This is a genomic window from Nesterenkonia halophila, from assembly GCF_009467795.1.
GTDB classification, from domain to species: Bacteria; Actinomycetota; Actinomycetes; order Actinomycetales; family Micrococcaceae; genus Nesterenkonia; species Nesterenkonia halobia.
In genome coordinates this window covers 1-43,796 of record NZ_WIAX01000010.1, presented here as the reverse complement: position 1 = coordinate 43,796, position 43,796 = coordinate 1, and the positions used below count along the sequence as shown (strand labels likewise).

At 71.3% G+C, this 43,796-nt stretch carries 37 protein-coding genes, 1 tRNA gene and 1 pseudogene; 6 read left to right on the top strand and 33 right to left on the bottom strand.

The annotated features are described in order from the left end of the window. The 18 genes and pseudogenes from GCL72_RS05460 to argS all read right to left on the bottom strand — a co-directional run. Nucleotides 1–210: pseudogene (locus tag GCL72_RS05460) on the bottom strand (F0F1 ATP synthase subunit beta); the annotation flags it as partial. A 75-nt stretch (nucleotides 211–285) separates the two neighbouring features. Beyond that, nucleotides 286–1,179, bottom strand: a complete 894-nt coding sequence (locus GCL72_RS05455; RefSeq protein ID WP_153143708.1) for a F0F1 ATP synthase subunit gamma — start codon at nucleotides 1,177–1,179, stop codon at nucleotides 286–288. A gap of 95 nt (nucleotides 1,180–1,274) precedes the next feature. Then, the gene (gene atpA, locus GCL72_RS05450; RefSeq protein WP_153143707.1) at nucleotides 1,275–2,900 is read right to left on the bottom strand and encodes a F0F1 ATP synthase subunit alpha; all 1,626 of its coding nucleotides are present in this window, start codon (nucleotides 2,898–2,900) and stop codon (nucleotides 1,275–1,277) included. Between the two features lie 136 nt (nucleotides 2,901–3,036). Then, entirely contained in the window at nucleotides 3,037–3,846 is an 810-nt protein-coding gene (locus GCL72_RS05445; protein WP_153143706.1) for a F0F1 ATP synthase subunit delta, read from the bottom strand. Then, complete coding sequence (locus tag GCL72_RS05440; RefSeq protein WP_211364979.1) at nucleotides 3,846–4,409, bottom strand: F0F1 ATP synthase subunit B; 564 nt, start codon at nucleotides 4,407–4,409, stop codon at nucleotides 3,846–3,848. Before GCL72_RS05440 ends, GCL72_RS05445 begins: the two co-directional genes overlap by 1 nt. Before the next feature lie 83 nt (nucleotides 4,410–4,492). Next, a complete protein-coding gene (locus GCL72_RS05435; protein WP_010525772.1) occupies nucleotides 4,493–4,696 on the bottom strand; it encodes an ATP synthase F0 subunit C in 204 nt (67 codons plus the stop codon). A 133-nt stretch (nucleotides 4,697–4,829) separates the two neighbouring features. After that, nucleotides 4,830–5,642 (bottom strand): F0F1 ATP synthase subunit A, encoded by an 813-nt coding sequence (gene atpB, locus GCL72_RS05430; RefSeq protein WP_153143704.1) that lies wholly within the window; start codon nucleotides 5,640–5,642, stop codon nucleotides 4,830–4,832. Nucleotides 5,643–6,007: 365 nt separating this feature from the next. Further along, complete coding sequence (locus tag GCL72_RS05425) at nucleotides 6,008–6,448, bottom strand: hypothetical protein (RefSeq protein WP_153143703.1); 441 nt, start codon at nucleotides 6,446–6,448, stop codon at nucleotides 6,008–6,010. Further along, nucleotides 6,445–7,650 carry an MraY family glycosyltransferase gene (locus tag GCL72_RS05420; protein ID WP_153143702.1) on the bottom strand — a complete coding sequence of 402 codons (1,206 nt, stop codon included), beginning with the start codon at nucleotides 7,648–7,650 and terminating at the stop codon, nucleotides 6,445–6,447. Before GCL72_RS05420 ends, GCL72_RS05425 begins: the two co-directional genes overlap by 4 nt. A gap of 18 nt (nucleotides 7,651–7,668) precedes the next feature. Next, nucleotides 7,669–8,340: an L-threonylcarbamoyladenylate synthase gene (locus GCL72_RS05415; RefSeq protein ID WP_153143701.1), complete on the bottom strand. Its 672-nt coding sequence runs from the start codon at nucleotides 8,338–8,340 to the stop codon at nucleotides 7,669–7,671. Then, complete coding sequence (gene prmC / locus GCL72_RS05410) at nucleotides 8,337–9,251, bottom strand: peptide chain release factor N(5)-glutamine methyltransferase (RefSeq protein WP_153143700.1); 915 nt, start codon at nucleotides 9,249–9,251, stop codon at nucleotides 8,337–8,339. The genes GCL72_RS05415 and prmC overlap by 4 nt, the downstream gene beginning before the upstream one ends. A 41-nt stretch (nucleotides 9,252–9,292) precedes the next feature. Beyond that, a complete protein-coding gene (gene prfA, locus GCL72_RS05405) occupies nucleotides 9,293–10,414 on the bottom strand; it encodes a peptide chain release factor 1 (RefSeq protein ID WP_153143710.1) in 1,122 nt (373 codons plus the stop codon). Nucleotides 10,415–10,546: 132 nt separating this feature from the next. Next, on the bottom strand, nucleotides 10,547–12,502 hold the full coding sequence (rho, locus tag GCL72_RS05400; protein ID WP_246161035.1) for a transcription termination factor Rho: 1,956 nt from the start codon (nucleotides 12,500–12,502) through the stop codon (nucleotides 10,547–10,549). A 501-nt stretch (nucleotides 12,503–13,003) separates the two neighbouring features. Continuing rightward, the gene (thrB, locus tag GCL72_RS05395) at nucleotides 13,004–14,071 is read right to left on the bottom strand and encodes a homoserine kinase (protein WP_153143698.1); all 1,068 of its coding nucleotides are present in this window, start codon (nucleotides 14,069–14,071) and stop codon (nucleotides 13,004–13,006) included. An 11-nt stretch (nucleotides 14,072–14,082) separates the two neighbouring features. Beyond that, nucleotides 14,083–15,192 (bottom strand): threonine synthase, encoded by a 1,110-nt coding sequence (gene thrC / locus GCL72_RS05390; RefSeq protein ID WP_153143697.1) that lies wholly within the window; start codon nucleotides 15,190–15,192, stop codon nucleotides 14,083–14,085. A 98-nt stretch (nucleotides 15,193–15,290) separates the two neighbouring features. Further along, the gene (locus GCL72_RS05385; protein WP_153143696.1) at nucleotides 15,291–16,625 is read right to left on the bottom strand and encodes a homoserine dehydrogenase; all 1,335 of its coding nucleotides are present in this window, start codon (nucleotides 16,623–16,625) and stop codon (nucleotides 15,291–15,293) included. A gap of 95 nt (nucleotides 16,626–16,720) precedes the next feature. Continuing rightward, on the bottom strand, nucleotides 16,721–18,271 hold the full coding sequence (gene lysA, locus GCL72_RS05380) for a diaminopimelate decarboxylase (protein ID WP_246161033.1): 1,551 nt from the start codon (nucleotides 18,269–18,271) through the stop codon (nucleotides 16,721–16,723). Continuing rightward, on the bottom strand, nucleotides 18,271–19,926 hold the full coding sequence (gene argS, locus GCL72_RS05375) for an arginine--tRNA ligase (RefSeq protein WP_153143695.1): 1,656 nt from the start codon (nucleotides 19,924–19,926) through the stop codon (nucleotides 18,271–18,273). The genes lysA and argS overlap by 1 nt, the downstream gene beginning before the upstream one ends. A 141-nt stretch (nucleotides 19,927–20,067) precedes the next feature. Between argS and GCL72_RS05370 the strand changes: the two genes are divergently transcribed. The 4 genes from GCL72_RS05370 (at nucleotide 20,068) to GCL72_RS05355 (ending at nucleotide 24,662) form a co-directional block, all read left to right on the top strand. Continuing rightward, complete coding sequence (locus GCL72_RS05370; protein ID WP_153143694.1) at nucleotides 20,068–20,481, top strand: ArsR/SmtB family transcription factor; 414 nt, start codon at nucleotides 20,068–20,070, stop codon at nucleotides 20,479–20,481. Between the two features lie 22 nt (nucleotides 20,482–20,503). Next, the gene (locus tag GCL72_RS05365; protein ID WP_153143693.1) at nucleotides 20,504–21,472 is read left to right on the top strand and encodes an SRPBCC family protein; all 969 of its coding nucleotides are present in this window, start codon (nucleotides 20,504–20,506) and stop codon (nucleotides 21,470–21,472) included. 177 nt (nucleotides 21,473–21,649) lie between these two features. Then, nucleotides 21,650–23,134 (top strand): glycoside hydrolase family 43 protein, encoded by a 1,485-nt coding sequence (locus tag GCL72_RS05360; protein WP_153143692.1) that lies wholly within the window; start codon nucleotides 21,650–21,652, stop codon nucleotides 23,132–23,134. 259 nt (nucleotides 23,135–23,393) lie between these two features. After that, nucleotides 23,394–24,662: a M20 metallopeptidase family protein gene (locus GCL72_RS05355; protein WP_153143691.1), complete on the top strand. Its 1,269-nt coding sequence runs from the start codon at nucleotides 23,394–23,396 to the stop codon at nucleotides 24,660–24,662. A gap of 46 nt (nucleotides 24,663–24,708) precedes the next feature. Here the strand turns inward: GCL72_RS05355 and GCL72_RS05350 are convergent, their stop codons facing one another. From GCL72_RS05350 to GCL72_RS05280, 15 genes are all read right to left on the bottom strand, one after another. After that, nucleotides 24,709–25,248 carry a hypothetical protein gene (locus tag GCL72_RS05350; RefSeq protein ID WP_153143690.1) on the bottom strand — a complete coding sequence of 180 codons (540 nt, stop codon included), beginning with the start codon at nucleotides 25,246–25,248 and terminating at the stop codon, nucleotides 24,709–24,711. A gap of 501 nt (nucleotides 25,249–25,749) precedes the next feature. Next, nucleotides 25,750–25,822, bottom strand: a tRNA-Arg gene (locus GCL72_RS05345). 50 nt (nucleotides 25,823–25,872) lie between these two features. Next, on the bottom strand, nucleotides 25,873–26,214 hold the full coding sequence (locus GCL72_RS05340) for an antibiotic biosynthesis monooxygenase family protein (RefSeq protein WP_153143689.1): 342 nt from the start codon (nucleotides 26,212–26,214) through the stop codon (nucleotides 25,873–25,875). Nucleotides 26,215–26,280: 66 nt separating this feature from the next. Then, a complete protein-coding gene (locus tag GCL72_RS05335) occupies nucleotides 26,281–27,336 on the bottom strand; it encodes an Rv2578c family radical SAM protein (protein WP_153143688.1) in 1,056 nt (351 codons plus the stop codon). 58 nt (nucleotides 27,337–27,394) lie between these two features. After that, a complete protein-coding gene (locus GCL72_RS05330) occupies nucleotides 27,395–28,138 on the bottom strand; it encodes a hypothetical protein (RefSeq protein ID WP_153143687.1) in 744 nt (247 codons plus the stop codon). Between the two features lie 67 nt (nucleotides 28,139–28,205). Next, a complete protein-coding gene (purU, locus tag GCL72_RS05325) occupies nucleotides 28,206–29,069 on the bottom strand; it encodes a formyltetrahydrofolate deformylase (protein ID WP_153143686.1) in 864 nt (287 codons plus the stop codon). Then, the gene (locus GCL72_RS05320; protein WP_153143685.1) at nucleotides 29,048–29,767 is read right to left on the bottom strand and encodes a sarcosine oxidase subunit gamma; all 720 of its coding nucleotides are present in this window, start codon (nucleotides 29,765–29,767) and stop codon (nucleotides 29,048–29,050) included. Before GCL72_RS05320 ends, purU begins: the two co-directional genes overlap by 22 nt. Continuing rightward, the gene (locus tag GCL72_RS05315; protein WP_153143684.1) at nucleotides 29,760–32,666 is read right to left on the bottom strand and encodes an FAD-dependent oxidoreductase; all 2,907 of its coding nucleotides are present in this window, start codon (nucleotides 32,664–32,666) and stop codon (nucleotides 29,760–29,762) included. The genes GCL72_RS05320 and GCL72_RS05315 overlap by 8 nt, the downstream gene beginning before the upstream one ends. Further along, nucleotides 32,663–32,977 (bottom strand): sarcosine oxidase subunit delta, encoded by a 315-nt coding sequence (locus GCL72_RS05310; protein WP_153143683.1) that lies wholly within the window; start codon nucleotides 32,975–32,977, stop codon nucleotides 32,663–32,665. Before GCL72_RS05310 ends, GCL72_RS05315 begins: the two co-directional genes overlap by 4 nt. 25 nt (nucleotides 32,978–33,002) lie before the next feature. Then, nucleotides 33,003–34,220, bottom strand: coding sequence for a sarcosine oxidase subunit beta family protein (locus GCL72_RS05305; RefSeq protein WP_153143682.1), 1,218 nt, complete (start codon nucleotides 34,218–34,220; stop codon nucleotides 33,003–33,005). Then, entirely contained in the window at nucleotides 34,220–35,512 is a 1,293-nt protein-coding gene (glyA, locus tag GCL72_RS05300; protein WP_153143681.1) for a serine hydroxymethyltransferase, read from the bottom strand. Before glyA ends, GCL72_RS05305 begins: the two co-directional genes overlap by 1 nt. Nucleotides 35,513–35,585: 73 nt before the next feature. Continuing rightward, a complete protein-coding gene (locus GCL72_RS05295) occupies nucleotides 35,586–37,085 on the bottom strand; it encodes an L-serine ammonia-lyase (RefSeq protein ID WP_153143680.1) in 1,500 nt (499 codons plus the stop codon). Then, nucleotides 37,082–38,362: an aromatic ring-hydroxylating oxygenase subunit alpha gene (locus tag GCL72_RS05290; RefSeq protein ID WP_246161032.1), complete on the bottom strand. Its 1,281-nt coding sequence runs from the start codon at nucleotides 38,360–38,362 to the stop codon at nucleotides 37,082–37,084. Before GCL72_RS05290 ends, GCL72_RS05295 begins: the two co-directional genes overlap by 4 nt. Nucleotides 38,363–38,459: 97 nt before the next feature. Continuing rightward, complete coding sequence (locus GCL72_RS05285; protein ID WP_170289572.1) at nucleotides 38,460–39,671, bottom strand: NAD(P)/FAD-dependent oxidoreductase; 1,212 nt, start codon at nucleotides 39,669–39,671, stop codon at nucleotides 38,460–38,462. Nucleotides 39,672–39,685: 14 nt separating this feature from the next. Further along, entirely contained in the window at nucleotides 39,686–40,030 is a 345-nt protein-coding gene (locus GCL72_RS05280; RefSeq protein ID WP_153143678.1) for a bifunctional 3-phenylpropionate/cinnamic acid dioxygenase ferredoxin subunit, read from the bottom strand. Between the two features lie 139 nt (nucleotides 40,031–40,169). Here GCL72_RS05280 and GCL72_RS05275 point away from each other — a divergent pair, with 139 nt between their 5' ends. Both GCL72_RS05275 and GCL72_RS05270 read left to right on the top strand, forming a co-directional pair. Beyond that, a complete protein-coding gene (locus GCL72_RS05275; protein ID WP_153143677.1) occupies nucleotides 40,170–40,946 on the top strand; it encodes an IclR family transcriptional regulator in 777 nt (258 codons plus the stop codon). A 148-nt stretch (nucleotides 40,947–41,094) separates the two neighbouring features. Then, on the top strand, nucleotides 41,095–43,638 hold the full coding sequence (locus GCL72_RS05270) for a GcvT family protein (RefSeq protein ID WP_153143676.1): 2,544 nt from the start codon (nucleotides 41,095–41,097) through the stop codon (nucleotides 43,636–43,638). The last annotated feature ends 158 nt before the right edge of the window (nucleotides 43,639–43,796 follow it).

Sequence of the window (43,796 nt, the reverse complement as noted above, 5' to 3'; positions counted from 1 at the left end):
GTTGTCGCCCAGGTGCTGCGAGGTTTCGAAGGTGACCGTGCGGGTCTGGCCGTTCGTGGTGATCTCGGTGGTCAGGGCGTTGTACAGCTCCGGGATCGCGTCGGACGGGAACTCGACGTCGACGACCGGGCCGATCACACGTGCGATGCGACCGGTCGCGCCCGGCTGAACGGCTCCGGAGGAGCCCTGTTCGGTCGTGGTGGCAGTCATCTCTCTCACTTCACTTGATCTTGGATGATGTCGGAACGTGGTCTGCGTGGTCTCCGGCGGCCCCGGAGACGGCCGCTAGCTGGCGGACAGCGCCTCGGCGCCGCCGATGAGCTCGGTGAGCTCCTGGGTGATCTCGGCCTGGCGGGCGTTGTTGCGCAGCAGCGTGTACTTCCGGATGAGCTCGTCGGCGTTGTCCGCGGCCGACTTCATCGCACGCTGGCGGGCGGCCAGCTCGGAGGCGGCGGCCTCGAGCATCGCGGCAAAGATCCGCGACTCCACGTAGCGCGGCAGCAGCGCGTCGAGCACCGCCTCGGGGCCGGGCTCGAACTCGTAGAGCGGCAGCGGGTCCGCGCCGGAATCCGGCTGCTGCTCGACGAAGGCCAGCGGCAGCAGGCGCTTGACCACCGGCTCCTGCCTGATCATCGACTGGAACTCGGTGTGCACCACGTAGAGCTCGTCGACTCCGCCGGCGTCGGCGCCGCGCGAGAATCGGTCGATCAGCGCGTCGCCGATCTCCCGAGCCGTGTACACCTCCGGCGCGTCGGTCTTGCCGGTCCAGACCTTGTCGTACTCCCGCTCGCGGAAGTCGAAGTAGGCCTGAGCCTTGCGGCCGTAGAGGTACGGGCGCACCTCCTTGCCCTCGGCCTGCAGCTTGGCGATGAGCGACTCGGCGCGCTTGAGCACGTTGGTCGAGTAGGCGCCGGCCAGGCCGCGGTCCGAGGCCATGATGAGCACTGCGGCGCGCTGCGGGTCCTCCGCCTTCTGCGTGAGCACGTGCTCGACATCGTCCTGCGAGGCGACGGCCGACACCGCACGGGTGATGGCCTCCGCGTACGGCAGCGAGGCCTGCACCCGCTCGCGCGCCTTGCCGATGCGCGAGGTCGCGATCAGCTCCATCGCCTTGAAGATCTTCTTCATCGACGACGTCGATGCGATCTTCTCGCGGTAGACCCGGATCTGGGCTCCCATGCTTGTCCTTCCCTGAGATGGTCGGCTCCGTCGGCGCCGTCACCGCCCGACGGGGCGGGGCGACGGCGCCGACGGCGACGAGAGGTCGAGTCGGCTCAGCGCTGCTGAGTCCCGATCTCCTCCTGGTTGATCTCGTCCTCGGACAGCGGCTCCGCGTCGGCGAACACCTGCTTGCCGGTCGACGACTGGAACGTCGGCTTGAAGGACTCCATGGCCTCGTTCAGCGCGTTGATCTGGTCGTCGCCCCAGGCGCCGCTCTCGGCGATAGTGGTCAGCACCGTGCTGTGCCGGCGCAGGTGGTCGATCCACTCGGACTCGAAGCGCTGCACGTCGGCGGTGTCGACCTCGTCGAGGTGACCCTGCGCGCCGGCCCAGATCGAGACGACCTGCTGCTCGACCGGGTACGGGGTGTACTGGGCCTGCTTGAGCAGCTCCATGAGCCGCTCGCCGCGGACCAGCTGCTGGCGCGTGGCCGGGTCGAGGTCCGAGGCGAACATCGAGAACGCCTGCATCTCGCGGAACTGGGCCAGGTCCAGCTTCAGCGTGCCGGCGACCTTCTTCATCGCCTTGACCTGCGCCGAGCCGCCCACGCGGGACACCGAGATGCCGACGTCGACGGCCGGACGCTGGTTGGCGTTGAACAGGTCCGACTGCAGGAAGATCTGGCCGTCGGTGATGGAGATGACGTTGGTCGGGATGTAGGCCGAGACGTCGTTGGCCTTGGTCTCGACGATCGGCAGACCGGTCATCGAGCCGCCGCCCATGTCGTCGGAGAGCTTCGCGCAGCGCTCCAGCAGACGGGAGTGCAGGTAGAACACGTCGCCCGGGAAGGCCTCACGTCCCGGCGGACGGCGGAGCAGCAGCGAGACCGAGCGGTAGGCCTCGGCCTGCTTGGTGAGGTCGTCGAAGACGATCAGCACGTGCTTGCCGCCGTACATCCAGTGCTGGCCGATCGCCGAGCCGGCGAACGGCGCCAGGTACTTGAAGCCGGCCGGGTCGGACGCCGGGGAGGCCACGATCGTGGTGTACTCCAGCGCGCCCTGGTCGGCCAGCGTCTGGCGGACCGAGGCGATGGTGGAGGCCTTCTGGCCGATCGCGACGTAGATGCAGCGCACCTGCTTGTCCGGGTCGCCGGAGTCCCAGTTCGCCTTCTGGTTGAGGATCGCGTCGACGCCGATCGCGGTCTTGCCGGTCTGCCGGTCGCCGATGATCAGCTGGCGCTGGCCGCGGCCGATCGGGATCATCGCGTCGATGGCCTTCAGGCCGGTCTGGAGCGGCTCCCCGACCGACTGGCGCTGCACGACCGTCGGAGCCTGCAGCTCCAGCTCGCGACGCCCCTCCGGGGCGATCTCGCCCTTGTCGTCGATGGGCTGGCCCACCGGGTCCACGACGCGGCCGAGGAACTCGTCGCCCACCGGGATGGACAGGACCTCTCCGGTCCGGCGGACCTCCTGGCCCTCCTCGATGCCCTCGAAGTCGCCGAGGACGACCGTGCCGATCTCCCGGGTGTCCAGGTTCTGGGCCAGGCCCAGCGTCCCGTCCTCGAAGCGAAGAAGTTCGTTGGCCATGGCCGAGGGCAGTCCCTCGACGCGGGCGATGCCGTCGGCCGCGGAGATCACGCGTCCCACTTCGACGCGCTCGGCGCTGCCGGGCTCGTAGGACGCTGCGAACTCGTTCAAAGCATTGCGGACGTCGTCGGCGTTGATGGTCAAGTCGGCCATCTGCAGTCCCTGCTCTCCTGTGTCATGGCCGCGGCTGCGGCCGGAATGGTTCAAAGTGTCACGTCTGGCGGCATGGACGACCTGTCGGGCCGACCGCCGCCGCGCGCGAGTGAGCCGATGCCGGAGGTCCCGGCGCTCAGCCTGCCAGTCTCCGCTGCAGGTCGTCGACCTTCGCCGAGATCGTCGATTCGACGATCTCGTCGCCGACCTGCACCCGGATGCCGCCGACCACCTCGGGGTCGACGACGACGTCGAGCTTCAGCTCCCGGCCGAAGTACCGGTCGAGGCTCGCACGCAGCCGCTCGCGGCGGTCGGCGTCGAGCTCCTGGGCCACGGTGACCCGAGCGATCCAGCGGCTCTGGCGGGCCGCCGCCTGCTCGGCGAACCGCTCGACCAGTGCCTCGGGCCGCAGTCCGCGCGGGGCGACGACGGCTCGGTCGATCAGCAGCCGCGCCTCGGCCCCGGCGTCCGGGGAGAGTCGGGACGCCAGAGTCGACAGCGCCTCCGCGCCGGCCTGCGGCTCGGTCAGCGCCCGCTGCACCTCGTGCGAGGACCCCACCGTCCGGCGGAAGGCCAGCAGCTGGGTCTCCAGCCGCTCGAGCCCGTCGAGTCCGTCGGCCTCGGCCTGCTGCGCCACCACTGTCACCGCCAGGGTCTCGACGGAGTCGGCGAGGTCCCGGTCCCGGCTGAACCGCTTCGAGACCAGAGCCTCGAGCAGCGCCAGCGTCGTCGGAGCGACCTTCTCGCCGAAGAGCCCGCGCACCACGGAGGTCCGCTCATCGGGCTCCCGGGCCGGGTCGGTCAGGCTGCGTCGCAGGGCCGAGGAGGAGTCGAGCACGTCCACCGCGCCGAAGAGCTCCTCGGCCACGCTCAGGTCGGCGGACTCGAGAGTCCGGGCCTGCTCCTGCAGCACCGCCGCCAGGGATTCGCTGGTCACCGCGGCCATTACTGCGCAGCCCCCGTCCGGCTCTGGTCCGTCTGCTCGGCGTCCAGGTCAGCCAGGAAGCGGTCGACCACGCGCTGCGAGCGGGCGTCGTCGTCCAGCGCCTCGCCGACGATGCGGCCGGCCAGCTGGGTGGCCAGACTGCCGACGTCCTGACGCAGCGAGACGAAGGCCTGCTGACGCTCGGCGGAGATCTGCTGCTGAGCCTGCTCGGTGATGCGCGCCGCTTCGGTCGCCGCCTTCTCCTTGTGCTCGGCGACGATCTGGGCACCCTCGGCGCGGGCCTCCTCGCGGAGACGGCTCGCCTCGGCGTGCGCGTCGGCCAGGCTCTGCTCGTAGCGAGCCTTCATGGCCTCGGCCTCGGCCTGGGCCTCCTCCGCCTTGTTCAGGCCGCCCTCGATGGCCTCGACCCGCTGCTGGTACGTCTTCTCGAAGGCCGGCACGATGAACTTCACCACGACGAACATCAGCACGATGAAGCCGAGGCCGGTGGCGAGGATCTCCCAGGGGTTGGGAACCAGCGGGCTCGCCTCGCCGGCGGCGTGGAGCACGTCTGCGCTGATCATGTGTTCACCCATTTCCTTGATCTGTGGTCCTGAGGGTCACGAGAGTCGCGGCGAGGAGCTCGACGCGACGTCACCGGGACCGGTCAGAGGACGAAGGCGAAGACCAGAGCCAGAACGAAGACTGCCTCGGCCAGTGCGAAGCCCAGCAGGGCGATCGGCTGCAGGATGCGCTGAGCCTCGGGCTGACGGGCCACACCGTTGATGTAGGCCGCGAAGACCAGGCCGATGCCGATGGCCGCACCGGTGCCGGCGAGGCCCATGCCGATCATGTTCAGGTTTCCGTCCATGTCCTTGTGCTCTCTTTCTGTGATGTCGCCGGGGCGGGCCCCGGCGGCTTGCGGGATGGGGTGACGCTCCGCGCCGCGCGTGGAGTGCGTCGCTTCCGGAGGGAGGCCCTCCGTGAGTCTGGGGGTCGCCGCCTCAGTGGGCCTCGGCCTCGAGGGCACCCTGCAGGTAGACGGCGGTGAGCAGCGTGAAGACGAAGGCCTGCAGGATCATCATCGCCAGCTCGAGGAAGTACATCGGGATGAAGCCCAGCAGCACCAGCACGCCGGTGGCGTTCATGGCCAGCGACTCCTGCTGGGTGATGAGGAACTCCGCGCCGGAGCCGACCAGCATCACGATGACGTGGCCGGCCAGCATGACCGCCATCAGACGCAGCGAGTGCGTCACCGGGCGGATGATGAAGTTCGACAGGATCTCCAGCGGGACCAGCAGGATGAGCAGCGGCTTCGGCACGCCGGAGGGCACCGCGACGAGCTTGACGTAGCGCAGCCCGTACTTCTGGAAGCCCACGCCGACCCAGAGGATCCAGACGATGCCGGCCATCGCGTAGGCGGCGCCGACATGCGAGAAGCTGGGCAGCTGCAACAGCGGGATCGCGCCGAAGAGGTTGTTGATCAGGATGAAGAAGAAGATGCCGAAGAGCAGCGGCACCCAGGTCATGAAGTGCTTCTCGCCGATGACGTCGCGGGCCATCGTGTTGCGCACGAAGCCGTAGCCGGACTCGGCCAGATACTGGAGGCGCGAGGGCACGAGGGCCCGCTTGCGGATCGCGGCGGAGAAGAACCACCAGATGAGCACGATGGACAGCACGATCATCAGCATCTGCTTGCCGAAGCCGGTCCCCCATTCGGCCATCCACGGCAGGATCTCCGGCAGGTGGGTCTCGTCGAGGGTCGGCGGGGTGAAGCCGCCCTCATTGTCGGCGGCTGCGAGCGCAAGCGAGTGCAACGCTGGTCCTCTCTGCGGTGTCCGTCATCGGGCACGTGCCCCGGGCATCGGCGATCCGGAGGGGCCTCCGTCTCGCGGTGGTCTGGTGCGCAGGGCGGGATCTCCTCCGGTGCACGCACGTGAGCATGCCTGCACACAGCGTCGAGCTCTGCCTGTCAGGACTGATCGTCGTCGTGCGGTGGACCGGGAAGCATCCATCGCCGTGGCGCGGTCATCGGTCAGCCTATCAAATGACGGGGGTCACGCAGCGACCGCGCCGGAAACGCGGGATCAACTGTACTACATGCTGTAGAAAGATCGGCGTCGGCCGGAGCCGCGCCGCACGCCGTCCGTCGACGGCGGCGCCCCGGGCGGCGGTGCCGCGCTCAGTCCGACGTCGGGTCGACGGTGACGCGCATCCCCAGGAACGCGCGGATCTCGGCGGCCTGCCAGCCGACGACGACCACGGCGGCGGTGACGGCCGCCCATCCCGGGCGGACCCAGTCCGGGGCCGCGGCCTGCTGGGCCAGCAGCACCAGACCGATGACTTTGATGACGAAGGCGACGAGGAACAGCGGCACGGTCAGCCGCGGGGTCCGCCGCTCGGCGAGGTCGATGAGCGCCAGGCTCGTCGCGGAGAGCACCAGCACCGCCGCCCCTCCGGCCAGAGCGCTGAGCGCGGCCTCTCCCCCGGCCACCAGCAGCGCCAGCAGCGCCGCGAGCCCGGTGATCGCCGTGCCGGCGACGACGGCGGCGACCAGCACCGGCCGCCAGCCGGTGCCGCGCACCACGGCGCGGCGGCGTCCCGCGTCCGACGTCGAGGTCATCGGTCCTCCTGCGGAGCGTCGAGGTCGTCGAGATCGGCCACGTCGGCGCGCACCGGCCCGCGCCGGCGCCGCCGCAGACCGGCGAGGGCGGCCTCGCGGTTCGTCCGCCGCGCGCGCCGCTGCAGCCACGGCCCGAGCGTGAGCACGCTGGCCAGCCCCAGCGAGAGGAGCATGGCCGCACTGACCAGCCACCACGGCAGGAAGTTGAAGGACACCGCGCCGAAGGCGAAGAGCCCCGACCACAGGTGCAGCAGCAGCACGGCCTGGGGATGCGAATAGCCCTCGTCGATGAGCTTGTGGTGCAGATGCCCGCGGTCCGGGCTGAACGGCGAGGCGCCGCGGGCGGTGCGGCGGACGACGGCCAGCGCGAGGTCGAGCACCGGCAGCAGGATCACCGCCAGCGGCAGCAGCACCGGCATGTAGGCCGGGATGTTGCGGAACCGGAAGCCTTCGGCGAGCTGACCGACGTCGGAGGTCACCGCCACGGCGCCGGCCGCCATCACCAGGCCCAGCAGCATCGCGCCGGTGTCGCCCATGATGATCCGGGCCGGGTGGAAGTTGTGCGGCAGGAAGCCCAGGCAGGCGCCGACCAGCACCGCCATCAGCAGCGTGACCAGGTTCGAGGCGTCGAACTCGTTGATCGACAGCGTCAACAGATAGCTGTAGATGAAGAACGCGCCGCCGCCGAGCGCCGCGACGCCGGCGGCCAGCCCGTCCAGGCCGTCGATGAAGTTGAAGGCATTGATGGTCAGCACCACCAGGAAGACCGTCAGACCCGCCTGCACCGGGGCGTCGCCGACCCCCAGCCAGCCGACCGGCATGACCTCCAGCCGCATGCCGTGGGCGACGAGCACCACTCCCGAGGCGATCTGCCCCAGTAGCTTCACCGCCCAATGGATGTCCCAGGCGTCGTCGGCCAGGCCCACCACCAGGATGATGATCATCGCCAGGAAGACTCCGCGGACCGGGGTGAGATCGGCGAAGATCCCGCTGAGGTACGGGATCGCCGAGGCCGCGGCGAGCCCGACCACCATCCCGACGAACATCGCCGCCCCGCCCCAGCGCGGCATCCGCCCCCGGTGCATGTCGCGCGTGCGCACGGGCGTATAGACGCCCAGATGCAGCGCGATGCGGCGGACCGGCGGGGTGAGGGCATAGGTCACCACCGCCGAGACGGTGAGGACGATGAGGAAGTAGATCATGCGGCGACGTCGCGGCGCTCAGCCTTGGTCGTCGGTCTGCGGGCCGCGGACCTCGCCGACGACCGCCTGCAGCTCGGCCGGGCTCACCGCCCCCTCGCGGACGATCTGCGGGGTTGCGAGCGTGCAGTCGACGATGGTCGAGGGGCGCGTGGTGCTCCGCTCGCCGTCGTCGAGGTAGACGCTGACCGCCTCGCCGAGCATCTGCTCGGCCTCGGCCGCCGTCGTCGCCGCGGGCAGCGAGGTGCGATTGGCCGAGGAGACGGCCATCGGCCCCACCTGTCCCAGCAGATCCAGGGCGAGGTCGTCGGCGGGCATGCGCAGCGCGACGGTGCCGCGGGTCTCTCCCAGGTCCCAGGCCAGCGACGGCTGCGCCGGCAGGATGAGGGTCAGCGCGCCGGGCCAGAAGGCCTCGGCCAGGCGCCGGGCGACCTCGGGCACCTCGTCGGCCAGCGCGTCCATCACCGCCGCCGAGCCGATCAGCACCGGCGGCGGCATCGTGCGGTTGCGCCCCTTGGCGGCCAGCAGGATGCTCACCGCCTGCGGCGAGAAGGCATCCACGCCGATGCCGTAGACGGTGTCGGTCGGCAGCACGACGCACTCGCCGCGCTGCACGGCCTCGTGGGCCGCGGCGAGGCCGGCGGAACGGGCGTCGGGATCGAGACAGTCGACGATATGGCTCACGCGCGTCATTCTTCCATGGTCGTGGTGGTGTTCTCGGACATCGAGGACCGCCGCGCGGCGCTGGTCGCCCGATCGCGGCCGGTCAGATCCTGGTGGGTGCGCACCGCCGTCAGCCGGGGATGCGCCGCGCAGCGGGCGGCCAGCGGCTCGGCCTGCTCCTCGGCGTGCTCCATGATGAACCACCCGTCCTCGCGCAGCAGCATCGCCGCGACCTCGACGACCTGGTGCGGCAGCGACAGCCCGTCCTCGCCCCCGCCGTAGAGGGCGACCTCGGGATCATGCTCGCGGACCTCGACCTCGACCGGAACCATCGAGGTCGGAATATAGGGCGGATTGGAGACGACGACGTCGAACGTCTCCGCCCAGTCCTCCGGCAGGTCGCGGAGGTCGGCGCAGTGCAGATGCACCCCGAGCGGCTCGAGATTCAGCGCGGCCCAGGCCGCCGCCTCGGCGGAGACCTCGACGGCGTGGACCTCGGCGCCGGGCAGCTCGGCGGCCACGGCCGCGGCCAGCGCTCCGGATCCGGTGCCCAGGTCGAGCACGCGCAGCCCGGCGCCGTCGGCCGCCCTGTGCTCCCTGAGCTCCCCGCGCTCTCCGGAGAGACGGTGCAGGCGGTCCAGGGCGATCTGGGCGACCTGCTCGGTCTCCGGCCGCGGGACGAAGACCCCCGGGCCGACCCGCAGCTGCAGGTCGCGGAACGGGGCGAGGCCGGTGAGGTGCTGCAGCGGCAGCCGGCGGGACCGTTCGGCGACCAGCAGCTCGAACCGCTCGGCCGTTGCGTCCTCGAGCCGGGCGCCGCCCAGCGCCAGGGCCGCGGCCCGTCCGCGCGAGACGCCGAGGACGTGGGCGGCCAGCAGCTCGGCATCCGCCCGCGGCGAGGGCACCTCGGCCTCGGTCAGCCGCGCGACCGCAGCACGCATCGCCTCCTCGAGATCGGTCCCGAGGCCGGACACGCCCTCGCTCACGAGTCCCTCGGCTCGGCTCCGGGCTGCCCTGCGGGCCCGCCCACCGCATCCGCCAGCGCGGCGAGCCGCTCCTGCTCGTCGAGCTGGATGCAGGACTGCACGACGGCCTCCAGGTCGCCGCCCATCACCGTGTCGAGGTTGTAGGCCTTGTACCCGGTCCGGTGATCGACGATCCGGTTCTCCGGGAAGTTGTAGGTCCGGATCCGTTCGGAACGGTCCATCGTGCGCACCTGCGAGGCGCGCGCGGCGGCGTTCTCGGCGTCGATCTCCTCCTGCTGGTGGGCGAGCAGCCGAGAGCGCAGCACGCGCATGGCCGCGTCGCGGTTCTGCAGCTGGGACTTCTCGTTCTGCATCGCCACCACGATCCCGGTGGGCAGATGAGTGATCCGCACCGCCGAGTCCGTGGTGTTGACCGACTGACCGCCCGGCCCCGAGGAGCGGTAGACGTCGATCTTCAGATCGTTCGGGTGGAGCTCGATCTCCTCGGGCTCGTCGACCTCCGGCATCGCCAGCACGGCCGCGGCCGAGGTGTGGATCCTCCCCTGGGACTCGGTCTCCGGGACGCGCTGGACGCGATGGACCCCGCCCTCGTACTTCAGGTGGGCGTGGACGCCCTGGGCCGGATCGTTCGTCGACGAGCGGACCGAGAGCTGGACGTCCTTCACCCCGCCCAGGTCCGACGGCGTCGAGGAGAGCACCTCGGTCTTCCACCCCTTGGACTCCGCATAGCGGGTGTACATCCGCAGCAGGTCGCCGGCGAAGAGCGCGGCCTCGTCGCCGCCGGCGCCGCCCTTGATCTCGACGATGACGTCGCGGGCGTCGTTCTCGTCGCGCGGGATCAGCATGCGCAGCAGCCGGTCGGCGGCCTGCTCGTGCTCGACGGCCAGCCGCTCGGCCTCCTCGGCGAACTCCGGATCCTCGCCGGCGAGCTCGCGCGCGGCGGCGAGATCCTCCTCCGCCCGGGACCAGCGACGGTGCGCCTCGACGACGCCGTTCAGCCGGGCGTAGCGGCGCCCCAGCCGACGGGCCAGCGCCTGGTCGGCGTGGACGTCGGGGTCGGCGAGGCGCTCCTGCAGCTCGGCATGCTCGGCCAGCAGCGCGTCGGCGGAGGCGAGCATGCTCTCGGTCAGCGAGGCGTCGGGACTGGACATGGCGGGGACCTTCTTCGACGGGAGGGACGGGAGGCGGGGCGCGGGACGGCTTCGGCCCGGGACGCACGAGGCGTCCCGGGCCGAGGCGGACCTGCGGCGCTAGTCCTTCTTGTCGCCGAGGGTCGTCTTGTTGGCCAGCAGGAGGAACTCCGCGTTGGACTTCGTCTCCTTGAGCTTGTTGATGAGCAGCTCCAGGCCCTGCTGCTGCTCCAGTCCGGAGAGGACCCGGCGCAGCTTCCACATGATCTTGATCTCCTCGGGCGAGAGCAGGTTCTCCTCGCGGCGGGTGGAGGACGCGTTGACGTCCACCGCCGGGAAGATGCGCCGGTCGGCCAGGTGCCGCGACAGGCGCAGCTCCATGTTGCCGGTGCCCTTGAACTCCTCGAAGATGACCTCGTCCATGCGCGAGCCGGTCTCGACCAGCGCAGTGGCCAGGATCGTCAGCGACCCGCCGTTCTCGATGTTGCGCGCCGCGCCGAAGAACCGCTTTGGCGGGTACAGCGCATTGGCGTCGACGCCGCCGGAGAGGATCCGGCCCGAGGCCGGCGCGGCGGTGTTGTAGGCCCGGCCCAGTCGCGTCATCGAGTCGAGCAGCACGACGACGTCCTTGCCCATCTCGACCAGGCGCTTGGCCCGCTCGATGGCCAGCTCCGCGACGGTGGTGTGGTCGTCGGCCGGACGGTCGAACGTCGAGGCGATGACTTCGCCGTCGACGGTCCGCTGCATGTCGGTGACCTCTTCGGGCCGCTCGTCGACGAGCACCATCATCAGGTGCACCTCGGGGTTGTTCGCCTTGATGGCCCGAGCCAGCGCCTGCAGGATCAGCGTCTTGCCGGCCTTGGGCGGCGAGACGATGAGCCCGCGCTGGCCCTTGCCGATCGGCGAGACGAGGTCGATGACGCGGTTGCCGACCTCCTTGGGGTCGTTCTCCAGCCGCAGGCGCTCCTGCGGGTAGAGCGGCACCAGCTTGCCGAAGTCCACGCGACCGTCGTTCTGGTCGGCCGGACGGCCGTTGACCGACTCGAGCTTCACCAGCGGGTTGAACTTCTTGTTCTTGCCGGAGTTGCTCTCCCCGTCGCGCGGGGCGCGGATGTAGCCGTGGACGGCGTCACCCTTGCGCAGGTGATGCCGCTTGACCTGGTTCAGCGAGACGTAGACGTCGTTCTGACCCGGCAGGTAGCCGGAGGTGCGGACGAAGGCGTAGTTGTCCAGCACGTCCAGGATGCCGGCGACCGGCAGCAGGACGTCGTCGTCGGTCAGCTCGGTGTCGTCGACCTCCGGGTTGCTCCGGCCCTTGCGCCGGTTCCCGCGGTCGTTGCGGTTGCGGTTGCGCCGGCTGCGGCGTCCGTCGTCGTCGTTGCCGCGACCGCCGCCGTCGTTCTTCGGACCGTTCTTCGGCGCGTTGTTCTGGCCGCTGTTCTGGCCGCTGTTCTGACCGTTGTTCTGACCGCTGCCGTTCCGGCCGCCGCGACCGCCGTCGCCCTTCTGGCCCTGCTGGTTCTGCTGGCCGCCGCCGTCGTTCTTCTGCTGGCCGGCGTCGTTCTGGTCGTCGCCCCGGCCACGATTGCGGCGGTGCTTGTTGCCGCCCTTCTGGCCGTCCTGCTGACCCTGCTGATTCTGGCCCTTCTGGCCGTCCTGCTGGCCCTTCTGCTGCTGGCCCTGCTGGTTCTGGCCCTTGGACCCACTGCCTCCGCGGGAACTCTGCTGGTCGCCCGACCCGCCGTCCTGCTGGCCGGCCTGCTCCTGCCCGCCCTGGGACTGGTCCTTGTCCTGGTTCTGGCTCTGGTCCTGGCTCTTGTCCTGGCCGCGGCCCTTGCCGCCGCGCCGGGACTTCTGCTGGTCGGAGCCCTCCGAGCCGTGGCCGTCCGGGGCCGCGTCGCCCGAGGCGTCGGCCTGCTTCTCAGTCTGCTTCTCGGCCTGCTTGGCCTTCTCCTGGCGCTCGGCGACGGCGCCGCCGCGCTGGTGCGAGGAGATGGCCTCGACCAGCTGCTGCTTGCGCATCCGCGAGCCGCCGGTGATGCCGAGCTGCGAGGCCAGAGCCTGCAGCTGGGCCATCTTCAGCCCGGCCAGACCCGCGTTCTTCGCATCGGCGGAATTCTCGGTGCCCTCGGCGGGCGTTCCGGTGCCCTGAGCCTCAGTGGTCTCAGCGGTGGTGTCTGTCACGAAGGATTCCTTCCCCCTCGTCGGGCAGGGTGATCGCGGTGCCTCCGCTCATCGGACGCGGCGCGACGTCGACTCCCTGCGGCGTGTCTTCAACGGCTCGTCAGATGGCCGTCGGCTTATCGGTGATTCCAGCGCTCCGATGGTCGTCGCACGTCGATCAGGTCGGGCACGTCTCGCCGGTGCACAGGGCACGTCCTGTGAGGGGCACGCCGGACGCAGAGAGGCAGGTCCTGCCGATGAGGCAGGGCGTGCGACGCCGCTGTGCGGCAGAGGGTGCGCGACTCGCGCGGGAACATCGGTGATCGTTCGCACGGCGTCCAACTCTGCCGTGTGGATGGTGCCGGGACCGGGGTGCCGCACCCGCGGGGGGTGCCGGCTCCGGACTCGGCGTGATCATCGCCGGTGTGCTTCCACTGTAGCACCCACGTCACTGATCGGCAGGATCAGCGAGCGCCATGTGTCGGGACCCGCCTCATGGTCCCGACCGCCCTCGGCGCCGGTCGCGGCGGGATCGACGACGTCGACCGCCTCGCCGATGCGGCGACGGGCGGCCTCGGCGGCCTCGTCGCCGTCGGCCAGCACCAGCACCGACGGCCCCGCTCCGGAGATCACCGCGGCGTGGCCGGCGTCGCGGAGCCGGTCCACCAGCGCCATCGAGGCGGGGAAGGCGCCCCGCCGCTGCTGCTGGTGCAGCCGGTCCTCGGTCGCCGGGAGCAGCAGCTCCGGCTCGGCGGTCAGCGCATGGACGAGCAGCGCCGAGCGGGCCGAGTTGTCGGCAGCCTCGGCATGCGGGATCTGCTCGGGCAGCACTCCCCGCGCGACGGTCGTGGACTGCTCCGCCGCCGGCACGGCGAGCACAGTGCGCAGCCGCGGATGCGGCAGCAGCCGCGCCGTGCGGAAGGTCTCCCCCTCGCGCCAGGACACGGCCAGTCCGCCGCGCAGCGCCGGAGCATAGTTGTCGGGGTGCCCCTCGATGCGCGCGCCGATCTGCAGCTGCTCGTCGGCGTCCAGCCCCTCGGGCAGCAGCTGGTCGGCGACGGTCACCGCCGAGGCGATGGCCGCGGCCGAGGACCCCAGGCCCCGGCTGTGCGGGATCCGATTGCTGGCCCGCACGGTCAGGTCCGGCAGCCGGATCCCGCGGGCGGCGAGGATGCGCTCGATCAGCGTGACCACCAGATGCGAGGCGTCGGTGGGCAGCGCCTCGGCGCCCTCGCCGTCGACGTCGACGCGAACCTCCGCGGCCGATTCCGCGGCGCGGGGTGCGGCCTCGACGACGATCTCGTCGTGCAGCCCCAGCGCCAGACCCATGCAGTCATACCCGGGCCCCAGGTTCGCCGAGGTCGCCGGCACGCGCAGCCTCATCGAGCACGGGGCGTCGAGCGCCTCGACGAGATCGGGCGCGGAGTCGACGACGGAGACCGGCTCGGGCGAGGACGCGGCGCGGCTGGATGCGGTGCTCACCGGCGTCTCCGTCACAGGCCCAGGTGCCGGGCGACGGTCTCGACGTCCTGCGGCAGCTCGGTGGGCTCGGCACCGGCCTCCGCGGCGTTCTTCACCGCCCAGTCCGGGTCCTTCAGCCCGTGGCCGGTGACCGTGATGACCACCGTGCTGCCGGACGGGACCTCGCCGGCGGCGTGCTTCCTCAGCAGACCGGCGACGCCGGCGGCCGAGGCCGGCTCGACGAAGACGCTCTCCCGCGCCGAGAGCCAGCGGTGGGCGGTCAGGATCTCCTCGTCGGTGACGGCCTCGATGAGCCCGCCGGAGTCGTCGCGGGCCGCTTCGGCCTGCTCCCAGGAGGCCGGGTTGCCGATGCGGATCGCCGTGGCGACGGTGTCCGGCTCGTCGATCGGGTGCCCGGCGACGATCGGCGCCGAGCCGGCCGCCTGGAAGCCCCACATCGTCGGGGTGCGCGTCGCCCGCGGGCCCAGCGGCTCGACGTCGTCGTCGCCGCCCTCGGGGCGCCACGGCCGGGCGTACTCCTGATAGCCGCGCCAGTAGGCGGTGATGTTGCCGGCGTTGCCCACCGGCAGCACGTGATAGTCCGGGGCGTCGCCGAGGGCGTCGACGACCTCGAAGGCGCCGGTCTTCTGCCCCTCGATGCGGGAGGGATTGACCGAGTTCACCAGGAAGACCGGATAGGCCTCGGCGAGCTTGCGGGCGACGTCGAGGCAGCCGTCGAAGTTGCCGTCGACCTGGATGATCTCCGCGCCGTGGGCGATGGCCTGGCTGAGCTTGCCCATGGCGATGTTGCCGCGCGGCACCAGCACTGCGCAGGTCAGCCCCGCCCGCGCGGCGTAGGCCGCCGCCGAGGCCGAGGTGTTTCCGGTGGAGGCGCAGACCACCGCCCGGGCGCCGTCGGCCACCGCGGCAGTCATCGCCATCGTCATCCCGCGGTCCTTGAAGGAGCCGGTGGGGTTCATCCCCTCGACTTTGAGCCGCACGTCGCCGTCGATCAGCTCGGACAGCGCCGGGGCGGGCACCAGCGGGGTGCCTCCCTCCCCCAGCGTGATGATCCGGTCCTCGGGGCCGACGGGCAGTCGGTCGGCGTATTCGCGGATGACTCCGCGCCACTGGTGCGCCACGGCTGATGCTCTCCTCCGGTCGGGGGCGGTCGGGGTCTGTCCGATGCGAGTCGGACCGGTCTCAGTCGATCGAGGCCGATCGAGGCCGGCCCGCCGGCTCAGGACTGCTGGTCGATCTCCACGCGCAGCACGGAGCTGACCGCGCGGACGACCTCCTTCTCCTTCAGCGTCTCCACCGTGTCGGCCAGCGCCTTCTCGCGAGCCTGGTGGGTGACGATCTGCACGATCGCCCCGCTGTCCTGGTCGGTGTCCACCTCGCCGTCGGCCGAGACGCTGCCGGGCTGGCGCATCGCCTCGATGGAGACGTGGTGGTCGGCGAAGACGCGGGCGATCTCGGCGATCACGCCTTCGCGGTCAGCGACCTCCAGATCGACGTAGTAGCGCGTGGTCGCCTTGGTGATCGGCAGCGCGGTCATCGTGGTGTCGGTGGCCGACAGCTCGGCCGGCGCACCGGCGGTCCGCACGCTGCGCGCCGCCGATACCAGGTCGCCCAGCACCGCCGAGGACGTCGGCAGTCCGCCGGCGCCCTGGCCGTAGAACATCAGCTCGCCGGCGTTCTCGGCGACGACGAAGACGGCGTTGAACGCGCCGCGGACGCTGGCCAGCGGGTGGGTGCGCGGCAGCAGAGTCGGGTGCACGCGCAGCACCGCGCCCTCGCCGTCGAAGCGCTCGGCGATGGCCAGCAGCTTGATGACGTATCCCGACGCCGCCGCGGCCTCGATGTCCGAGGAGGTCACCTGGGTGATGCCCTCGCAGTGCACGTCGTCGATGGTGAACGGCGCATGGAAGCCCAGCGTGCCCAGGATGGCGGCCTTCGCCGCGGCGTCGTGGCCCTCGACGTCGGCGGTCGGATCGGCCTCGGCGTAGCCCAGCCGCTGCGCCTCGTGCAGCGCGTCGTCGAAGGCCGCACCGGTGGTGTCCATCTGGTCCAGGATGTAGTTCGTCGTGCCGTTGACGATGCCCATCACCTTGGTGATGCGGTCGCCGGAGAGCGACTCCTGGATCGGCCGCAGGATCGGGATCGCCCCACCGACGGCGGCCTCGTAGTGCAGCGGCACGTCGGCCTCGGCGGCGATCGCGGCCAGCTCGGCACCGCGGGTGGCCAGCAGCGCCTTGTTGCCGGTGACTACGCCGGCGCCGCGGCGCAGCGCGCGCTCGATCAGCGACCCGGCCGGCTCCAGCCCGCCGAGCAGCTCGACGACGACGTCGACCTGGTCGACCAGCGCCTCGGCGTCGGTGGTCAGCAGCTCGCCGGGGATGCGCCAGTCGCGCGGGGCCTCGACGTCGCGGACGGCGACGCCCGCCAGCCGGACGGGGGCGCCGACGCGCGAGCTGATCAGCTCGCGCTCCTCCACCAGGGTCCGCGCCACCTGGGAGCCGACGGAGCCCGCCCCCAGCAGGCCGATCGTGAGCGGGGCAGCTGTGCTGGCCATGGTCACCTCAATCTTCGGTGCGTCGGACCGCCTCGACGGTGCGGCCCGAGGACGGTCAGGTCAGAGTCGGACGCCGGTTCGGATCCGACGACGGTTCACGACGAGTACCCGGTGTCCCGGCCGAGCATCTGCTCCTCCGTCTCGCGGCGGATCAGCACCTGCGACCGGCCGTCGGCGACGGAGACCACGGCGGGACGGGTCAGCAGGTTGTAGTTGCTCGACAGCGAGTGGCAGTAGGCACCGGTGGCCGGCACGGCGAGCAGATCGTCCCGCGCCGTCGTCGTCGGCAAGTATACGTCGCGCACGACGATGTCGCCGGATTCGCAGTGTTTGCCCACGATGCGAGACAGCGCATGCTCGCCGACGACCTTCCGGCCGGCGAGCACCGCCGAGTAGTCGGCGTCGTAGAGCACCCCCCGGGCGTTGTCGCTCATCCCGCCGTCGACGGCGACGTACCGGCGCATCGCCGTGGAGCCGTCGTCGAGGTCGACTTGGACGTCCTTCTGCACGCCGACCCGGTAGAGGGTCACCCCCGCGGGGCCGACGATGGAGCGGCCGGGCTCGATGGAGATCCGCGGGACCGCCAGCTCGCGCCGCGCGCAGGCCGAGACCACGGTGGCCGCCAGCGCCTCGGCGATCTGCGCCGGGTGGCGCGGGGCGTCGGCCTCGGTGTAGGCGATGCCGTGGCCGCCGCCGAGGTCGAGCTCGGCCAGCTCGACGCCGTGGGCCGCGCGCACGGCGCCCAGCAGGCCGATCAGTCGGGTGGCCGCGAGCTCGAAGCCCTCCGGCTCGAAGATCTGCGAGCCGATGTGGCAGTGCAGTCCGCGCAGCTCGATGTGCTCGCCGGCCAGCGCCCGCTCCACGGCGGTCCAGGCCGCCGAACCGCGATGCGCGGCGACGCCGTCGGAGGCACCGTCGGCGGATCCGTCCTCCCCCGGCACGCCGCCCGGCGGGGTCAGCGAGAGGCCGAACTTCTGGTCCTCGTGGGCGGTGGCGATGTATTCGTGCGTCGAGGCGTGCACGCCCGGCGTCAGCCGCAGCATCACCGGCGCCGTCGTCGCCTCGGCGGCGGCGAGCTGCTCGATGCGCTCGAGCTCCTCCAGGGAGTCGGCGATGATCCGGCCGACCCCGGCGCGCAGCGCCCGGAGGATCTCGGCGTCGGACTTGTTGTTGCCGTGCAGCCCGAGGCGCGCCGGGTCGACGCCGGCGGCCAGCGCGACGGCCAGCTCCCCGCCGGAGGCGGTGTCCACGCACAGCCCCTCCTCGGCGGCCCAGCGCGCGGCGTGCGTGCTCAGGAAGGCCTTGCCGGCGTAGAAGACGTCGACCTCGGCATGCGGGGCGAAGGCCGCGGCGAAGGACTCGCGGTACTGCCGGGCGCGACGGCGGAAGTCGGCCTCGCTGAGCACATACAGCGGCGTGCCGTGCTCGGCGGCCAGCGTCTCGACGTCGACGCCGCCGATGGTCAGCCGACCGGCGTCGTCGCGCTGCGCGTCGGCGGGCAGCAGGGCCTGCTCGAGGCCGGCGCTGTCGGTGATCGGGCTCAGCCAGTCGGGCGCCAGCGGATGCGGCGCAGTCTGCCCGCCGGCCTGCTCGCCGTTCTGCGCGCTGTTCTGCTCGCTGTTCTGCGCGGTGCTCTGCTCGCTCATCACATCTTCTCCGGGGCCGAGACGCCGAGCAGGTGCAGACCGTTGCGCAGCACCTGCGCCGTGGCGTCGTTGAGCCACAGCCGCGTGCGGTTCAGGTCGGTCACCGGATCGGCCACGCCGTCGCGCCCGACGCTGGGAGCCATCCGGCAGGCGGCGTACCAGCCGTGGTAGGCCGCGGCCAGCGACTCCAGATGGCGGGCCACGCGATGGGGCTCGCGGAGCTCGGCGGCCGAGGCGACGATCGAGGGGAAGCGACCCAGCTGGGAGAGCAGCTCCTCCTCGGCCTGGTGGGTCAGCAGCGCGGCGTCGAAGCCGGAGCGGTCCACTCCGGCCGCGGCGGCGTTGGCCGCGGCGTTGCAGGCCCGCGCATGGGCGTACTGGACGTAGAAGACCGGGTTGTCGTTGGTCTTCGAGCGCAGCAGGTCCGGGTCGACGTCGATCGGCGAGTCGGCCGGGTAGCGCGCCAGGGTGTAGCGCAGCGCGTCGGCGCCGAGCCACTCGATGAGGTCGTCGAGCTCGATGATGTTGCCGGCGCGCTTGGAGAGCTTCGCGCCCTTGACGCTCATCAGCTGGCCGATGAGCACCTCGATGTGGTGCTCGGGGTCGTCGCCGGCGCAGGCGGCGATGGCCTTCAGCCGGGCGACATAGCCGTGGTGGTCGGCACCGAGCAGGTAGATCTTCTCGGTGAAGCCGCGCTCCCGCTTGGACAGGTAGTAGGCGGCGTCGGCCGCGAAGTAGGTGGCGTCGCCGTCGGCTTTGAACAGCACGCGGTCCTTGTCGTCGCCGAAGTCACTGGTGCGCAGCCACACCGCGCCGTCGCGGTCCTCGATGTGCCCCTGGGCGCGCAGCGTGTCCACCGCCGCGGCGACCTTCCCCTCGCTGTGCAGGCTCTGCTCGGAGAAGAAGACGTCGAAGTGGACGCCGAAGCGCTCCAGCGTGTCCTTGATCCGGCCCAGCTGCGCCTCGTAGGCCAGCTCGCGGACGATCGGCCGCGCCTGCTCGCGGGCCATGTCGACCACGTCGGGGCGCGCGGCCACGACCTCCTCGGCGAGCTCGACGACGTACTCGCCGGGATAGCCGCCCTCGGGGACGTCCTCGCCGTGCATCCGCGAGATCACCGAGTCGGCGAAGACGCCCATCTGGTTGCCGGCGTCGTTGATGTAGTACTCGGTGGTCAGCTCGGCCCCGGCGGCGCGCAGCAGCCGGGCGACGGCGTCGCCGAGGGCCGCCCAGCGGGTGTGGCCGATGTGCAGCGGGCCGGTCGGGTTGGCCGAGACGTACTCGAGGTTCACCGTGCGACCGGCCAGGGCCTCGGACTGCCCGAAGGCCTCCCCCGCCTCGACGATGGTGCGGGCCAGCTCGCCGGCGGCCGCGACGTCGAGCGTGATGTTGACGAAGCCGGGGCCGGCGACGTCGACGGCGGCGATGCCGTCGCGCTCGCGCAGCCGGGCGGCGAGGAGCTCGGCGAGCTCGCGCGGGGGCATCCCGGCCTGCTTCGCCAGCTGCAGCGCGACGGTGGTCGCCCAGTCGCCGTGCTCGCGGCTCTTGGGGCGCTCGACCACGACGGTCTCGGGGAGCTCGACGGACAGCTCGCCGGCCTCGACGGCCTCGGCGAGCACTGCGGTCACTGCGGCGGAGAGTTCTTCGGGGGTCACCCGCACAGTGTAATCAGTCGACGGCGGGCTCCGCGCCCGGGCCGGCCGACGGTCCGACGCAGATCCCGACGCCGGGACGCGACCGGCGGACCGGCGCACCGACTGTTGACGTGACCTCCGCCACGCTCTAAATTCAACCACATGGTTTCTCTTCCCTCGGAGACCGGACCCGACCTCGACGACGCCGAGACCGACCGGCTCTTCCGCGCCCTCGCCGACGCCACGCGGCGTGACATCGTCCGGCGCACGCTCGTCGTCGAGCAGTCGATCTCGCGGCTGGCCGACACCTACGCCATGTCCTTCGCCGCCGTCGGCAAGCACGTCGGCGTGCTGGCCGAGGCCGGGCTGGTGAGCAAACACGTCAGCGGCCGCGAGCGTCTGGTCCGCGCCGAGCCGACGCGGATCCGCGAGGTCCGCGGCCTGCTGGACCGCTTCGTCGCGATCGAGGCCGGGCGCATCGCCCGACTGGACGCGCTGCTGACGGAGGACGAGACGAAGGGCGAGACCGAGACCGAGGAGCCGCGAGCGACCGCCCGGGGAGTGCCCGGGCGGTGATCACCACCGGAGAGGTCGCATCATGCCCATCACTGCAGTCGACAAGAACACCGACGAGCTGACCCTGACGATCACCGCCGAGTTCCCCGTCAGCCGCCGACGCCTCTGGGACGCCTACAGCGACCCGCGGCAGATCGAGCGGTTCTGGGGTCCGCCGGAGTATCCGGCGACCTTCCATCGCCACGACATGGCGCCCGGCGGCCGCACCCTCTATTCGATGACCGGCCCGGAGGGCGACACGCACTTCGGCTTCTGGGAGTACCTCGCCGTGGAGGAGCCGGTCTCCTTCGAGGTGGTCGACGGCTTCTGCGACGCCGACGGCGAGCGCAGCACCGACCTGCCGACGATGCGCATGGTCTACCGCTTCGAGGAGACCGCCGTCGGATCGCGGCTGGTCGCACGGACCTTCTTCAACTCGACCGAGGAGCTGGAGCAGCTGCTGGAGATGGGCATGGAGGAGGGCACCCGGGCCGCGATGGGGCAGATCGACGCCGTCGTCGCCGACGCGGAGCGCTTCGCCGCCGAGCGCGGCACCACCGTCCAGCCGCTCACCGAGACCACCGTGCGCCTGGCGCGGATCGTCGCCGGCTCCCCCGAGCAGGTCTGGCGGGCCCACCACGACCCGGACCAGCTGCGCCGCTGGATGCTGGGCCCCGACGGGTGGTCGATGACGCGCTGCGAGGTACCCGAGGAGCTCGGCCCCTACCACTACGAGTGGACCTCGGACGCCGACGAGCGCTTCGGCTTCACCGGAGAGGTCACCGAGGCGCGCCCGCCGGTGCGCGAGGTGACCACCGAGCGGCTGACCGGCACCGACGGGCCCACGACGACGAACGTGCTCACGCTGACTCCGCTCGACGGCACCACGCTGGTGACGCTGCACATCACCTATCCCGACGTCGAGATCCGCGACCAGGTGCTGGACACCGGCATGGCCGACGGCCTGGAGGCCAGCTACGCCCGGCTGGAGCGGGAGGTCCTGGCCGGCTGAGCCGTGCAGGGCTCGCCCTCCGCACAGGGTCCGCACACGGGGCGGGACGCGGCGACGGTTCCGTCGCCGCCTCCCGCCCCGTCGTGCAACCTGGCTCACACCTCGGGTGTTACATCGATGTAGAACCCGGCTTGCGCCCTGAGGAGGATCCACGACCCCGACCGCAGGAGGACGACTGTGCTGCACCGAGCCTCCGCCGCGCTGACCGCGGCGACCGCCCTGACGCTGAGCTCCGCCGCCCCGCCGGGCAGCCATCCCGGCGGCCGCGCCATGCCCGAAGACCCCGAGCACACCGACGTGGAGGTCCACGACCCATCGGCGGTCGCCGCCGGCGACGAGACCTGGGTCTTCGGCTCCCATCTGGCCGCCGCCTCCACGGAGGACTTCATCACCTGGGAGCAGGAGGCGAACCTGCCCACCCCGGAGAACCCGCTCTTCGACGACGTCACGACCGAACTCGCCGAGACCTTCGCCTGGGCGGAGACCGACACCCTCTGGGCTCCGGACGTCTTCCAGCTGGCCGACGGCCGCTACGCCATGTACTACAACGCCTGCGAGGGATCCTCGCCGCGCTCGGCGATGGGCATCGCCGTCTCCGACGACGTCGACGGCCCCTACGAGGACCAGGGCATCATCCTGCGCTCGGGCCACCGCGAGGGCGAGGGCCCCGCGGAGGACGGCACGCCCTACGACGCGACCGTCCACCCGAACGTCGTCGACCCGGACGTCTTCCGCGACGCCGAGGGCACGCTGTGGATGGTCTACGGCTCCTACTCCGGCGGCATCTTCATCCTGGAGCTCGACGAGGAGACCGGCGAGCCGCTGCCCGGCCAGGGATACGGCAAGCATCTGATGGGCGGGAACCACAGCCGCATCGAAGCGCCGTCGATGATGCACGACCCGGAGACCGGCTACTACTACCTGTTCACCTCCTTCGGCGGGCTGAGCGCCGACGGCGGGTACACCATGCGCGTGGCGCGCTCGACGTCGCCGGACGGCCCCTTCCACGACGCCGCCGGGCACCGGATGGACGAGGTCGCCGCCGATCCGAGCGAGCCGATCTTCGACGACGAGTACATCGAGCCCTTCGGCACAGTGGTGATGGACGGTTTCCAGCTCTCCGCGGACGCCGCGGGCGCCGACCCGCAGTCCGTACAGGATCTGGGATACGTCTCCCCCGGCCACAACACCACCTTCCGTGACCCGGAGACCGGGAGGATGGAGCTGATCTTCCACACCCGCTTCCCGGGCGAGGGCGAACGGCACCAGGTCCGCACCCATCGGATGCAGATGACCGAGGACGGCTGGCCGGTGGCCGCTCCGCTGCAGGAGTCGGGTGAGCCGATGGAGAGGGTGCTCCGCCCCGGTGTGCCCGGCGAGTACGAGCTGGTCGCCCACAGCCGCGAGATCTCGGCTGAGCCGGCCCCGACGCGGACGGTGACGCTCCGCGGAGACGGGACGATCGTCAACGCCGGGGGCGAGGCGGTCGGCACCTGGCGGCTCCAGGCGCAGAACCGCGCGGTGATCACCCTGGACGGCGTCGAGCACGACGGCATCTTCGCCGAGCAGGTGGATCCCGCCGGCGGCGATCCGGCAGTCACGCTCAGCGCGCTCTCCGAGGGCGGCGACGCGCTCTGGGGCGTCAGGACGACCTCGGACTGACCCCGACCGCGGCGTGATCTCGCTCTCCCGCCCGCCGGGCCGACCCCCGGCAGGGCGGGAGAACGTCCGGATGCTCCTCGCACAGCCCTCAGAGTCGTCAGGCACCATACGGTGCAGCGGCCATCAGGCCAACTATGCCTGTCAGACCGCTGTGCCGACGCTGCGCACGCCTGACGCCGCGGGGCGAGAGGTCCCCTGACGGCGAACTCTCCAGACGCGCGCTCCGTCGACGGCCCGACGAGCGGACGGAGCAGAGTTCATGACGACATCACCGACACATCCCGAGGCCTCGGAGACCCGATCTGCGGGCGAGCTGACCGCGGAGGCCCGCGAGATGCTGCCCGAGCTGGTCACGCTGCGACGCCGACTGCACGGCGACCCGGAGCTCGGCCTCGACACTCCGCGCACCCAGCGCCGCGTGCTCGAGGCCCTCGACGGCCTGGGTCTGGAGATCACCACCGGCGCGACGGCGACCTCGGTGGTCGCCGTGCTGCGCGGTGCGCTCCCCGGACCGACGGTGCTGCTGCGCGGCGACATGGACGGACTGCCGCTGGACGAGGACACCGGCCTGGACTTCGCCGCCGAGAACGGCGCGATGCATGCCTGCGGCCACGACCTGCACACCGCCGGCCTCGTCGGCGCCGCCCGTCTGCTGGCCGCCCGCCGCGACGAGCTCGCCGGGGACGTGCTCTTCATGTTCCAGCCCGGAGAGGAAGGCGCGGGCGGCGCCCAGGTGATGATCGACGAAGGGCTGCTCGACACGACCGGCTCGCGTCCGGAGGCGGCCTATGCCCTGCACGTCGCCCCGGGGCCGCGCGGCGTCGTCGCCACCCGGCCGGGGGCCGCGATGGCCGGCTCCTCCTCGCTGACCATCACGGTGCACGGCCGCGGCGGCCACGGCTCTCAGCCGCATCGCGCCCAGGATCCGGTGCCGACCGCGGCCGAGATCGTCCAGGGGCTGCAGACGATGGTCGCCCGCCGCTTCGACGCCTTCGAGCCGGTGGTCCTGTCCGTCACCCAGCTGAGCACCGACGCCGGCGCGGTGAACATCATCCCGGACACTGCGACGCTCCAGGCCACAGTGCGCACCACCTCCGAGACGGCCGTCGAGCAGCTGCGCGAGGAGCTGCCCCGCCTGGCCGAGGGCATCGCCTCCGCCCATGGAATGGGCGCCGAGGTCGATTTCGAGGTGCTCTACCCGCCCACGATCAACGACGCCGCGCGCACCGCCGAATGCCTGGACGTCCTCCGCGAGACCCTGGGCGCCGAGCGCGTGGTGTCCATGGACCGCGCGGCGATGGGCTCGGAGGACTTCGCCTTCGTGCTCCAGCAGGTGCCGGGGACCTTCTTCATGCTGCTGGCCGGACCGGAGGATCCGCAGGCCTCGCGCGAGGTCAACCACTCGCCGCGGGTGATCTTCGACGACTCGGTGCTCGCCGAGGCCGCCGCGGCGCTGGCGACGCTCGCCCATGCGCGACTCGCCTCCGACTCCGCCGTCTCGGGAGACGTCTCCGCGACGACCGGCTGAGACGGCGCGGCCCCGGCGCTGCCGCCGGGGCCGCGCCGGCAGGTGGTCAGACCTTCTCGCTCGCGGCCTCCTCGTCGCTGATCGCCTCGACGGTGAGGACGCCGGCAGGCTCGCTGTCCCCCTCGCGGTCCAGCTCCGAGAACCGCACCCGGGCTCCATTCGGGAGCGCGACTTTGAACTCGTCGTCGTGGGCGGAGCTGACCAGCAGGTTCCGTGCGCGCTGAAGAGTGCTGACCACATCGGTGGAGGCATCGAGCCAGCGGCGTTCCTTCTCGGAGTCGAACTCCTGGACCGGGACTTCATAGACCGTCACACCGCCGCGGTGCGAGGAGTACCAGTACATCACCGAGAGCAGGGAGTGCAGATTCACCCGGGAGATCAGCAGGTCGTCGTCGGGGCCGCCTCCGGAGTGCAGCTCGATGCGCCGCACCCGCGGTGCGTCCTCCTCGGGGTACAGCGGATCCGGCTGGGGCTCGCCGATGTGCACCTTGCTGTAGACGAGGTGCTCCTCCAGCCAGGCGAAGAAGGCCGGCAGGGTGCCGGTGAATCCATCACCGGCAGGGTCATAGGTCGTGTGCTCTGACATGCGGGGCGTCTCCCGGTGATGGTCTCGATGATCGCGGAGGCACCGGCCCCTGGCCGGCACCCTCCGTGACGACGATGCATCGTCGAGCGACGTGATCACCGTCACGGATCGCGCCCCACTCTACGGGGTCGACGACACGGACGGGAGACCCGCGTCGGATGATGACGCCCGGCGGAACAGACACGGCGTGGAGCTGCAGGTCGGATCAGCAGCATGGCGTCGAGGCAACGGGGCCCCGATGCTAAGAACCACGCGTCGCCGCCCCTTCTGGAAACGGACCACACGGACACCGACGACGGAGATACCAGCCTCGGCGAGGACCCCAGACGTGACGAACCGATGACACGCCCTGGGGCTATACACACATCGTGGCCGCTGACCCACATCCGCAGAACGTGCCGAGCAATGTACCGAGCAGCCCGCTCCCAGAGCATCTGCCGCAGATACGAAGAAGGCCCTGCATCGCCGTGACCACGGCGATGCAGGGCCTTCCCGACAGTGTGCCCCCGGCAGGAATCGAACCTGCGGCCTTCGGTACCGGAAACCGACGCTCTATCCCCTGAGCTACGGAGGCGGGGTCCTGAACGGATGAGCCGTTCGACGACCAGATCAGATTACCAGGAGCTAGCCTGTGACTGAAACTCGGTAGCTCCACAGCTCCGAGGACATGCCCACCGGAGCCTTCTTCTCACCCGGCTCCTCTCCGGAGCCGCCCTCCGCATCATCGCCGGAGCGGCTGTGGGAGCGCTGGAACTGCTCGGAGTTCCGCCAGTTCTCGTAGTCCTGCTCGGAGGTCCAGCGGGTGATGACCAGCCAGGTGGTGCGGTCATCCGTGGGCTCGAGCAGCTCGAAACCCTCGAAGCCCGGAGTGCCCTCCATGGAGCCATGCCGGGCGGCGAAGCGGCGGCCCAGCTCGTCGCCGGCGTCGGCGGGTACGGTGATCGCATTGATCTTGATGACGCTCATGGCTCCATTCTGCCATCGGGGTCGTGCCATCGGCGCCATCCGCCGGGGCCGACCGCCCCTCCGCTCTCAGAACAGCGCCGGCTGCGCCGGCGAGGCGGCGATCTTGGTGATCGCCGAGTCCGGACCGCCTGCCGGGTGACGACGACGCCGCCAGACGTCGTCGTCACCCCGAGCTGCCGCGGGGCGATCGAAGCCGTGACGCCGTCGGGCCGCTGCGGCCTGCCGCTCCAGCCAGGACCGATATCCCGCCGCGGCATAGGAACCCTCGCGATAGAGCCGGCGGTAGCGGCCGACCAGCTCTGGGTGCTCGCGGGCGAGCCACTGCAGGAACCACTCGCGTGCCCCGGGACGCAGATGCAGGGCGCCGGCGGTCACGTCGGAGGCCCCCGCGTCGGACAGCGCGGCGTGGAGGCCGTCGACCTGCTCGGGGGCGTCGCTGAGCCACGGCAGGATCGGCATGGCCAGTACTGAGCACTCCAGACCGGCGTCGGTGATCGACCGGATCAGGCCCAGCCGAGCCCGCGGATCCGGGGTGCCCGGCTCGATGCGCTGCTGCAGCTGCGGGTCGACCATCGCCAGCGAGACCGCCACGGAGACCGGCACCAGCTGGGCGGCCTCCTGCAGCAGGGGCAGATCCCGCTTCAGCAGCGGGCCCTTGGTCAGGATCGAGAACGGCGTCCCCGACTCGGCGAGCGCGCGGATGACCCCCGGCATCAGGCGGTAGCGCCCTTCAGCGCGCATGTAGGGATCCGAGTTGGTGCCCAGCGCGACGTGCTCACGCGTCCACGACGGACGAGAGAGCTCGGCGCGGAGCACCTCGGCGATGTTGGTCTTGACGATGATCTGACTGTCGAAGTCCCGCCCGGAGTCCAGGTCCAGATACTCATGAGTCTTACGGGCAAAGCAATAGACGCACTGGTGCAGGCACCCCCGCGTCGGATTGATCGTCCAGTCGAAGGGCATGGCCGACTGGCTCGGCACGCGATTCAGCGCCGTCTTCGCGGCGACCTCGTGGAACGTCACACCGTCGAACTCCGGGGTGCGCACGCTGCGGATCATGCCCTTCAGCGGGATGAGCGCCGCAGACTCCCCCTCCTGGACCTTCTGGGATTCCCACCGCATGGCCACATTCGAACATAGTTTCGAATATGTGTCGAGAGCGTTGCATGCACCGTCGAACTCAGCCGAGCAGCGCCGTCGCGGATCCTGCGGCCGCGGCGACCAGCAGCAGCGAGCCGACCGCACGCGCCGTGGCCGTCGCGGCGGGTTCGTCGGCGGCTGCGTCGCCGCTCCGGCGACGTCGGAGCGCCCGCACGGGAGCGCGCAGCGGCACGCCCACGCCGAGTCCCACCGCGGCGACCGTCAGCAGCACGCGGTTGCCGGCCTCGAGCAGATCACCGCCGACGGAGGCCCCGGACAGCTGAGCGATCCCGACGGCGAGCGCCAGCCCGAGCAGACCGCCGAGGCCGGTCAGCAGCAACGCGCCCCGTGCCGTCGCCGAGCGCACGGACTTCCAGTCCGGCCCGCGGAACATCCAGGCTCCGACGGCGCCGACGCCGAGACAGAGCATCAGCGGCAGCTGGGCGCCGAGCAGCTCGCCGGTCGGCGTCGTCAGCCCGAGCATCGCCGCTCCGGCGGCGAGCACAGGGCCTGCGGCCGCCCGAGCCCCGTCCTCGGCCCACGCCGGCCACCAACCCAGCACGCGGAGCAGCGCTCCGGTCCCGGCCGCCAGCAGCGGGCCGGCGGCCTCGGTGCGGGCCGAGACCTGCGAGATGCTGAGCACCGCGCCGAGCAGGTCCTCGCCGGCCAGCGCTCGGGCGATGCGGTCGGCGACGACGGCGACGACCACGGCGAGCACCAGACCGGCGCGCACAGTGCGCGGCCGGCCGCGCGCCGGCAGGCGGGTCAGCTCGGAGGGGTTCATCGCGCCAGTCTAGGACGCCGCTCCCCCGGCCTCGTCGCCTGCCGCGCGCCGCCGACGCGTCAGCGCATCAGCGCAGCACCACCGTCTTGGTGCCGTGCAGGATCACCCGCCCCTCGGCGTGCCAGCGCACCGCATCGGAGAGCGCCTTGCACTCGGTGTCCCGTCCGGCGGCGACCAGATCGTCGGGCCCGTAGGTGTGATCGACCCCGACGACGCTCTGCGCGATGATCGGACCTTCGTCCAGCTCGCTGTTGACGTAGTGCGCCGTCGCCCCGACCGTCTTGACCCCCCGCTCGTACGCCTGGTGGTAGGGCTTCGCGCCCTTGAAGCTCGGCAGGAAGGAATGGTGGATGTTGATCACCCGTCCCTCCATCCGCGTCGCCAGCGAGTCGCTGAGGATCTGCATGTAGCGGGCCAGCACGACCAGATCGATCGACATCCGGTCGACCAGATCCAGCAGCTGCTGCTCGGCCTGCGGCTTGGACTCCGGCGTGACCGGGATGTGGAAGAACGGGATGTCGTGCCACTCGACGAGTCCCCGGTGATCATCATGGTTCGAGGCCACTGCGACGATGTCGATCGGCAGATCGCCCTTCCGGGCGCGGAAGAGCAGATCGTTCAGGCAGTGCTCGAACTTCGAGACCATCACCAGCACGCGAGGGCGCTCCCCCGGGCGACGCAGCCCCCAGTTCATGCCGAAGCGCTCGGCCACCGGTGCCAGGTCCCGCTCGACCTGCTCGGGCGTCGAGGCCTCCTCGGAGCCGCGCTCCGCCCGGGCCCGCAGGAAGAAGTGCTCTTCACGGGGATCGTTGAACTGCGCGAGCTCCATGATGTTGTAGCCGTGCTCGAGCAGCACGCCGCTCACGGAGTGGACGATCCCCAGAGTGGAGGGACAGTCCAGGGTCAGGATCATGCCATCGTCGCCGGCCATGCGGCCTCCTCACGCGAGTCGGGAGTGGATGCGGACGCCGGGTCGGCCGCCGCGTCGGGGGCGGCGTCGGAGGCGCCGTCCGATGCCGGGAGGCGATGCTCGCGCACTGCGTCGAGCAGCCACAGGGCCGTGTACTCGGCGAAAGAGGCGCGCGGCAGGACACGCCAGGCGTCCTCCGCCGTCCGCCAGAGCAGCACGGCCGCCGGCCCGAGAGTGGTGGTCACGGCCGTGCCCGCCGGGAAGACCCGCGGATGCAGATCCGCCGGCGATCCCTTGTCCAGCACGTCTCGGGCGGCCGATCCGCCGAGCTCGACGATCGTCCGGTTCGCCGAGAGGTCCACGACCTGCCCGGGCTCGGACCCGAGGGCGTCCTGGAGACGGGGGACGAGCTCGGCACGCTCCGGCGGGGCGACGACGAGGAACTCGTCGGGTCCCAGCCAGAGGACGGCGACGTCGGCGGCGTCGCCGGTGACCTCGCCGACGCGGGCCGGCAGCTCGACGCCGAGCGCTCCGGCCAGCGCACGGTGGGCGGCGGTGCCGGGCACCGCCCGCAGGCCGATCTGGGTGGTGAACGGCCGCTCGCCCAGCCGGATCGTCGACGGGGCGGACTGCGACACCTCCTCGAGTCGGCGGTGCAGATGCGCCAGCGGCGCGCGCTTCAGCTCGTCGGGGCCCTGGGTGAACAGGATGTCAGCCATCGCGGCGGCTCCCTTCGGGGTCGTAGAGGACAGTGGGCGAGACGACGACCTCGACAGGCTGATCGTCGACGACGGCGTGCAGCGTCTCGCCGAGGCGGTTCCGCCCCTCGGCGATCAGCGCCAGGCCGAAGGTCCGCTCCAGCGCCGCCGAATCGTAGGAGGAAGTCACCCAGCCCTCCATGGGCACCGGGTACTGTGTCAGGTCCGTGGCGGCGTCGACGAGCTGCGCACCTTCAGGCAGGCGCAGTCGCGTGTCCACCGGCAGCACCGAGACCAGATGCTTGCGGTCCTCCCGTCGGGTGTCGGGACGGTCGAAGGACCGTTTGCCGATGAAGTCCTTGTACTTCGAGACCACCCAGTCCATCCCGGCGTCCTGCGGGGTGACAGTGCCGTCGGTGTCCTGGCCGACGATGATGAAGCCCTTCTCCGCCCGGAGCACGTGCATCGTCTCGGTCCCGTAGGGCGTGATGCCGTGGGGCTCCCCCGCCGCAGCGACGTCCTCCCAGACCTGCAGCCCGTACCAGGAGGCCACGTTGATCTCGAAGGCCAGTTCGCCGGAGAAGGAGATCCGGCAGATCCGCGCGGGGATGCCGGAGGCCAGCACGGTCTCGCGGAAGCCCATGAACTCGAAGCCCTCGACGGAGACGTCCAGGTCCGGGGCCAGCTCGGCGATGATGTCCCGGGAGCGCGGCCCGACGACGGCGACCGTCGCGTACTGCTCGGTCACCGAGGTGCAGGTCACGTCCAGCTCGGGCCACTCGGTCTGCAGCCACTCCTCGAGCCAGTCCAGCACTCCGGCGGCACCGCCGGTGGTGGTGGTCATCAGGTACCGGTCCTCGGCCAGCCGCAGCGTGACGCCGTCGTCGAAGATCATCCCGTCCTCGCCGCACATGACGCCGTAGCGGCCCTTGCCCACGGCGAGCTTCTTGAAGCCGTTGGTGTAGATGCGGTTGAGGAACTCGCCGGCGTCGGCGCCGCGGATCTCGATCTTGCCCAGCGTGGTGGCGTCCATGAAGGCCGCCGACTCGCGCGCCGCGGCGCACTCGCGCAGCACGGCTTCGTCCATCGTCTCGCCCCCGCGGGGGAAGTACCAGGGCCGCTTCCACTGGCCGACGTCCTCGAACTCGGCTCCCTGCGCCACATGCCAGGAGTGCATCGGAGACACCCGGGCGGGGTCGAAGAGGTCGCCGCGCCGCGTGCCGGCCAGGGCGGCGAAGGCCACCGGAGTGTACGGCGGCCGGAAGGCGGTCAGCCCGATCCCCTCCGGGTTCTCCCGGCCGAGCAGCCGCGCCAGGGCGGCCACCAGGGCGGCGCTGCTGGTCTTGCCCTGGTCATGGGCGGTGGAGATCGAGGTGTAGCGCTTCACATGCTCCACCGAGCGCATGCCCGCTCCGGTGGAGCGCATCACGTCGGCGATCGTCTGATCCCGCTGGAAGTCGACGAAGTGATTCCGATAGGCCTCCCGGCCCTCGCCGTCCAGCGGCGGCACCAGCCACACCGGCGCCGCCGGAGTGATCTCCTCGACGGGAGCCTGCGGGATCGAGGGCTCGCGGGAGAAGCCGACATCGACGGCGGACGCCGCCCCGGCCTGCGCGCCCTCGGCGAGCGCCCCGGCGAGATCGAACGTGCCGCCCACCGCGCCGGCGGTGCGCTGGCCGGTCACCGGGGACTCCGGCACGAAAGCCGCGAGCGACGGCTCCCAGCGGATCCGGCCCTGACGCTGGGTGTGCAGGTGGATCGCCGGGGAGAAGCCGCCGGAGAGCGCGAGCACATCGGTCTCGACGGCCTTCACGAAGCCGGTCAGCGTGCCGTCCTCGGCGACCGGGCTGATGATCGCCGAGCTGAGCACCCCATCCTCGTCGCCCTCGGTGTGGGCGACCACCGAGCCGGTGTGCACCGGCACCCCGGCCTCCTGGGCCCGGGCGGCCCGCGGCGAGAGCTCCGGGCGGGAGTCGACGACGGCGACGACCTCTCCCCCGACCCGACGGAGGTCGTCAACGAGGTCGTAGGCCTGGTCGCCGGTGGTGGCGACGACGGTCCGGTCGCCGACGAGCACGCCGTGGCGGTTCAGGTACCGCTGCACCGCCCCGGCGAGCATGATGCCCGGCCGGTCGTTGTGCGCGAAGACCATGTGGCGCTCGTGGGCGCCGGTGGCCAGCACGACCTGGCCGGCCCGGATGTGCCAGACCCGTTCGCGGGAGACGCCGTCGCCCGGCGGCCGCGTCCAGTGGGCGGTGCGCCGCTCGACGGCCACCATGTAGTTCGCGTCATAGCTGCCGACCACGGTGGTCCGCTGCAGATGCATCGCCTCCGGGTGGTCCGCCAGCTCGCCCTCGACGCCGCGGATCCAGGAGCGGGCCGGCTGACCGTCGATCTGGGCGCCGGGGCGGACGTCGAGGCTCCCGCCGGCCTCGGGCTGCTCGTCCAGCAGCATGACGCGGGCGCCCGAGCGGGCCGCCTCACGGGCGGCGGCCAGTCCGGCGGGACCGGCGCCGACGACGAGCACGTCGGTGTGGACGTGCTTATGGTCGTAATAGGCCTCGTCGGGGCCGGGATCCAGGGTGCCGAGCCCGGAGAGCAGCTCGACCTCCATGCCGTCGACCAGCTCGACGGTCGGCGCCGAGAGCATCGACTCGCGGGCCTGGCCGGGGTGCGGCGAGCGCACCGAGAGCAGGCCGTTGGGCTCCTCGACGCCGGCGGCCATGAGGCCGCGGGGCCGGCCGCGGTAGATGGAGTCGCCGACGCGGATCCGGCCGGAGGCCAGCAGCGCACTGGCCACGGTGTCGCCCTCGACGCCGACGAGCTCCTCCCCTTCGAGGTGCAGTCGACGCGACCGGGCGGGTTCGATGCGGGCGTGCGGGGCGGCCGCCGTGGGGACTCGTCGGGGTGTCGCCGTCATGCGTGTCCTCCTTCGGACGTGGTGGACTCGGCCGGGCGTCCGCCCGGGGGCCGGGGGCCGATCGGCTCCACCGACTGGACCTCGTAGGTGATGGTGTTCCGCACCGCGTTGAACCATCTCCGGCAGCCGGCGGAGTGGACCCAGCGCTCGGCGAACAGCCCTTTGGGGTTCTCCCGGTAGAAGAGGTGGCGCGCCCAGGCGGCGTCGTCGAGCGCGTGGGGGTCCTCCGGGTAGGAGACGTGGGCCTGGCCGCCGTAGGCGAACTCAGTCTCATTGCGCGGCCCGCAGTGCGGGCAGGGGATCAGCATCATGGTGGGACCTCTGCGGGGACGGGGGTCAGTGGGCGACGCCGGCGGCGCCGTGCTCGTCGATGAGGAAGCCGGTCTCGAAGCGCTCCAGCGAGAACGGCACGTTGAGCGGATGCGGCTCGTCGTGGGCGATCGTGTGGGCGAAGGTCATCCCCGAGGCGGGGGTGCCCTTGAACCCTCCGGTGCCCCAGCCGCAGTTCACGTAGAGCTGGTCGACCGGCGTCTTCGAGATGATCGGCGAGGCGTCGAGGGTCGTGTCGACGACTCCGCCCCAGGTCCGCAGCACGTGGGCGCGGCCGAACATCGGGAAGAGCTCGACGGCGGCGGCCATCTGGTCCTCGATGACGTGGAATCCTCCGCGCTGCCCGTAGCCGACGTACTGGTCGATGCCCGCGCCGAGGACCAGCTCGCCCTTGTGCGCCTGGGAGACGTAGACGTGCACGTGGTTGGACATCACCACCGTCGGATGCACCGGCTCGAAGAGCTCGGAGACCAGCGCCTGCAGCGGATGCGACTGGATCGGCAGCTGCACTCCGGCCATCTCCGCGACCTGGGAGGAATGCCCGGCCGCGGCGAGGCCGACCTTGCCGGCGTGGATGCGGCCCTGGGTCGTCTCGACGCCCACCACGCGCTCGCCGTCCTTGACGAAGCCGGTGACCTCGCAGTTCTGGATGAGGTCAACGCCCAGCTCGTCGCAGCGGCGGGCCAGCGCCCAGGCGACGTGGTCATGCTTCGCGATGCCCGCCCGCGGCTGGTAGGTCGCGCCCATGATCGGGTACCGGATGTCGTCTCCGGTGTTGATGATCGGGCAGACCTCCTCGACCTCCTCGGGGGTCAGCCACTCGGCGTCGACGCCGTTGAGCCGGTTGGCCTCCACGCGGCGCCGGGACTCCCGGACGTCTCCCAAGGTGTGGGCCAGGTTCAGCACGCCGCGCTGGGAGAAGAGGAAGTCGTAGTCCAGCTCCTCGGGCAGCTGCTCCCAGAGCTTCAGCGACTGCTCGTAGATCGCCGCGCTCTCGTCCCACAGGTAGTTGGAACGGATGATCGCGGTGTTTCGGGCCATGTTCCCGCCGGCCAGCCAGCCACGTTCGACGACGGCGACGTTCGTGATCCCGTGGTGCGCGGCCAGGTAGTAGGCGGTGGTCAGCCCATGACCTCCCCCGCCGACGATGACCACGTCGTAGGAGGACTTGGGCTCCGGGTTCCTCCAGAGGAATTCCGGGTGTTCGGGCGGCGGCACGGCCATCAGGCGACCTCCTCGATCGCGGGCTCCAGGTGGGGGTACAGCGGGAAGCGCGCGGCCAGCGCGGCGACCCGATCGCGCAGCTCGGCGAGCTCGCCGTCGGTCAGCTGCGGTGCGAGGGCGACGGCGATGAGGTCGGCGACCTCGGCGAACTCCTCGTCGCCGAAGCCTCGGGCGGCCAGCGCCGGCGTGCCGATCCGCAGCCCCGAGGAGATCTTCGGCGGACGCGGGTCGAAGGGCACGGCGTTGCGGTTGACCGTGATGCCGATCTCATGCAGCCGGTCCTCGGCCTGCCGGCCGTCCAGCTCGGCGTCGCGGAGGTCGACCAGCACCAGGTGCACGTCGGTGCCGCCGCTGACCAGCCGGATGCCGGTGGCCGCGACGTCCGGCTCGCTCAGCCGGCCGGCGAGGATCTGGGCGCCGGAGAGCGTGCGCTCCTGACGGTCCCGGAAGGCGGCCGAGCCGGCGTGCTGGAAGGCGACCGCCTTGGCGGCGATCACATGCTCGAGCGGACCGCCCTGCTGGCCGGGGAAGACTGCGGAGTTGATCTTCTTCGCCAACGACTCCCGCGAGAGGATCACTCCGCCGCGCGGCCCGCCCAGGGTCTTATGCGTGGTGGTGGTGACGACGTCGGCGTACGGGACCGGCGAGGGGTGCAGCCCGGCGGCGACCAGGCCGGCGAAGTGGGCCATGTCCACCATCAGCCAGGCCCCGACCTCGTCGGCGATCTCGCGGAAGGCGGCGAAGTCCAGCTGCCGCGGGTAGGCCGACCAGCCGGCGATGATCACCCGCGGACGGTGCTCGCGGGCCAGTCGGGCGACCTCCTCCATGTCGATGCGGTGGTCGCCCTCCTCCACGCCGTAGGAGACGACGTGGTACAGCCGGCCGGAGAAGTTCAGCCGCATCCCGTGGGTCAGGTGTCCGCCGTGGGCCAGGTCCAGGCCGAGGATCGTCTCCCCCGGCTCGAGCAGAGCCATCAGCGCCGCGGCGTTGGCCTGCGCCCCGGAGTGCGGCTGGACGTTGGCCGCCTCGGCGCCGAAGAGGTCGCGGATCCGGTCGAGGGCGAGCTGCTCGACGCGGTCGACATGCTCGCAGCCGCCGTAGTAGCGGGATCCGGGATAGCCTTCGGCGTACTTGTTGGTCAGCACCGACCCCTGGGCCTCCATCACCGCCGGCGAGGTGAAGTTCTCGGAGGCGATCATCTCCAGGGTGGTGCTCTGTCGGTGGAGCTCCGCGTCGATCGCCGCGGCGATCTCCGGGTCCTCCTCGCGCAGCGAGGCGACGGAGTCGGTCATGGTCTCTCCTAGTAGGGGTCTCGGATGTCCAAGGACGGTCCGCACGGCGGGCGACGCTGCCCGCCGTGCGGACTCAGCACTCGACGACGGACACGGCCAGTCCGCCGAGCGCGGTCTCCTTGTATTTGTGGGACATGTCCGCGCCGGTCTCGCGCATCGTGTCGATGACCTGATCGAGGCTCACCCGGTGCTCGCCGTCGCCCATCAGCGCCATCCGCGCCGCGTTGACCGCCTTGGTCGCCGCGATCGCGTTGCGCTCGATGCAGGGCACCTGCACCAGACCGCTGACCGGGTCGCAGGTCAGTCCCAGGTTGTGCTCCATGGCGATCTCCGCGGCGTTCTCCACCTGCTCGACGGAGCCGCCGAGGACCTCGCAGAGACCGGCGGCGGCCATCGACGACGCCGAGCCGACCTCGCCCTGGCAGCCGACCTCGGCTCCGGAGATCGAGGCCTGCTCCTTGTAGAGCACCCCGATCGCCCCGGCGGTCAGCAGATAGGTCGTCACGATGTCGTCGCGGTCGGCCTCGTCGGCGAACGTGGCGCCGGGCCCGTAGTGCGTGGCGTAGAACCCGACGGCGGGGATGATGCCGGCGGCTCCGTTGGTCGGGGCGGTGACGACCCGGCCGCCGGAGGCGTTCTCCTCGTTGACGGCCAGCGCCACCAGGTTCACCCACTCCTGCCAGTAGGCATGGCTGCGGTCGGGATCCCGCTCCATCAGCTGGGCGTGCCAGTCGCCGGTGCGGCGTCGGACCTTCAGCCCGCCGGGAAGCGGACCGATGCGGCGACGGGCGGAGTCCTTGCTCTCCTCCATCACCTGCCAGATCTCCAGCAGTCCGGAGCGCACCTCGGCCTCGGAGCGGGAGACGCACTCGTTGGCCAGCATGATCCGGGACAGCGGCAGCTGCTCGCGCCGGGAGATCTCGAGCAGCTCGGCGGCGGTGCGGAAGGGGAAGGGGACCTCGCCCGTCCTCTCCGACGGCTCCTCCACAGTCATCTCCGTCGAGCTCTCCGCCGGATCCTGCGTCGAGTCCTGCGCCGGGTCCTGCCCCGCGGCGTCCTCGGCGACGCCGACCCGATCGGAGACCTCGTCGCCCTCGGCGACGACGAATCCGCCGCCCACCGAGTAGTAGGTCTCCACGGCGATGTCGGCGCCAGCCGCATCGCGGGCCGTCAGCTGCATCGCGTTGCTGTGCCGTTCGAGCATGGTCAGCGGCCGCTGGACGAAGTCCTCCTCGCGCAGGGCGATGTCATGCCGCACCCCGAGCTGCGCGCCCACCTGGACCAGTCCGTCGGCGCGCATCCCCTCCAGGCGCTCGTCGACCTGCTCGGGACGGATCGTCTCCGCCGCCCAGCCCTCGAGGCCCAGCAGCACGGCGCCGAAGGTGCCGTGTCCGGCGCCGGTGGCGGAGAGCGAGCCGAAGAGGTCCACCCGGATCTCGGCGACGCGGTCCAGCGCCTCGGGGCGCACCAGATGCTCGTCGACGAAGCGGCGCGCCGCGCGCAGCGGCCCGACGGTGTGCGAGGAGGAGGGGCCGATGCCGACGCTGAACAGGTCGAAGACGCTGATGGTCATGGTGTCGACCGCACTGCGGAGGAGGCCTCCGCCGAGTTCTCCCCAGCGTCCTCGACGACGTCCTCTGCGGCATGCTCCGCGACAGCCTCGGCCTCTGCCGCCGGACCCTCCGACGAGGATGCGGTCGGCATCCCGATCGACTCGTACCACCAGGAGTGGAACTCGGCGATGTGATGCTCGCTGGGGACCAGCGCCCCGCCGCCGCGGTATGCGGTCGAGGACATCGAGGGCTGCGTCAGTTCGCAGGCGTTGAAGTCCTGCTGGTTGACGCGGTGGAAGAGCTCGACCGACTTGCTCACGTCCAGGGTTCCGGCGTTGATCTGCTCGACGACCTCGGGCAGGAAGAGCCAGTCGCAGACCACGGTCGTCCGGCTCTCCGAGATCGGGAACATCCGGTGGATGATCACGTGGTCCGGGACGGTGTTGATGAACACCTGGGGGCGGACGGTGATCGCGTAGTACTTGCGCTCCTGGTCGGGCGCGACTGCCGGCAGCTCCGAGACTCCGGAGGACCCGTCGACGGTGAAGCCTTCGACCTCGCCGCCGAAGGAGGCCCCGTGGACCTGGCCGCCGGCGCGCTGCGAGGCCAGCCCGTCCGCGAACTCCGGGATGACCTCGGTCAGCTCCGGGTGGATCGTCGCGCAGTGGTAGCACTCCATGAAGTTCTCGATGATGAGCTTCCAGTTCGCCTGCACGTCATACGTCTTGGTCTCGCCGCAGGCGAGGTTCTCGATGCCGTAATTGTCGATGGACTCGACCTCGCCGAAGCTGGTGCGGACCTCGCCCAGGACCGTGTCCTCGAAGGAGGGCGGGTCCTCGGCGAGGCAGACCCAGACGTAGCCCAGCCACTCCCGGACGTGGACGGACTTGAGGCCGTACTCCTGCCGGTCGACGTCGGGCATCGACGTCAGGTTCGGCGCCGCCACGAGCTCGCCGTCCAGCCCGTAGGTCCAGGCGTGGTATCCGCACTGCAGCGTCTTGTTCCGCCCCTCGCCGGTGGTGCACACGCGCATGCCGCGGTGGCGGCAGACGTTGAAGTACGCCGCGATCCCGGACTTGCGGGTGCGCACCAGGATGATCTCCTCGCGGCCGATCGTGGCGGTCTTCCACTGCCCGGCGGTCGACAGCGAGTCGGCGCGGAGCACGCAGTTCCACTGACGCTCGAAGATGTGCTCCTGCTCGCGGGCGAAGATCTCCGGGTCGGTGTAGGCCTCCCCCGGAGGCGTCGGCTTCAGGGACGAGCCGGGCAGGGGCTCTTCCAGGTGGTCGATGATCATGGATGTCCTCTTTCTGCAGGGGCTGTTCCGTGGCTGGGCGGCGGGCCGCCCGCGACGCCGACGCTTCGGGGGCGCGCCGGGGGCTCGTCGCAGATGGTCAGGCGACCAGGGCCGGCTCGGTGCGCACCTGGCGCTGCTTGCGCCAGCGCTTGACCTCGCGCAGCCGGTTGAAGCCGAGGATGCCGACCTCGGCGCCCTCGCGGAGGTAGCTGACCAGCAGGTCGTTCGTCTCGATCGAGCCGTCGACCACGCGGACCTCGTCCGCCAGGCCGATGCGCCCGGCGCCCTGGATCCGGACCTCGTACTGCTCGGACCAGAAATAGGGCTCCTGGAAGGGCGCGGGCGGGATGCCGGTGAGCGAGGCGGCCAGGATGCCGGCCTGCTCCACCGCCTCCTGCCAGTGCCCGACCGGCCGCAGCCCGGAGGCCTGGGAGGCCCATTGGGCGCAGTCGCCGGCGGCCCAGATGCCGGGCATGCCGGTGAATCCGGTGTCGTCGCAGAGGATCGCGCCGGTCACCGGGTCGAGGCTCAGGATCCCCTCGCGCAGCCAGGCGGTGGACGGCGTCGCACCGATGGCGCAGATGACGATGTCGGCCTCGACGGTCTGGTCGTCGGCCAGGACGAGCTCCTGACCGCCGGGGACGTCGTTGACCTCCGAGGCCCGGGCGGGCGAGGTGAAGGCGACGTCGCGCCGCTCGTGCAACGCCCGCACCGCCTCGCCGACCGGCGCTCCGAGGCGCGCGGCGCCGGGGTTGTGCTCGCTGGCGGCGACGGTCACCTCCGCCGCGCCGCGCTCGACGCAGGTCGCCGCGGCCTCCAGGGCGAGGAAGCCGCCGCCGACGATGGCCACGCGCTGGTCCTCGATGGCGCGGCCGCGCAGAGCCACCGCGTCGTCGACGTTGCGCAGCACGAAGGTGCCCTGGCCGGAGATGGGCAGCCGGCAGGCCTGGGCACCGGTGGCGAGGACGATGCTGTCGGCGCCGTGGAAGGTGCCGTCGGCGGTCTCCACGCCCAGCGGCTCGGAGGAGAGGTGCACGGCCGCAGAGCCGCCGGCCCAGGTCACGTCGAGGGGGTTCTCGGGGTCGTCGAGGACCAGGTGCTCGAAGGCCGCAGTCCCGCTGAGGAAGGCCTTGCTCAGCGCCGGACGGTCGTAGGCGGGGTGCAGCTCGTCGCCGAGCACGGTGATCGCGCCGAGGTGGCCGTTCAGGCGAGCGCCGCGGGCCACGTGATAGCCGGCGAGGCCGGAGCCGACGATGAGCAGGTGCCCGTCGGCGGGGAGACCGGGATTCAGCGGGTTGATCGGGCTCATGGTGCTCTCCTCCATCAGACGGTCACGCCGGGGGGCAGGTTGGGGGCGTCCTGAGAGAGTTCGACGAGGACGTCGTCGCCGTCGACCTCGACCTCGTGGACTCGGACGCCGCGTTTGGCGGGCGGCTGGTCGACGGCTCCGGTGCGGAGCGAGAAGGTGCTCTCGTGCAGCGGGCACTCGACCCGACAATCCTCGACCCATCCGGCCGCCAACGAGGCGTCCTGATGCGTACACGTGTCGTCGAGCGCATGGATCTCACCCTCCTCCGTCATGAAGATCGCGATCGGCGGACTGATCGAATCGATGCGGAGACCCTCCCCGGGAGTCAGGTCCTGCAGGGAACAGACGCGGAAACTCACTTGCCATCACCACCAGGCTGGAACTAGTGTTGCTTATAGAGCAACATGGTTTGCTGTGCGCAACATCTCGTGTGATAGAAATTACAGCTCGCATCACAGGACGGTCAAGCACCTCGGCCGATCAATTTGAGGAGGGCCCTTGAAGCCCGAGAACCTGAACCCCATCCAGTCCGTGGACCGCGCCGCACAGATCCTCCGCCTGCTGAGCGAGGAGCCGTCGATGACGATCACCGAGGTCGCCCGCGCACTCGACGTCCACCGCTCCACGGCCTTCCGGCTGCTCGGCACGCTGGAGCTGCACAACCTCGTCGAACAGGAGTCCGAGCGCGGCGCCTACCGCCTGGGTCTGGCGCTGCTGCACATGGCCAACTCGGTGGCCAGCCAGATGGACTTCACCAAGGACGCCCAGGCGTGCTGCGACGCCCTGGCCCGGCGCCTGAACGAGACGGTCAACATCGCCATCCTCGACGACGGGCACGCGGTGACGATCACCCAGGCCACCGACGACCAGATGCTCAGCGTCAGCCAGCAGTACGTGGGCCAGCGCGGCCCGCTGCACGCGACGTCGACGGGCAAGGTGCTGCTGGCTCACGCCGACGAGGAGGAGTTCGACCGGCAGCTCGAACGCGGCCTGGACAGCTTCACCGGCATGACGATGACCGACCCCGAGGTGCTGCGGAACGAGCTGGAGACCATCCGGCGGCGCAGCTGGGCCTCGGCCGTCGCGGAGTGGGAGCAGGGCATCAACGCCCTGGCAGTCCCGGTGCGCGGACAGGGCGGCCGCGTCGAGGCCGCCCTGTCCATCACTGCCCCCTCGTTCCGCCTGCCGGAGTCGCAGTTCACCGAGCTCGCCGAGGCGCTGAAGGCGCAGGCGCGCACCCTCGAGGCAAGGATGGGCCATCTCGGCGATCGCTGAGCCGGCCGAGCATGCCCCGACAGGAGGAGCTCTCGGCCGCGTCCAGGAAATCTGGAGGCCCTCCCCCTTGTGCGACAGATCACGGACTTTCTAGAGTTGGTTGCGCAGATAGAACACTGTTTTTCATAGTGCAACCAATGGAGGGCACATGTCCCAGCATGCCGCGGCGCACGAATCCCGCGTGGTCATCATCGGTCTCGGAGTCGTCGGTGCCGCGGTGGCCGACGAGCTGGTCCAACGAGGCTGGAAGGAGGTCACCGTCGTCGAGCAGGGCCCGGCCTACGAGACGGGCGGGTCCAGCTCGCACGCCCCCGGGTTCGTCTTCCAGACCTCCACGAACAAGGCGTCCTGCGAGCTCGCCCAGCGCACGCTGGACAAGCTCGACGGCGCCGAGGTCTCCGGCGAGTGGGTGATGAAGCGCGTCGGCGGCCTGGAGCTCGCCACGACCCCCGCGCGCGAGGCGGAGCTGCGGCGTCGCCGCGACGCCGCAGCCGCATGGGGCGTGCCGGCACGGATCATCTCCCCCGAGGAGGTGGCCGAGCTCTGGCCGGGCCTGGACACCGACCATGTGCTCAGTGCGCTCCACACCCCCACCGACGCCGTGGTCAAGGGCACGCGGGCCGTGGAGTTCCAGGCGCGCCGCGCGGAGGCCGGCGGCGCTCGGATCCTCAGCCGGACCCAGGTGACCGGCATCCGCCGGTCGGGCGACCGGGTCACCGGCGTCGACATCCGCCCGGTCGGCAGCGACGCCGAGCCGGAGCCGCTCGAGGCCGACCTCGTCGTCTCCTGCGCCGGCCTCTGGGGACCGAAGATGGCTCGCGAGCTGCTCGGCGTCGACATCCCGATGGTCCCGGTCGAGCACGGCTTCGGCTTCAGCCAGCCGCTGGACTCCCTGGCCAGCCTCGACGAGCAGACCGAGGTGGCCCGGCCGATGATCCGCCATCAGGATCACGCCATGTACTTCCGCGAATGGGGCTCGCGGATCGCGATCGGCGCCTACGAGCACCGCCCGCTGCCGGTGGACGACGACGAGATCGCCGACCCCGAGCAGGCCGAGCGCAGCGGCGTCCAGCCCTCCATCCATTCCTTCACCCGCCAGGACTTCGAGTCCTCCTGGGTCGAAGCGCAGAAGCTGCTGCCCGAGCTGCGCGACTCCACGCTCGACGACAGCCTGAGCTTCAACGGGATCTTCTCCTTCACCCCCGACGGCGGCCCGCTGCTCGGGCCGGTGCCCGGGGTCGAAGGGCTGTGGATGGCCCAGGCGGTGTGGGTGACCCAGTCGGCCGCCGTCGGCGAGGTCATGGCCGAATGGATCACCACCGGCAACCCGGGGATCGACACCCATGGCCTCGACCTCTCCCGCTTCGATCCGCTGATGATCTCGAAGCGCTGGGCGCGCGAACAGGGCGAGGAGTCCTACGACGAGGTCTACGACATCGTCCACCCCCGCTCGACGACGCTGCGCCTCCGGTGCCTGCGCACCTCGCCGTTCTACGAGCGCCAGCGCGGCCGCGGTGCGGCGTTCAGCTCGGCCACCGGCTGGGAACGTCCGCTGTGGTACGAGTCGAACGCCACCCTGCCGGACCGGAAGCCGGCGGTCCCCATGCTCGGCGACTCCCCGCTGCCCACCCGGGACCAGTGGGCCGCGCAGTACTGGAGCCCGCTGGTGGCGGTGGAAGCTCAGCGCCTGCGCGAGTCCGTCGGGCTGGTGGACATGTCCTCCCTGCCCCGGCTGGAGCTCTCCGGCCCCGGGGCGACGGAGTTCCTGGACGCCCTGGCGGACGAGGCGCAGCTCAGCCGCCGCGTGGGACGCTCCGTGGGCAGCATCGTCTACGCGCTCCTCCTCGACGATCGCGGAGGGGTCCTCTCCGACATCACGATCGCCCGCACCGGCGAGGAGACCTACCACTTCGGGACCAACGGCAACCAGGATGCCGCCTGGCTGCAGGCCCGCATGCGCGAGCACGGGGTGCAGCTGCACCTGTCCGACGCCGCCTCCGGCTCCTGCGGCCTCGGGCTCTGGGGGCCGAAGGCCCGCGAGGTCCTCTCCGAGCTGGTGGACGAGGACATCTCGCACGAGTCCTTCCGCTTCTACCGCTGCCGGGAGTTCTCCGTGGCCGGCGTGCCGGTGCTGGCGATGCGGCTCAGCTACGTCGGCGAGCTCGGCTGGGAGCTCTACACTCCGGCCGAGTTCGGCCGCTACCTCTGGGACGCGCTGATCACCGCCGGCCGGCCGCACGACATCCTGCCGGTGGGACGCCGCGCCTTCGAGAGCATGCGCCTGGAGAAGGGCATGCGCCTCTGGGGCGCCGACCTGACGCGGGAGCACACGCCGGCCGAGGCGGGCCTGGAGTTCGCCTGCCGCGGGGCCGCGCTCGAGAAGCTCGCCGCGCTCGGGGCCGACCAGCCGACGCGCCGCCTGGTCTGCCTGACCCTGGAGGACTCCTCACGGGTGCTGATGGGCCACGAGCCGGTCCACGATCCGCAGGACCCCGAAGGTCCGGCGATCGGCTACATCACCAGCGCCGACCAGGGCTACACCACGGGCCTGTCCATCGCCTATGCCTGGCTGCCGATCGAGCACGCCGCCGTCGGCACCGTCGTCGAGGCCTCCTACTTCGGCGAACGGCACCGCGCCACAGTGGCGCAGGATCCGCTCTACGACCCGACGGCCTCGCGCATGCGGGCCTGACCTCGGGGCCTCGTCCCCGTCCGGAACCTCGCCGGGCACGCACCGTCGCCCGCACCCCTCGTCCATCCCCCGCGAACAGGAGCATCATGCCGCATACCGTCGACGCCGTCGTCGTCACCGAGAAGAACGCCCCCGCCAGCGTGCAGTCGATCATCGTC

Bases quoted from the DNA above. Each gene is read 5' to 3' on its own strand.
- GCL72_RS05415 (WP_153143701.1), bottom strand. From the start codon at position 8,340: ATGACGCGCGTGAGCCATATCGTCGACTGTCTCGATCCCGACGCCCGT.
- glyA (WP_153143681.1), bottom strand. From the start codon at position 35,512: ATGACCGACTCCGTCGCCTCGCTGCGCGAGGAGGACCCGGAGATCGCC.
- atpA (WP_153143707.1), bottom strand. From the start codon at position 2,900: ATGGCCGACTTGACCATCAACGCCGACGACGTCCGCAATGCTTTGAAC.
- prfA (WP_153143710.1), bottom strand. From the start codon at position 10,414: ATGCTCGCCTCCGCCGACGCGCTGCTGGCCGAGCATGCCGAGCTGCAG.
- GCL72_RS05365 (WP_153143693.1), top strand. From the start codon at position 20,504: ATGCCCATCACTGCAGTCGACAAGAACACCGACGAGCTGACCCTGACG.
- GCL72_RS05315 (WP_153143684.1), bottom strand. From the start codon at position 32,666: ATGACGGCGACACCCCGACGAGTCCCCACGGCGGCCGCCCCGCACGCC.
- GCL72_RS05355 (WP_153143691.1), top strand. From the start codon at position 23,394: ATGACGACATCACCGACACATCCCGAGGCCTCGGAGACCCGATCTGCG.
- GCL72_RS05455 (WP_153143708.1), bottom strand. From the start codon at position 1,179: ATGGGAGCCCAGATCCGGGTCTACCGCGAGAAGATCGCATCGACGTCG.
- GCL72_RS05425 (WP_153143703.1), bottom strand. From the start codon at position 6,448: ATGACCTCGACGTCGGACGCGGGACGCCGCCGCGCCGTGGTGCGCGGC.
- GCL72_RS05370 (WP_153143694.1), top strand. From the start codon at position 20,068: ATGGTTTCTCTTCCCTCGGAGACCGGACCCGACCTCGACGACGCCGAG.
- GCL72_RS05310 (WP_153143683.1), bottom strand. From the start codon at position 32,977: ATGATGCTGATCCCCTGCCCGCACTGCGGGCCGCGCAATGAGACTGAG.
- prmC (WP_153143700.1), bottom strand. From the start codon at position 9,251: ATGCGTGCTGCGGTCGCGCGGCTGACCGAGGCCGAGGTGCCCTCGCCG.
- GCL72_RS05435 (WP_010525772.1), bottom strand. From the start codon at position 4,696: ATGGACGGAAACCTGAACATGATCGGCATGGGCCTCGCCGGCACCGGT.
- GCL72_RS05445 (WP_153143706.1), bottom strand. From the start codon at position 3,846: ATGGCCGCGGTGACCAGCGAATCCCTGGCGGCGGTGCTGCAGGAGCAG.
- GCL72_RS05340 (WP_153143689.1), bottom strand. From the start codon at position 26,214: ATGAGCGTCATCAAGATCAATGCGATCACCGTACCCGCCGACGCCGGC.
- GCL72_RS05330 (WP_153143687.1), bottom strand. From the start codon at position 28,138: ATGAACCCCTCCGAGCTGACCCGCCTGCCGGCGCGCGGCCGGCCGCGC.
- GCL72_RS05270 (WP_153143676.1), top strand. From the start codon at position 41,095: ATGTCCCAGCATGCCGCGGCGCACGAATCCCGCGTGGTCATCATCGGT.
- GCL72_RS05335 (WP_153143688.1), bottom strand. From the start codon at position 27,336: ATGCGGTGGGAATCCCAGAAGGTCCAGGAGGGGGAGTCTGCGGCGCTC.
- GCL72_RS05295 (WP_153143680.1), bottom strand. From the start codon at position 37,085: ATGACCATCAGCGTCTTCGACCTGTTCAGCGTCGGCATCGGCCCCTCC.
- GCL72_RS05320 (WP_153143685.1), bottom strand. From the start codon at position 29,767: ATGGCTGACATCCTGTTCACCCAGGGCCCCGACGAGCTGAAGCGCGCG.
- GCL72_RS05290 (WP_246161032.1), bottom strand. From the start codon at position 38,362: ATGATCATCGACCACCTGGAAGAGCCCCTGCCCGGCTCGTCCCTGAAG.
- GCL72_RS05305 (WP_153143682.1), bottom strand. From the start codon at position 34,220: ATGGCCGTGCCGCCGCCCGAACACCCGGAATTCCTCTGGAGGAACCCG.
- GCL72_RS05285 (WP_170289572.1), bottom strand. From the start codon at position 39,671: ATGAGCCCGATCAACCCGCTGAATCCCGGTCTCCCCGCCGACGGGCAC.
- lysA (WP_246161033.1), bottom strand. From the start codon at position 18,271: ATGAGCGAGCAGAGCACCGCGCAGAACAGCGAGCAGAACAGCGCGCAG.
- GCL72_RS05420 (WP_153143702.1), bottom strand. From the start codon at position 7,650: ATGATCTACTTCCTCATCGTCCTCACCGTCTCGGCGGTGGTGACCTAT.
- purU (WP_153143686.1), bottom strand. From the start codon at position 29,069: ATGGCCGGCGACGATGGCATGATCCTGACCCTGGACTGTCCCTCCACT.
- GCL72_RS05350 (WP_153143690.1), bottom strand. From the start codon at position 25,248: ATGTCAGAGCACACGACCTATGACCCTGCCGGTGATGGATTCACCGGC.
- GCL72_RS05385 (WP_153143696.1), bottom strand. From the start codon at position 16,625: ATGGCCAGCACAGCTGCCCCGCTCACGATCGGCCTGCTGGGGGCGGGC.
- rho (WP_246161035.1), bottom strand. From the start codon at position 12,502: ATGGCCCAGCTGCAGGCTCTGGCCTCGCAGCTCGGCATCACCGGCGGC.
- GCL72_RS05440 (WP_211364979.1), bottom strand. From the start codon at position 4,409: ATGATCAGCGCAGACGTGCTCCACGCCGCCGGCGAGGCGAGCCCGCTG.